Below are 57,671 nucleotides of genomic sequence, written 5' to 3'. Positions count from 1 at the left end.
ACAGTTAATCTGAGAGCGCCATCAGGCAACTTTATTATTCCAAGATTTTCGCCTCAGCCGCTTATTTTCCTTGCAGGCGGTATAGGTATAACACCTTTTATAAGTCTGCTTGAATCCCTGCCCGACAAGGACGAGATTCAAATCAGCTTGCTTTATGGCAATCTTAATAGTCGAACGCATGCCTTCCGCAGTCGAATACGCGAACACAAAAACAGACTGCCAAATTTCCATGTATTTGACTTCTATGACGCTCCTCTCGCCGAGGATGTCGAAGGGAGGGATTACTACAGCAATCAGCGCGTTAGCGCCACGATGATAAGTGACGAGCTGATCAAAATGCGTCCACGAATTTATATGTGTGGACCACCGGGCATGATGCATGCATTTTCTGAAGGACTTCAAAGTCGCGGTGTTCCAAAGTTCGACATTTTCAATGAAGTGTTTCGCTCTCCGCCAGAAACGATGATGGATGACGGCAAGTCCTTTCAGATTCAATTTGGTCGGTCGAAGAACGCTGAATGGTCGGCCTCGCAAGGACCTATTCTTGATTTTGCTGAGAAGATGGGGGTTGCCTTGCCCAGCGGATGCCGCGTTGGCCAGTGTGAAAGCTGTGCTGTCAGAATTGTATCCGGAACTGTTCAACACATGCATGGCTCAGAACCTGATGATCCGAATATCTGTCTGACCTGCCAAGCGCGGCCAACAAGTGATCTCGTACTCGACATTTAGCGCAACCAACAACGAAGCGAATGGGGAATTTTTATGACGATCATGCCTGTTTCTCTCTCTCAGCATGAGCTTTCGACGTTACTTCCTATGAAACAACTTATTGAAGCGTTGCGGACATCATTTACGATTGGGTGCAGCGCTCCTGCCCGTGAACATCACTCCATCGCGGGCTTAAACAATCAGCAAGGCACTTTATTGTTGATGCCCGCTTGGTCTCCTCCGGGGAACACCCGGTACATGGGTGTAAAACAGGTCAACATTTTTCCAGGTAACGCCGAATTGGGGAAGCCTGCATTAAATTCCACGTATAATTTGTTTGATGGCAATACAGGTGAACATCTTGCGGCGATGGATGGCAATACGATCACTGGTTTGCGTACCGTGGCCGTTTCTGCACTCGCGGCTGATTATCTCGCTCGCCCAGATGCAGAATCGCTTCTTGTACTAGGTTCAGGACGTATTTCCAGTCTAATCCCCGAGGCCTACAAAGCTATTCGTGACATCAAGAAAATTAGAATTTGGGACATCAATATTGTTAGTGCACAAAGACTTGTAGATGCTTTGAGAGAGAAAGGGTATAATTGCGAAATTGTTGCCTCTCTCAAGGAGGCCGTGAATGAAGCCGACATTATTTCGTCCGCCACACTTTCTCATGCGCCACTCATATGCGGTAATTGGTTACGCCCAGGTACACATGTGGATCTGATTGGCGCATTTACTTCGGAAATGCGCGAAACCGATGATGAGTGCGTGTCAATGGCCAAGGTCTTTATCGATACCGAAGAAGTGTTTCACGAAGGTGGAGACATCGTTCAGCCTATTAAGGAAGGCGTTATTAATCGTAGTCATGTTCAAGCAAAATTAGCGGATCTGACGTCAGGTACTGCTATTGGGCGCTCCAACAACGAAGAGATAACGCTATTTAAAGCAGTAGGTACCGCGCTGGCGGACTTGTCAGCCGCAACCCTCGCTTTTCAATCAAAAATGAGAGAATAAATGAACTCGACCGCCGCAGAGTTTTACACGGATAAAGAAATCTCATCTGGATAATACTCGCGCGCAGGGCGCTTTCAGTGAAATGAGCGGACAGGTGTGCGGCTTGGCGCGATCTGCACGCTCTGTCATACACTTAAAGGGATGTGAACCACTGGCTCCTGTTATTGGGTGACGTATTGATTGCAAGTCAGAAACATTGGTTCCTTTAAAGCGGGCATGAACTGGTGGATTTGAAACCGAGGCTCAATTGGTGGCACGGACTGATCCGTTATATGCATTTTCGGGAGAATTTTGACGTAGAGTCAACACCAGCCGTGCTTCAACCCGACAGCTTCAAGCGGTTAACAATCGGCAACCTCCTGCACCGTCACGCCAGGGCGCAAGCTTTCCGAAACAATCCGGATTTTTTGAATCAGCTGGTCACTGGCGATTGCTATCGCGCTTACTCTGATCCATTGAGAGAAACTCCGTTCTGTTCATTCGTTAACACTCAATGACAGAACACAAAATCAAACAGAATGTGGTGTCAGAACACCGGTGACGATACAGACTATATCTCAGCGCTCTGATCCTGCCAGTCAACAAGTCAAGAATGTAGGCGAATATTGAACGCCTTCATCTCGCTCGTTCAATTTGCATCAAGGTTGGTCAATCGAATATTTTAGCGATTACGGCTTGTTCGGCCTCCTCCCATTGACGCACGTCCTTGGTCACTTGCTCAATCTCTTTGTCACTGAGGTGGTGCGCACCGTCCTGGTCGATACGACATAGACTGAATGGCTTACCGACGGTGGGGGACGATAGGTCGAGCGCTTCCAAAACACGCAGGACCGCCGCGCAACCGAAGCGCATCGACCGCTCGGTGAAATTGAAGTGAGACAGAAGCGATCCGGCTTGCTGTGCCATTGCCGCACCGCTGCCGATCGCGTGGAATCCGATATCGGCGTAGTGCCCGATCATGCCAGAAGGCGTTATCTCAACAATCCACGGCTCACCTTTGCGCCACCCGGCAGCCATCACGTAGGCCGATGGCGAGCCGCCTCCTTCTTCGCCCGGAACGTCCGAGATGAACGTGTCGTAGTGATGGTGCAGGATCGGGAGTACCTGTTCTTGCAACGCGCGTCCGATATCCGGGGCCTCCAAAATAGCCGCACTGTTTTCACTGAAACACCGTTCGACGTCGAACAGCACCGATCGCGCGCCACTTCCGCCCCAAGCCGCTAGCTCGCCCAAAGGGTGCAGCTTCTCGGCCGGGTATGTCATCCCTCTCCCCTCGTCCGTAATCTGAGAGTCAGAGCCAAGCACCACTCCATCTTCGCAAACTGTCGCAAGGACGACGGTCATAGTCTCAAACCTCTCGAGTCGTGTGTTTCAGAAAATCCGGCTGGATTTGCATTAGCCGCAGCTCGCTTTATGACAACAGCGCGATGAAGCCTGAAGTTGTGCTGAATAGAAATGACCCATTTCCCTTCTCGATTTTGAGTGTAGAGAGAACACACGTGTAGTCGTATCGTTCCCACATTGCGTAGTCTAAAGGTGCTGGCAAGGCTCTAGCTGTCGAGTTCTGCCGTCATTTGAACCATTTTTGCGTCTTACTGTGATCCACATGAATACATTTAGGATCTTGAAATCGCGCCAAATTCCTCACGATGGACTCGGGCACCGGGGAACACAAAGGTGGTTCAATCCATCGCGCAAATCAACACACGCCCCTCATCAAGACGCGCCGAAGCTTCGCGGGCGCGGGCCAGCGGCGACAGCAGTAACTGGGGCAGATTTGGTGGGTGGATCTTGTTTTTGAGTCGAAGTCAGAAATATCAAACACTGTGCATATCGCGAGTTTCGCATCGATATTTCATGCCTATGGGATTCCTGATTTTGGCAAATCATGATTCTCTTTTGGTATGCCGAAGAGAACGCTTCCCTCGCCCAAGCATGCTGACACGCTTTCACTGAATGCGTTGCGCAGTCTGGTCACAGGTCTGGTTGAGAAAGCAGAACATGCAGAGGCTCGCTTTGAGAATCTGGAAGCTGAGAATGCCGCACTCCGTAAAGAGAATGCCGAGCTCCGTCTGGAAAACACCCAGCTTAAAGTTGAAAACCAACTGCTTCGCGATGAGATTGCACGGCTGAAAAACCTGCCGCCACGGCCACCGTTCAAACCGTCAGGCATGGACAAGGCAACTGACGTGCAGGCTCAGGATAAGCAGGCAAGCAAGAAGAAACCGCGTGGACCAAAGCTGGATGTCGGACGCGTTGACCGTGACGTTGTTCTTCGTGCCAATGCTCCGGTTGGATCACGCTTTAAGGGCTACAAAAGCTATTACGTGCGCGACGTTGTTTTGCGCGCTGAAGTTATTCATTACCGGCGCGAATGCTGGGTGACCCCGGACGGTAAAACAATCCTTGCGTCGCTGCCTGCCGGAATTGTCGGCGGCTACGGACCCAATCTGCGGCGGTTCTGTTTAATGCTTCATGCACAAGGCCAGGTGACGATGGAACGACTATCGACGCTGTTGAACGATATCGGCGTGGATATCTCGAAACGACAGGTTGTTCGTCTGCTAACCAGGAACCTGGATGGTTTTATCGCTGAGGATGCTGCGGTTCTGCATACTGGTCTGGTGTCGGCAGACTATGTAACGGTCGACGACACCGGTGCTCGTCATGCCCGCGATAACTTCTATACTACTCATATCGGCAACGCGCATTTTAGCGTCTTTCGCACCACAAAGACGAAATCACGGCTGAACTTTCTGTCGCTGCTGCATGGCAATTATACCGACTATGTTCTTAACGATGCAGCATTCGATTATTTGCTGGCGCGTAAAGCGGATCCTGCACTCATAGCCCGCTTACAACCCCGCAAACCACAGCACTTTCCCAATCAGGTGCCATGTCTTGAGCATCTGCTCAGAAATGGCGTCGATATCTTCGACAACAATACGCTCCGCATGTTCGGTGAAGCTGGTCTATGGGGAGCTATCCGATATCACGGGCTTATGGGCAATACGGTGATTGTCTTTGACGATGCGGGGCAGTTCCGGGTTGGGGACCATGCTCTGTGCTGGGTGCATGCTGAACGCTTGTTGCACAAGCTGATGCCAGCAACGCCTCAGCAGGTAGGACATGTCGAAACGCTGCGCAAACTCATCTGGCTCTTTTACAAGCTTTTGAAAGACTTTGCCCGAAGTCCCAGCCGACGTGCAGCTCAGGCCCTTGAAGTCAGGTTCGATCGGATCTTTTCCATCCGCACCGGTTATGCTGATCTGGATAAGCTTTTGACGCACTTACTGCGCCGTAAACAGGAATTGCTGAAAATTCTCGAACGACCCGAGATCCCGTTGCACACCAATACTTCCGAGAATGATCTGCGCAGTTGCGTCACCAAACGCAAGATCTCCGGCGGCACCATGAGCCGGGACGGCCGTATTGCCCGCGATACCATGCTGGGTCTCATGAAAACCTGCAAAAAGCTCGGGCTTTCCTTCTGGCATTATCTCGGTGATCGGCTTCGTATATCCATTCAGAAGCCAGCCATTCCAGAACTTGCAGGCCTCATCATCGCAAGAGCCTGACAAGCTCTGTCTTCATTGACGACGATCAGGCTTCAAAAATGGGACCACCCCGCCTCGCTTTATCGACACCTCATCCATCATATGTTTGCCAGTCAGCGTCAACAATGATGGCGAAACGTTCCACTGTTTGTCATCATCTGTGTGTACCGTCACCGTCTTGCGATTGCAGCGGATAACAAAACCCCGAACCAAGGCTCCACCCGGCCCTTCAAACGTCACACCGCTGCCGATCCTGATATCCTGTAAGGCAGCAGTTGTCTTCTGCTGATGCAAAAACTGCAATCGCTCAACGATGCGCCGGTTCAGATCCATAAGCGTTGCTTCATCCAGACTATCAATATCGATCTCTGTCATCCGCGCCTTCTTCAAAATGCAATGGGAAGCAATCTTCTGTCACAGACCGGATTATGGTAGATTGCAAGTCAGCGCGCAATTGCACAGTGAAATAGCACCGCCAACGGATATGCCCCGCTTACCAACCATTCTAGGTTTACGTAAAAGCATCGCATGAAGCCATGTTCTAGGTACTGGTGTCTTTTTACTGGCACAGCGAATTATCGACATCGCACCGATTATGAGCAAACGCCGGATATCACGCTGCCCCATTTTCGATGTGCGTCCCAAAATCTGCTTTCCACCACTCGAGTGTTGGCGCCGCACAAGTCCAAGCCATGCAGCAAAATCCCTACTGCGCCTAAAGACAGTTAGCGTAGGAGCGAATGCTTCAATGGCCATAGCCGTGATAGGCCCTAGACCGGGCATGGTCATCATACGCGATGAAGCGCCAGACCGTGCGGCTTCTTTCTTTAGGACAGCCTCGAGAGGTAGAATCTGCGTCGAAAATGTCTCAATCTGCTCGAGGTAGATGCGTGCCGTTTCCACTATCAGCCCATCTACTGTATCTTCTGCCTGGTCAATAAGTTGCCGGATGCTTGAAAGATTCCACAAGCCTTTTGGCGCGATAAGGCCGTGTTCAGCCAGATGTGCCCGTAAGGCATTTATCGTTTGGGTTCGTTGACGGACAAATAACTCGCGTGTCCGGAAGACCATTGCGCGTGCTTGCTGTTCAGGCGTTTTAGGTTCGACGAAGCGCATCGTTGGACGCGTTGCAGCCTCAGCGATAGCCTCCGCATCAGCAATGTCATTTTTCTGTCGCTTCACAAAGGGCTTTACATAGGCGGGTGGGACCAGCCGGATCTCATGACCAAACTCTCCGATCTCGCGTGCCCAGTAATGGGCCGTTGCACACGCTTCCATGGCAACGATGCAGGCTGGCAGCTTTGAAAAAAATGCTAAAAGTTGTCCGCGTGTTAGTTTTTTACGCAGAACAACGCTGCCGTCAACGCGTGCGCCATGAACCTGAAAAACCTGCTTTGCAAGATCCAGACCGATAATGCTAATCTCTTCCATGGATATCTCCTCTCAAGTGACGTTACCCAACATCACCTTGGCACATTGAGATGCCGTTGGCAGGGGGTATCCACACCATCACTTCTCAGCGGCAATCAACATCCGCACTATGCGGTCCTTCGCCATGCCGACGGCAACAAATGGTTTGGGCTGATCATGAATGTATTGCGGGACAAGCTGGGTCTTGAGGGCGATGGAGAGGTCGAGATCATCGACGTCAAATGCCATCCGGCAAAGGTCGATGACCTCAAGAGGTCGCCCGGCTTCAGACCAGCCTATCACATGAGCAAGGAGCACTGGCTCACCGCTGTCCTCGATGGATCCGTATCAAGTGAAGAGGTCTTCGTGCTTCTCGACGAGAGTTACGAACTGACGAAGTAGACAGACCAATGCGGCTTTAACAGCCCCTGTCAGAGCACGTCAGGTCCGCTCGATGCCCGCGAAGATTTGCAACACGTCTTTCTCATGAGACGTGGGTTTGTAAGGCGGGTTGCCGATCCCATGTGAGTTAGGCTGCGTGATCACGGCTTTCCAAAAACGCTCGTGATCGCCAGCCGTGAAATGCAGAAGCGCAACGCGGACGAAGGTGTCTCGGCTGGCCTGTTCGTCGCTCCGTCCCGGGCGTTGCTGGCCGACAATGCCGTACATCTTCGTACTATATAGTTTTCGTAATGTTCACAAGTTTGGCCGATGGTGCAATAGCCATAGCTTCTCCATATTGTCATGACCACGTGCTAGTTGAGGGTGGAACGCTAGAAAGTCTGCCTTGAGGCCGATTACGCTACGAAGCCGATGAGTATTAACGCTGCCTTATGACTTGATTTTTGAAGTCCGACGGCTGCTCTGCACCAATTGTTTGATTTAGCTGGTTTATCTTGTAACAAATTGGATTTTTCAAGTTTGATAAAGCCGTTCAATAATCTGGAAGTCTATATAGGCATTATTTTGGCGAAATTGATCTCGGCAAAATATTAGACAGGATGACCCTTTGAAGCACATAGGTCACGTGAGGTTTTTGAAATGTTTACTGAACCAGCCGACCTGCCAATTGAATGTCTTAGAGCCTGACTCATAATGTTTGAAATGAATTCAAAGGCTTAAAATGTAGCCCAGAATCGCCATCAACCCGGAGTTCAATAGGTTTAACACGCGTGAAAATGGTAGCATTAGGATAGCAAGCGCATAACTCATTGAAATAACTTAAATCATTTTGGAACAGGCTCTTAGGCGTGATCATTTCCCGCACCCTTCATTAAAGCCCTTCGGGAATCTCCCTGCTCTCAAACCGACAACATGCATTTACGAACGAAAGGACCATCATCATGACTGATAATGTAAAATCCCGTCGCTCTGCTTCTCTCAAGACACCAAGCGGTTTTTCAGAAGAAGCCGTGAAGGAAATTTCCGGCGGCATCACCGCTCTGCTCGCAGATGTGTTTGCCATTTATCTCAAGACCAAGAATTTCCATTGGCATATGTCTGGCGCGCATTTCCGCGATTATCACCTGCTGCTGGATGAACAGGGCGATCAGATTTTTGCCATCACCGACGATCTGGCAGAACGCGCCCGCAAGCTTGGTGGCAACACCCTGCGCTCCATCGGCGATATTTCGCGCCACCAGCGTATTCTCGATAATGATGCGGAGTTTGTGCATCCGCATGAAATGCTCGCCGAGCTGCGCGACGATAACAAGGCGCTTGTTGAAAGTATGCGGGTGCTGCACGAACTTTGCGACGAATATGGCGATGTGGCAACAGCAAGTCTGCTCGAAAACTGGATCGACGAAGGCGAACGCCGCGTCTGGTTCCTGTTTGAAACGCTGCGCGGTACCAACGGCTGATCGCAGGATCAGTCACACAAAAGAAGGGGCCATTGGCCCCTTTTTTCGTTTGTGCGCGAGGTGAAGCACAATCCCGCTCACCCTATACCCATGTATAGAGTAGCAAAAACTCAGGTGTATGGTTTTGCACTCATAGTACGGTTTCGTACCGCGCCACATCATCCCAAAATCCTCCCATATTCAACGCAGTTCAACGATTTTACGGGAGATTGATGATGTCACATTTCGCAACACCAGTTGATCACAAGCAGCCACGCCTTCCCCTCGACAAGTTCGCAAGCGAGACATCAATCAAGGTCTCGGCCCTGTTGTTGAATGCCGTAAAGCTTCTCGAAGAAGATGAGACAATCGCTATCGATCTGGTCAATCAGGCTTCAAGCCTGCTCGGCACACGCATGGTTGACAGCAATGATGTGGCGGATCGGATCGTTGTCGGCGGACTGGCGCCCTGGCAGATCAAGCGTGTGTGCCGCTTTATCGATGAGCGCATTTCCTACACGATTTCGCTTGATGAAATGGCGCGTCAGGTCAAACTGAGCACCAGCTATTTCTCGGCAGCCTTCAAGAACAGCTTCGGCGTTTCACCACATAATTATGTGATTAAGCGCCGTGTCGAATTTGCCAAGGACAAGATGCTCAACAGTAACGCGCCTCTCTGCGAAATCGCGCTTGATTGCGGCCTTTCCGATCAGGCTCACCTGTCGCGCGTATTCCGCCGGATCACCGGTACGACACCAAGCGCATGGCGCCGTTATCAGACACGTCCGAATATCGGGGCGAATGTCGGGGCAAATGTTAGGGCGAAACTTGCAGTCGCGGAAATCTACTGAGGTTTCACGCGTGAAAGTTTTCAGCCGATGCCGCAATGGCCTCCCTCAATGCGGCAATGAAAACCCGGACCTTCGGCAAAACCAGTCTGGTGGTCGGATAGACCGCCCAGATATTGAGCCTGACCAGACGCCCCTCCTTCACATCTTCACTCACATACCAAGTCGATAGAAGTGCAAGCCCACCGCCCGCAAGACAGGTGGCATAACAGCCCTCCATCGTGTTGGCGGAAAAGCGGGCGTTAAGACGAATGTGCTTTTCACCTTCGGGCGTCGAGAAAGTCCAGTGAGTTGCAGAGCCGAGCGGCAGGCAGTCATGCTCTGCAATCTCATCAGTCGCGTGCGGTATGCCGCGTCTGGCCAGATAGTCCGGGCTTGCAACGATGCAACGAGGATTGTCGCTGAGCTTCTGCGCAATCAGGCTGCTGTCGCGCAGCCGGGCAATGCGGATCGCGAGATCCGTCCCGCTCGCCACCAGATCGGGCAAGTGATCCGTGAGATCAAGCGCGATACGCAGTTCGGGATTCTGCTCAAGAAGTTGCGGCACAGACGGCGTGACATAGCGAAAGGCCAAAGGCGACGGGAACCGAAACACGCAAAAGACCTGCCGCACCTCTGGCTTCTGCCCGCAGCAGCGCTTTGGCTTCGGTTTCATATTCGATCATGGCGCGCGCAAAAGGCAGGAAGGTTTCACCTTCAGGTGTCAGCGAAAGCGAGCGTGTCGTGCGATGCAGCAGCCGGACACCGAGCATTGTTTCAAGAGCAGCGAGACGGCGTGTGGCAACCATTGGCTGGAGACCAAGCCTCCGGGCCGCTTCAGCCAGGCTTCCCGCATTGACTGCCGCCAAAAATACAACATCGTCATCTGTGTTCATTATATCGATTTTCGTTATACAGGCAGATCATTCAAGATCACTAAAACGAAAATCGATAAAAAGCTAGATAGTCAGGCACCGATCGCGATAGAGCGGCTCTCACTTCAAGGTGCCTTTGATAGCCGCCCTATCCAAAGTTTTTCACGCATCGTTCCGCCGGAAAGCGCCTCCCATTTTCCTCGGGATCAGCCATAAGAGGGCAGCAAAATGGACGATAAAAGCCAATCTTCAATGCAAGCCGGGCAAGCCAGCGCTGGTATCGGCAAAGGGGCTCTGTTCGCAATGGCCGTAGCCAGCGGCGTGGCGGTTGCAAATATCTATTACAATCAGCCAATGCTTGGGATCATCGAAGCCGATTTTCCAAACGATCCGATGACGAGCCTTATCCCGACCGCCACGCAGCTTGGCTATGCCGCTGGTTTGTTCTTCCTGCTACCGTTGGGGGATATCGTTCACCGGCGCAAGCTGATTATCGGCCAGTTCATCATTCTGGCAGTAGCGCTTGCCATTGCGGCTGTCGCACCATCGGCGCTGCCTCTGGTGATTGCATCGCTCATCGTGGGTGCAAGCTCGACAGTCGCACAGCAGATCGTGCCGTTTGCGGCGTCGCTTGCCGTGCCTGAAAAGCGCGGCGCGACCATCGGTACGGTGATGGCGGGCGTCCTTTCGGGCATTCTGTTCAGCCGTACGCTTTCCGGCTTTGTCGGTGAACATGCTGGCTGGCGCGAAATGTTCTGGATCGGCGTGCCGCTGGCGCTATTTGCCGGTTTGCTGATGTTTTTCGCGCTGCCGAACCATCGTTCAACATCGCATATGCGCTATCACACGGCGATCCGTTCGCTGGCTAAAATCTGGAAAACACACAGTGCCCTTCGCATTGCAGCACTGACGCAGGCAGCACTTTTTGCAGCCTTCACGGCCTTCTGGACTATTCTCGCGCTTTACCTGCAAACGCCTGAATTTGGCTTGGGCGCAGATGTGGCCGGTCTCTTCGGTATTGTGGGTGCAGTTGGTGTTTTTGCAGCGCCATTTGCAGGCCGGATTGCAGACCGCAAAGGTCCGCACTTTGTCGTGCTTATGGGCGCAATCTTCACGCTGGTTTCTTGGGTCATCTTCGGCCTCTGGTCGTCGCTTATCGCGCTGGTTATTGGTGTGATCGTGCTCGATTTCGGCATCCAGAGCGCTCTGGTTTCCAATCAGCACATCATCTATGCACTTGATCCGGAAGCAAGGAGCCGCCTCAATACCATCTTCATGACGGCCATGTTCCTTGGTGGAGCGGCGGGCGCTGCACTCTCGACGCTCGTATGGAAACATGGCGGCTGGCTTGATGTAAGCCTGCTGGGTGGTTTGCTCGCCATCGTAGCGCTGGCCATTCAGTTCGTCGCTTATCGTGTTCGCAGCTCGATTGCTGCCCAGCATTAGTAGGAGTATCACATAAGCAGACTCAACGTAGGAATTGTATGACGTTCGTTCGTGGGATTATTTTCAGTAATCTTGCTCAAATGAAGTTGCGACGACGTAATCATCTACGAACGCTTCTTCTGCTGACTACGTAGCCTTGGCGTGGGCTTGTGACGCATCTGCTATTATTGTTCGTATGTCATTCAAATGGCCGGTGAGCACAATCGGAACTTTGGATTTTTACTTCCACTTGCTGAATTGTCTTTTGAGCGTCGCACCGAACTCTATCAGGACATTCTCAAAATGCTATTTCCAGCTTTTGCGTATGCAGTCAGAGCGGAACCCAAGTATTTCATTCGGAGCATAGTCGATTACGAAAATTAGCATTTAGCAAAGACCTGCGTTGTACTCGTCGGTCATGCGGCCTTCGTGAAACACCGCATGACTGACATGTGTGTAGTGAAGGCATTTGGTCGCGCTTAGTATGCGTGAATGCCTGTATACTGAACTCAAACGTTCCTCAGTACCTACTCGATAGGAAGCGAAACGTTTGCCAACTGGTAAGGCGGCCGCAGCTTCGGGCCGCAAAATAGATTTAAGGGCGCTTTAATGCATGTTTATAACAGTGTTTTCATCCAGACATCTTGACGGTTGGCTATACAGTGATTGTTAATGGAATCGACCATAACTTCTGTTCTGACTTTCGCCACGACAGAGGCGTTCCTCCCTTTAGTGTCCTAAATGTGCGTGTAAAATGTGCCTGATCTGAGAAGCCGCAACGTGCGGCGATCTCTCCGATGGATAAGGATGTATTTTTGAGCAGATCCGTGGCAATTTCAATTTTGTGATCCATCATCCATTTATAAGGGGATCGTCCGGTCGAAACTTTAAAAGCGCGGGAAAAGTAGGAAATCGAAAGGCCACATTCTCTCGCAATTTCTGAAAGTGAAACGTCACCTGTTATATTCGCCGCCAATAAATCTTTTGCACGGCTGAGCTGTTGATGAGTCAAACCGCCTCTTCTGAACGCCGCAGATTGCTGCACATTCCCGTAAGTAGATAACAAATGAACGATCAAACCTGCGCCGAAGTAGTCCAGCATGAGCTGACTGGCCTGATGGCGCCCGTCGAAAAACGGAAGCATTGAGCTTACAATACCACTAACGACGGGATCATTCATGTTTTCGCCGGGAGCTATATTGAAATCGCGGAATCTTTGAGTACCAATCTCTTGTTCAAGTGTGATTAAAGCACGTCGCGATATATGGAAATTCACGCAATCAAAGCTGGATTGCAGGTCGGCAGACCATACACGCGAGTAGTCATACACGGTAAAACTTCCAGCTCCTGCCCCCCGAAAGCCTAGCTCTGAGCCGTCGACCCATAAGGCTCCCTGGTAATCACGAAGCTGCATGGATAAAAGAAAAGCATCCTCCTGAATATGTTCATCTGTCAAACCGTGACCGTCTGTACTTCTCGTCAGCCTGGTGGCTGAGAAAAGCTTTCCACTAAGTGCTGAAATGGACAGTTCCGGGACTGGTTGGGTTATAAGATAATCCATATCACTGTTGTTTGCTATTGTGCTTTTCGTCACGGTCTAATCTCCATTCAACTCCAATCTCAATGGTAATGATATTTTCCAAGAACTTGAATATTCTTGTTCGTAAATGTGAACAGACAAAAAAACGAGTGAGTGCATGTTCGAGTCCAAACGCTTTCCATTGTATTTACTTTGGAAAGTATAAATATCGCTGCCTTTTCGTGTTAGGGAGGCTGAGTTCTATGGTTCTTTCGCTTTGGTCAGAGGTTGATAAAGTGAGACCGCCTCCCTGCACATGCGCTAAAGTATTGGCAATCGCTAGTTTTATTTCCCTCGTCAGCTGATTGGCGGCATTTAAACCTAAACCGCTCCTATTGCGCACCGATGGGCGCGCATCATCCGATATTTTGACGATGAACTCATGATGACGCTGTTCTCCCAGTATTCTAAGTTTCTTTGTCATGGATGAGGCTTTCAAGCTGTCAAGGGTAGCGCTAATAATATTGACGAGTGCCTGGTGAAGCTGCTTTGGCTCGACGAATACGAGCCCTTCATCTAGTAGACTACAGTCGGTGATAATATCAAATTCAAGAAACTCATGTTCCAATTCCTCCAGGGCGCGTCCGACAGCCTTTTTGATATCTACCAGATCTGCGTCAAAACATTTCTCTTTCCCGACAGATTTGTAAACGGTAATAATGCCACCAGCTGAAAAGGCTGCTGACACTATTTTGTCCAGGGACTGCTTAGCTCGGTAAATCTGGGAATCGCCCTGATCCAGCCACCGTAAAGCAGCACTTGCATGAGCCACTATGGCGGTAAGCGAGTTATTAATCTCGATCGCTATCGATTTTGCAACTTCTGCCAGATCAGACGGATCAATATAACTTGGGTTAGCAACTGATACAGTTTTGTCGAGCACTGTCGCGTTCTCATCATAACCGGCTATTTTAACCTCTGCTGAGTTATAATGCTCGAAATCAATGACCCGGCCGAGGGTAATGCCAAACAATTCAAAAGCCCTTTTATCCGCAATAGAAAATACACTTTCTAATCCCCTTGAGCGGATGTACAAAGCGGCTTTCTTCGACTGCATCACTGTAACGGGCAGGCAAAGAATGTTCGCATCGCTTGCGTCATCATTTCCCTCGTAAGTTTGGTCAGATCGCAATACCTCCTTCACAATGCTAATCATAGCAAGATTGCATCCAACGTGAGGTTCCTGTCCGCTGCCTGTGTTTATAACCTTATCGGCTGCTGCGTAACCCTGCACAACCAAACCGCATTCATAATCACTTACCAGGACAACTTCCTGCGCCGATCCGAATTCAACAATAACTTCGAGTAATTTTGAAACGTGAAACCCTGAGCGAGCGCTAGATACTAATCCAGCACCGCCTGACCATTCTTGCTCGTTGCTCATCTCACTCACCTTAAGAGCATTGGGGATCAGCAACTAACGCTAACATACAGGTAAAAAGTCAATAAGCTGCAATATAGTGACAAATGATTGCAATCGTCACATACAAATTATCAGATTTTAGGACATTTATCTTCAAATTCTGAGATGGGCTACAACGCCAGACAATGTCGGCTATTCTCTCGAGTCGAACGTTTTACGTAAGCTTAAACCGAAAAGTCGCGCTTCAGCATGACCTCACAGTGTGAAGTTTATGATCATTTGTCAAAATAAAGCCGGATCGTTCAATCCTGAGAAGACGTCTCCTCTTAATCTCCAGTCATCAGGCAGGGCTTGAAGCCAATGCAGTGTCTGCAATGGAGACCGTTATGACAAATGAATTCAATCCTTCCCTCAACCGTCGTCAGGCATTGATAGCCGGTGCAGGGCTGACATTAGTCGCTGCAGTACCCGCTTTAGCGACGGAGCGTAAAACCACCACCAATATCCCTCAAGGAGCAAGTATCATGGCCGAAGAATTCGTCACGACCAAAGACGGCGTCGAAATTTTCTTTAAGGATTGGGGTCCTCGTGACGCGCAGGTAATTGTTTTCCACCACGGCTGGCCCCTATCGGCGGATGACTGGGATACGCAGATGCTGTATTTCCTGAATAAGGGATATCGTGTCGTAGCGCATGACCGCCGCGGACATGGCCGATCGTCGCAAGTGAGCGGCGGGCACGACATGGACCATTATGCCGCTGATGCTTCTGCCGTTGTTGAGCATCTTGATCTGCGCGATGCAATCCACATTGGTCATTCCACAGGCGGCGGCGAAGTTGCGCGGTATGTCGCCCGATATGGACAGCCACAGGGCCGCGTCGCTAAGGCAATCCTGGTCAGCTCAGTCCCGCCTTTGATGCTTAAAACTGCTGCAAATCCTGATGGCACACCGATCGAGGTGTTTAATGGCTATCGTGAAGCGCTTGCCGCCAATCGTGCACAGTTTTACCGCGACGTTGCTTCCGGTCCGTTTTATGGTTTCAACCGTCCAGATGCAAAGGTTTCCCAAGGAGTGATCGATAACTGGTGGCGCCAGGGTATGATGGGCGGCGCCAAGCCGCATTATGACGGCATTAAAGCATTCTCTGAAACCGATCAGACGCAGGATCTGAAGGATATCAAAGTTCCTACGCTCGTCACACAGGGAAGCGACGACCAGATTGTCCCTTACAAGGATGCGGCGTTGCTCCAGCATAAGCTCATCAAGGGAAGCATACTTAAGATCTATGAAGGATATCCTCACGGCATGCTGACGACACATGCGGATGTTATCAATCCCGACCTTCTGGCATTTATCAAGGGTTGATTGTAGCCGGTTAGAACTATGTCGCATAATGCGGGGGCTCACGCTCCCGCATTATGCGTTTTTGCTATGACCAATATAGTCTTTCTTTCAGAAACAGACCGTGTGACCTCCTGAGCTGCGCTGCCTGATTATTCTTTTGAACAGACAGTCGTGAGTGCCCAGCAGATGGCAACTTCTCGCTGTCAATAAGATCCCATCACGCACCAATAGACGAACTTTCTATAAAAGCTATAATGTGACCCGAAAACTTAGCTGGAGTACTATTATAACGCATTCTAAGTTATAAAATAAATAAGTTTCAGAACAATATTCTGATCAGGTCATACGAGTAGTTCCATTACTCGCGCCCAATTCTATGGTCTGCATAACCTACACCTAAGTGCAGTTTCTGACTTTTTGATTATAATGTAACTTTCAACCATAACCTCAATAGCCCCCAACGAGGTTTGACCAGAGGTAAGTGTATCGACCCAGTTTCTCCCCTTTCTGGGCTTCCCCTCCCCACTTATCTCACCAGGCCATCTTCTTGATGCAAGAATATGGTCTTTTTTATCGCAATAAAGAAACAGTTACAAATTGATCTATGTACTAATATTTTAGTATTTATTATACATTTCAAATATAGATAAATTCAAGATCAATATTATTGTTCAATTATGCTTTCATGGTATTTGCTATTCTAGTCTCACAGTGAAACACTCACTGCAATTAATTTAAACGGAGAGCTACCATGAAAAACGTACTTGTTTCCGCAGCCATCCTTCTGGCCACCATGGGTTACGCTTATGCTGAAAGCCCTTACGAAGGCGAACCTGCTAATCAGGCAAGGGAAGACAAAGCATTCGATCTACCGGACACACGGGATGCCCTGAAGAACAATGTGTCCGATCAGTCTTCGGTCACCAAAAGCGCAAATGCCACCAAAAAGCCGGTTGTTTACCAGGATGGCTCCGCCCGAGATTTCGATGACGAATTTGGCAACACCGACGCCAAATAACAAAAGAATTCATCTCAGAAGGGTGGCAGTCGTCTAGGCGACTCCCACCCTTTGTGCTGTTCTGAGCCTACTACAGTCGTAAAACCTCTATCATTACCACAAGTTTCCATCACAATTATCCAGTCATTCGCAACGTGCAAATTCAAGCTGCAACACTAAAGCTCACAACCCATATTTCACGTGATAATCGCAATCAACAAATGGCAAAAAAATCAACTCACCCTTGCCCGAATTCGATGAATACCAACACCAGGCTATCGCTTACGGCTTATATATACCTCCCGGTTAGTAAGGTAGAATTCCGATCAATTCAGATTAATATCCGATGCATTCCTTTTACTTTTGCTGTAGTTACAGAGATGTCTGGCGCCAGAGAAGGCTGTACACCTTGACCTTCAATCAGCCATTGAAGTGATCGACATATGACAAATGAAGTTCACATTGCCAGATGACAAAAACCGCCTATTCCTATCCGGAAAGGCGGCTTATTTCGATGTCATTTTAGTCACCGACCGTCTTTAGCGCATCCTGTTTATTCGCCAAGGCAAGTAGCCAGACTTGCTTACTTCGCCTGACGTAGCAGTGGGAGTAGCATGATCGATATGATGGCTCCGTACATCATGAATGTAAAGCAATCACCATAGGAAATAATGGTTGCCTGCGTAGTCACGAGTTGATCAACAGTAAGCAGGCCGCTTTGCATGTTTACGTTTATCGCATCGCTGTTCAACTGAACTCCACGCTCGAGTGGGGTTATGTGACCAACAAGCGCTGAACGGGCTAACTGTGTGTTATAAAATAGAACATAACCAACAACAGAGATACCAACAGATGAACCGATGTTGCGCATCAGATTGTAAAACGCTGTTCCCTGTGTTCGCAACTCTGGCGCCAGTGTGGCGAAGATCACTGTCGAAAGCGGTACAAAAACGAACCCAAAGCCAAAGCCTTGGATAATACCCGTGCGAATAAGCATTGCCTGTGTCACCGAAGGGGTAAACAACGACATTTCATAAAGAGCGTAGGCGGTCAGTGCAAATCCGAACGCTAGCAGATATCGGCTTTTCACATATGCTATAAGCCTGCCGACGAGCAACATTGCAACCATGGTACCTAAGCCGCGAGGCGCCAGAATTAAGCCAGCTGTCATAGTCGGGTAGTTCATCAGATTTTCGAGATATGGCGTTAGCAGTGAAAGCGTTGCAAGCAAGACAGCACCAACGACGAACGCAAGAATACTGCCAACCACAAAGTTTCGATCACTAAATAGCCGCCGATCGACAAAACTATCACTTTTAAAGGCGGTATGAACGACAAAAATCCATAGCCCGGTAATAAACAGTGCGAACTCGAACATGATTTCACGGGAGGAAAACCAGTCGAGCTGCTCGCCCCGATCGAGAAAAATCTGCAAAGCAGCAACAGCTATCCCGAGGCTGGCAAAGCCGAGCCAGTCGAGCCTTTTGTCTTCACGAGGTGAATCTGGGAGGACCGCCAACGCCAGTATCAGAGCGAGTGCTCCAACAGGAACGTTGACATAGAAAACCCACCGCCAGTTATAGTTCTCAGTGAGCCAGCCGCCGAGTGTAGGCCCAAGAATTGGTCCAAGCATTACGCCCAGCCCAAAAATGGCCATTGCCTGCCCTCGTTTGCTTTCAGGGTACGTGTCAAGTAATGTCGCTTGAGCCAATGGCACCAGTGGTGCACCAAAAATCCCTTGTAACAGCCGAAACAATACGATTTCACCAAGACTCGTTGCAGTGCCACAAAGCATTGAAGCGGCCACAAACCCACCGATAGACAACATGAAGAGTTTACGGCGGCCAAACCATGATTCTAAAATACTGGTCGCCGGCGTCATAATCGCGGCCGCAACAATGTATGACGTTAGCACCCAGTTAATCTGGCTGCTAGTGGCGGAAAGGGAGCCTTGCATATGTGGCAAAGCCACATTCGCAATCGTCGTATCAAGCGCCTGCATTAATGTAGCAATAATCACGCAAGCAGTAATTGCTACGATATTAGTGCGTTGGACCTTGCCCGTAAGCGACAAATTCGGCGTCATAGGTTTGCCACCGCTTTGATGTCACTCCAAAGTGTCTTGAATGATCGATGATAGTTTGTCTGTATGTTGACGGTAGTACTCGCTCCTACCCGTAGTTCCGGAGCGTCTCTCAGATTATCAACGGTTATACGTACCGGAATCCTCTGGACAACCTTAATCCAGTTCCCACTGGCATTTTGAGCCGGTAGCAGAGAAAAAACTGTACCACTGGCGGGTGCTATACTTGAAACTACGCCCGTGAAAATGCGCCCTGGATAGTTATCAACATCTACAGTGACGGCATCACCTTTTGCAACATGAACGAGATCCGTCTCCTTAAGATTAGCTGTAATCCAGATATCTTTAGATACAAGCATAAAAGCGGGCTGCCCTTCAGTCAAAAACGAGCCGGCCTGAATATTATCGACCTGCGTGACAATACCCGAAAAGGGAGCTTTGACCTCGGTGAGCTTTAAGTTTCGTTCGGCCAACTCAAGATTTGCTTCGCTTTGAAGGTAGCTCGCTCTGCTTTCGACGGGGCTATCGACGTCTCCACCGAGGGATGCCAGAGTTGAAAGAGCAGAGTCCTGGGCCGCTGTCAGCTGATCGCGTGAAACTTTAAGATTTCGGGTGGCCTCATCCACCGCCTGCTGGGTACCAACTGAACTACGCAGAAGTGCCTGCGCCCGCGCCAGTACGCTTTCGGCGTAAGTGACGTCTGCTTGCGCCTGAGATACAGCAGCATTATTCTGTTTATAGGTAATCAGCAGAGCATTCAGCTCGTCTTTGGTATTCTGAAGTTGGGCTCTCGCTTGATTGACCGATATTAAATAAGGTTGAGGATCAATTCTAAAAAGCACATCCCCAAGTGAGACATATTGATTGTCTTTTACGTCAACTGTTACAATCTTGCCGGGCACCGATGAATTTACAGCGACATTTCGCCCGCTGATATAGGCATCATCCTCACTAATCACGCTGCCGCCCGACATGTAAAGCCAGGCTCCAATGCCCGCTACAGCCACAGGCCCAAACCAGAGGACTCCAGATCGAAGCCAGGTTTTAATGTCACTCATTTGTTTTCCAGTGCTCAACAATTGTACAGTCCGGGCGACCGCATCAACGATCACTCAAATACATGGCAAAGAGAATTGAATCAGTGTGAGCTATGGTGTTCGACCACGACCATATGATCCACGTTCCCATCAGTAACCGATATCCAGCACCGGCGCGCACGAGATGGCCTGACGAGTTTTCGTATGTCCGTTCTCATGTGTTCCTCAAGATGAGAAAACTGGGGTACTCTGACCTCTCGAATGTCTGATAGATCAGAGACATCGATGACGCTCAAATCGTGCATCAGCATTGCATCGCTTTTGCTTTCACAACGGTTTCTTGCATCGCTTAGCAACTGAGAAAATGAAGACTGATCCACGCCATCCGCCTTATTTACGAGCGCGATCATCGGATCGAGCAAAATGGTCTCAATATTAAAATGCTCGGTCATTGCTTACTCCTGAAGCCTTTTAATTTTGCCGAAACGAAAGCATGAGTCCGGCCTTTGAGACGGAATTAGATAATGGAATCAATCTATTGGCATTGCTTCGTTGTCGAAAGTTATAACCCGATGGCTTGGGGCAGAGCTACTTACACCTAAGTATGTGTCGCTTAAACATCGAGATAGATTCAGCAAGGCTTCAAAGTACGTATGTTGCTGTGACACGCCATAGATTGTCAAAGAGAAGTCTTTATAGGACTGCTACGACAATCTGAGCCACGTGTACGTCTCAAAATATTGTGCGGTCAAAACTGACGGCACAATCGTAAACAGCTGCCAGTCGTGAACGCCTGCGAAAAATGGTGGCAATCTCACAATATAAGGAAAACTCTGTGCGCTCACTTCTACACGCAATCATTCCCGCAGCACTACTCGTATCCGCTCCGGCCTTTGCAGCTACTAAACACCTTGAAGTTGGCAGGCTCGAGTGCAACCTTTCGGGTAATTTCGGTGCAATTCTCGCTTCTAAAGAAACAACGTCATGCGTGTTTTCTCCATCTGCTCCTGGCAAAACCGTCAAATATACCGGAACAATTACTGAGTTTGGTCTCGACATTGGTCAGATCAAAGCAGCCAGGTTGGTCTGGCTCGTAGATGCTGTCAGCGAACAGCCATCCTACGACCTCGCAGGCACGTATATGGGTGTTGAGGCCGACGCTTCTTTTGGCCTTGGAGCAGGTGCTTATATTTTAACAAGCTCGCAAAATGCGCTCTCGCTTCAGCCTGTCGCTATCGATGGAGAAGAAGGTCTCAACGCTGCAGTGGGTGTCGTTAAGTTCGATCTGAAACCCGCTAGCTGAGCACCGCCACCCCAACAAAAAAGGTCGGCGTTGTTTTAACGCCGACCTTTTTTGTTCTCTGAAAAGACCTGTATTTATTATTAGAAATACCGATCAGATCTTGCAATCTATAAGCTCTAACACTTTGTGCAGTCGCTCGCTTTTTCACACTTGTCTGGCTTAACGTCTCAATCACGATGGCAAAACCGGATTAAATGAGAGCTGTTACAACCGTCACGATAAAGAATGAGGCTGCGAGAAGAAGGGAGGAGCTTAGGCCCATTCGGCCATATATGAATGCTCCTGCACAAGATCCGGCAACAAAACAGATCCAGACACTCACATTGGCCGATGCCGTTATTGCCTGAGATCTGTCATTGCGAAGCCGTGCCAGTGACTGACCTAAGTTAAACAGCGAGCCTGTGATGAAACCTCGCCCCATATCAGCTCCGCTTATTGTCTGATGTAGGCTGTTCTGAATACCCATCGCGAACGCGACCGCAACAAGAGCCAGATAACCCTGCCCAACGATGGCAAGACAATACGATAAAAGAAGGATAAGCGCTTCGGCCATGGAAACGGCAAGCAACAAACGTTCTCTCGCGTGATCTGCGATGCGTGTACCTGAAAATACACCGGAAACGAAAGCTGATATGATGCAAAGTATCGCCAGCGCAGCAGACATATCAAAGTTGGATAGTGCCATTCCAAGATGGGTGCTGTTTCCACTCATGAATGAGACATAGAGATGATTTAACTCTACGTAGCCAACAACATCTAAAAACCCAGCCAAAAAGGTCAATGTAGCCGCAAAAATAAAGGCACTTTTCGGCTTTGCGGTTAGCCCGTAAAGCTTAGCTGATCGCGCCATAGTCTAACCAATCAAACAACGGTGAAAAGCATGAATGCCCGCAATCATGGATCGATTGCGGGCCTCTTGTGGCGTATCAGCGAAGCAGTGGATTTTGTCCCGTCGGAATCTTTTGAATTTCTTCACTGGTAAGGTTCGTGTGGGCTGTCACAGCCTGTTCTGGCAATGCCCGCAACCACTGGTTCAGAGAAATTTCCTGAAATTCTGGTGCAACGAACAGTTCCAGAAATACCAGATCTTCATCACCGGTGTTTTCGATATAATGGCCCGCCATATTTGAAACGAAACCGACATCATTGGCATTAAAGTCCATCGTGCGCGCGGCTTCCTGACCAGGAAATACAGTCATGCGCCCCTTTCCGCTCAGCCAATACTGCCATTCGCTGCCGTTTGGATGCCAATGCATTTCGCGGATGCACCCCGGTTTAACTGTAACAATCGCAGAGGCTATTTTTTGCGAGGCAGGGAAGTTGCGCGAGTCGATGATCTTTACATTACCAGCATCACTCTCGCGTGTTGGCTGCATCTGGCTCGCTTTGAAGGTATAGGAAAGCTTTGGCTTCTTCGCAAAACGCGCAGCGTCCTCTATCTCGTCTTCAAGAGACTTCCTGGGCTCTTCGCTAGCGAAAATATACAAAGGCTCGCCTTTTGGAAGCTTCGCAATCGCGTCTGCATCAAGCCGGAAGTTCTGTTGCAAGATTTCCGGTGGGGTATGTTTAAGCCAATCCGAAAGAAGAAGCGTGCTTTCTTCAGAAAAGTTGCCCTGATTAAAGACGAGGAGGAATTCACAACCTTCATCACCAAGGGCCTGGATAGAATGTGGTGCTCCCGCAGGGAAAAGCCACAGATCACCCGCGGAGACATCATCGATAAACATTTCACCTTCCGGAGTGAAGACGGTCACCCTCGCCTTGCCCGTCAGCATCAGTGCCCACTCGTCAGCAAGATGCCAGTGCAGCTCACGAAAACTGCCTTTGGTAAGACGCATATTGACGCCAGCAATTTCGTCGGAAGCTGGTAATTCGCGAGATGTCACCTGATGCGTCCATCCACCTTCCTGAACGCGGCGATGCGTCAGATCGAAAGAATACCAGAACGGTTCAACAACACCGTGATCTGTGGGTGGTGGAACATCCGCATTGGGATTCAGTTTCACAAGCCCCACATTGCTCGGCCCGAAATTTGATGATGAAGCGTCACGCTCTGCCTTGTACGTTTCGGCAGCCAGTCCAGCGAATTCTGAATCTGGATCAATTGGTGTCTTGGTCGACATGGAAGAGCCTTTCCTGATGTACCACTTTTAAGTTTGGTGTTTCGGTTTCGGCTCTATTGATATTCCAGGAAATTGACACGATGAACTATACGTATGTATTAAATACACTACCAATCGAGATGTTTGTCCATATTGAAAAGTAAATATAAGTAGGATTCTTCAAGACTATAATATGAATCTATGCAACGCAAAACGTGAAAGAAACAATAGGTTCAATTTAAAATGGCGATGCGATTTAAGATAGGTGATTTGGTTAGATGGAACTCGGAAGCGGGGTTTGTTACAGGGAAAATTATTAGAATTCACTGTAAGGACTTCATTTTCAAAGGACATACCCATCAAGCGTCTGAGGCTTTCCCGCAGTATGAAATTAAAAGTATGAAAACTAAACATATTGCGGCTCATAAGGACGCAGCCCTTAGCATGATTTCGGAAGAACGATGACGCATCCATTCTTTACAATAGGACACTCCGACAGAAGCACCGAACAATTCTTTTCCCTGCTCATGAAGAATAGTATCGGTATGATTGCTGATGTAAGAAAAATTCCTGCTTCACGAAAAAACCCACAGTTCAATGAAGATAATTTATCCGGCACAGCCACCAAACTTGGTATCAGATATAAACATTTTTCGGGGCTTGGCGGTTTGAGACCCCATCAGAACATTCCAGAAGATGCCAATAATTTTTGGGAAAACAAGAGTTTCCATAATTATGCTGATTATGCGCTGTCGAATGACTTTCGCGTTAGCCTGAATCACCTTATTAAATGTGGTATGGATTGCTCTGTCGCTATCATGTGTGCTGAAGCCGTGTGGTGGCGCTGTCACAGGCGCATAATCGCAGATTATCTAATTGCACACGGAGAGGTTGTTTTTCATATCATTACTGACAGAAATCCTGAAATTGCCCATCTGACAAAAAATGCATCCATTCAACCAGACGGTACGGTCATTTATCCCGCTGTCGGGATTAGTTATCGTTGTATAAAATGACTTATTCCACCGCCTTTTCGCTGCATTCAGTTTATCATCGTTTCACATTATATCCATTTTGAAGACACACTGTTCACAAATGAAAACTTTTCTCTGACGCCACATGCACGTTAGCTCGAATCTCAATCTCAATCTCAATTTTGTACCCATAAAAGTACGGTGGGGCATCTAATATGCGAGAGGGCAGATTCTGAATGGCAGCAATTCAGTCAGCAAAAGATTCCTTTGGCTGCGATAAGTCTTACCTCTCGGTGGACAAAAGCTTTCAGATCAACTCACTTAAATTGCATCTTAAACGAGGCCAGAACTCGCTTTCACATCGGGTCAGAAGCGTAGCCTCATCCAACGACCACCTGATTGGTGTGTCACTCTCTGACAATCATTACCGTACAATTAGCCACCCCAGCCATACCGAGACACACAGGTTCAACGCCGGGGACATTTATCTACGCACACTGGACAGCGATTACTCGGCCGAACTGACTGGAAGCTTCGATTTTCTTCTCATTGAAGTTAACGCTCACGCTTTGGCACAAATGAGCCACGATACAGGTATGGAAAACGTCAGCGGACTGAGACGTTCGATAGCAACCGCGGATCCGGTTTTAGGAGGGCTGGCAGCTGTTATATCGCTTAATACCTCTAATGAACTTCTGATCGAAAGCACCTCACTTGCGATTGCAAATCATATTTGCACAACATATGGGATCGACAAACAAAGGAAGCTATTGAAAAATGGTGCGCTTTCACTCTGCGCTCAGCGCATTGCTCTCGATTTCATTGCAACACACTTATCGCGAAATATCACGATCGGCGAAATTGCAAAAGAATGTTCACTTTCAACCTCTGCCTTCACAAGGTCTTTCACTGCGACGTTCGGCAAGTCGCCATACCAATGGATCACAGACGCAAGGCTCGATCTGGCATGTGAGCTGATGATCTCCTCACCTCTTAGCATCTCTAAAATCGCGACACGTTGCGGCTTTCATGATAATTCCCATTTCGGTCGCGTATTTCTTCACCGTTTCGGAATGAGACCTGGCGCCTGGAGACAATCGAACGAATGTTGACAGAGAGCCCAATCAGCCTTAGCTGATCAAAGCCAGTCTCGACTTCAGTTCATCATAGACCGCCTGCTGTTCATCAATCTGCTGATTAATTATTTCATCATCGTCTGCGCCGTTTAACGCGGCAGCCTTCTCCGTAAGCACTCGCAAATTCTCGGCTACGATTGCTATTCTATTCTCAATTTCGCTTCGCGACAATTCCATAGTCGGCCTCACCATCTCTAAACAATACTTAGTCAGTATACTCCCAAAAGTGTGGAATCTTGTAAAATCCCATCCTCTTCAAAAAAATTGGTTCAGCATAACCAAGCGAAATGACCGAAGATGGTTGACCAACCGTTTTTGTATATAAATCCCGTATTTTGAATATTCTTGCTCGATAATATCATCAATAGCCGAATTGCCTTTGACAGCATCTTGAATACCGATCCATCGCTAATTGAAGAGAATGAATTGGTGGATGTCTGATGACAATTGCGCTTCGCAATACGAAAATTTTTGGCCGTGTTGGCGAGCTGAAAATTCTAAAAGACGCTTATGACCGCGTTTCGCAAATAGGTTTCGGGGAGATCGTTTTCATCGGCGCACCATCAGGCTATCGGAAAACGACCCTCGTCAATGCTTTCATATCAGAAAACAGCGTCTATCATACTGTAGGGAAAGCTGACGAAGCTCTGCGAGGCGTCCCATACAGCGCAATCCTGAAAGCATTATTCGATTTCGTTTCACCGGGAACTATCAGTGATCTGACAACACTGCGCGACGATAGCAGTGTAACCTCGCCGGCGCGTGCACGCGATCGATTTGCCAGTGCGATTCAGTCGCATGCACGACCCACCAATCCGCTCGTGCTTTTCATAGATGATCTGCAATGGCTCGATGAAAGTTCACCACAACTCATACGGTCTTTCTCTGAAGGCTGCTTCCGGGAAATCCTCGTAATAGGGACTTACCGATCTGACACGACATCAGATTTCCATTAGAATGGGCTTGCCAGAATTCTCGATGAAACTCTGGTGGTAGACAAAAAGCCGGTGTGCATCCTAAGCTGATGAAACTCACCGCACTTCTGACATGCGCGATAGGGTGAACGTAAGTAGTAAGTAAATGTTCTGGTTGTCACCGCGACGAAAAAGTTCGTTGGTCACATAGAATAGTGGCAATTGAAACTAACATAGTTAAGATATTTGTTTGTCAAAAATACAGTTAGTGACATATAGCTTACGAGCTAATGGCATTTTCAATGCTGTTTAACAACTTGATCAAATCGACCGGCTTGCCCAGAAATGCGAAAGCGCCGCCTTCCATGGCCGCATTGCGGGTACGGTCGTCGTCAAAGGATGTCATGAAGATCATCGGCGGATGGGCCGTCTGTGTGTTCAGTTCGGCTTGAAGCTCGATCCCACTTAATCCCGGCATTTTCACATCAACCAGCATACAATCGATGTCCGATTGTGCTTCATAGGCGAGATATTCTTCGGCTGATGCGAAAAGACGGCTTTCATAACCGCAGGATTTGACGAGATCATCGAGAGCTTCACGGATACCCTGATCGTCATCAACAATGGCTATGGTATGAATTTGTGCTGCAGACAATACATTGGACCTTAAATCGCTATACCCTGATCTCGCACCCCGAGAATCGTTTTTTATTCAGAGATGCACTCGAAACTCTTTATGCGCTCTGGCAAAGCACAAATATACCATACTTAGATACAGTTCACTTTGTCGTTTCGCTGAGGAACTCGGCCTTGCGAACCAGGTCGGCAAGAGAACGCACATCCATCTTGCGCATGACATTGCCGCGATGAAGCTTCACCGTCACTTCGCTGATGCCAAGATCAAAGGCGATCTGCTTGTTCATTTTGCCAGTGACAACGGCATCCATCACTTCCCGCTCGCGTGGGGTCAATGTCTGCACCAGTTCGACGACAGCCTGATTTTGCGCTGCCTCCTGCCTGCGCACGCTATCGCGCTGCACAGCCGAACTCACTGCATCGAGCACATCCTGTTCCTTGAACGGCTTGGTGAGGAAGTCGACCGCGCCAGCCTTCATAGCACGTACCGTCATTGGAATATCGCCAAAGCCCGTCATGAAAACCACGGGAAGGCGAATGCCTGATTTTTCAAGCTGGCTCTGGAAATCAAGGCCGCTGATACCCGGCAAACGAACGTCGAGTAGAATGCAGCCGGGTCTTTCCATTCGTGATTGATCCGGGAATTTGGTCATGAAGGCTGCGGCTGTTTCAAATGCTTCCGCATCAAACTGCATTGATAAAAACAGATCGGCCAGCGATTCCCGCATCGACGGATCGTCGTCGATGATGAAGACCACCGGCTTGTCGTTTGGTTGCTTTTGGGACTTGCGCATCTCAGGCATCCTGCACTTCCCAATTGATCGGCAGGCGCATTTCAAATTCTGCGCCACCTGTTTCGTGGTTGGTCCCGGTCAGGGTTCCACCGCTTGCTTCAACCGTGCTGCGGCAGATCGAAAGCCCCATGCCCATACCGGAAGCCTTGGTTGTATGAAACGGCATGAACAGCCGCTTGAGCGTATCCTGATCTATTCCCGGTCCGCTGTCACGAATGCTGATTACTGCATGGTCGTTGTCGGTACGTCCGATCGTGATCACAATCGAACGCGAACGGATTTTTGATGCCTCCATCGCTTGAATGGCGTTGGTCACAAGATTGATAATCACTTGTTGAAGCTCAATCCGCACGCCCTCAATCACGGGCGAACGCCAGTTCTGTGCCATGCGTACCTGCGTGCTGCTGCGTTGCAGCTCATGTTCCATGAGCGCAATGGTTTCGCGAACCAACATGGTGAGATCAATGGATTCCACCCGCCGCTTGGCCTGGCTCAGCATATTGCGCGTGTTCTGGATTATCTCGCTTGCGCGGTCACTGTCGCGAATGATCCGTTCCGCAGAGCGTCGCACGGCGGTCAGGTCCGGTGGGTCGCGGTCGAGCCAGCGCAGCACTGTCTGCGCATTGAGCATGATGGCGCCAAGCGGCTGGTTGAGTTCGTGGGCAAGCGAGGCAGACAAGGCACCTACGGTTGCGGCCCGCGAGGCTTTGGTCAGTTCAGCCTGTGCTTCCACCAGCACTTTTTGCGCCAATTCGCGCTGAGTAATATCGACCATGCTCAGCACAACACGGTTGAAAGCAGCAGGATCACTTGGAAAGCTGATGCTCAGCAATACTAGTCGTTCTTCACCAGTACTTGTACGGAACTCGACCTTGTTCTCAAAATAGCGCTGTTCATCGAGCAGCGCTTGCAACACATGCACGAATTGGTCATCGCGTGGAACGAAGAGACTGCCAAGTCGATGCGCCTGCCCCAGATCACCCCCTAAAAGTTCATAGGCTGCTTCATTGGCCGCGACCGTATCGGTCATGCCAATACATTTCTGCACGAAATCCGGATGCGTGCGGGCATAGTCTTCGATGTCAGTGATGCCTTGCGCCTTCAACTGAATCAGATGCTTGCGAAGCCGCGAATAATCGCGCTCGCAAAGGGCAACGCGCGTGCGATCAAAAATTGAGCGATAACGCGCTTCGCTATCTTTGAGCGCACCATGCGAGAAAAGCAATTGTTGTCGCGCCATTTTGTTTCTCAGGATAAGAACTGCCGTGATCACAATTGCAGCGACCGCAACACCGAGACGGATGGTTGTTTGAAAGTCCGGGTCTGGGCCATGGGTCGCATAATAGGATGCAATTGTGAGGACGAGGCAGCCAATGCTACTTAACACGATTCCGGTGCGCCCTGTTAGTTCGGCTGCCAACAGCAACGCGATGGCGTAGAGAACAGCAACAGCGCCTTCAATATCGGTGAAGGTGTCGACATAAAAGACAGCAAACGCCAAAGCGATCGCGAAAAGACCTGCGACCAGATTAATCCCTTGCTTATGCAAACCCTCTGCATCTTTAGACATCGTTTGTCGTTCCCCAGATTCGACTGCGCGAAACCATAGAGCAATTTAAGTGGTTGCGAACCTATACCTAGGTTTGGGTCCCAACTCTGCTCACCAATAGACCTAAGTATCGGAACAATATCCGTTCATCTGATTGCGCTGCCTTGCTGCGCTGCCTAACCTTGGAGCGCATTGAAGCTGCAAAGGAGTTCGATCATGCCCGGCGATAATCCCTCACACGCACTCGCTGCAGGCACTGCTGCGCCTGCATTCACTTTACCTGCAACGGCAGATCAGACGGTATCGCTTAGCGATCTGCGTGGCGCTCCGGTGATACTCGCATTTTACCCGGCCGACTGGAGTCCGGTCTGCAGCGATCAGATGGGACTTTATAACGAAATTCTTCCGGAGTTTCACCATGCGAAGGCGCAGCTGCTCGGCATATCGGTAGATGGTGTGTGGTGCCATGCCGCCTTTGAAGCAGAGCGCAAATTGCATTTCCCGCTTCTCGCAGATTTTGAACCCAAGGGTGAAGTCGCCCGGAGCTATGGCGTCTATCGCCAGAAGGATGGCGTGGCAGAGCGTGCACTATTCGTCATTGATGCTGATGGCATTATCCGATGGAGCTATGTTTCTCCGCTGGGCATCAACCCTGGAGCCGATGGCATTCTTGAAGCACTCGACATGATTAGGGCCAAACCAACCACTAAGGAGATGCAATCATGAGCAAGTTGAATATTCCTGTCAGTAAACAGGATCACATTCAGGGATATGAAACAGCCGCTGTAACACTTGTCGAATATGGCGACTATGAATGCCCATATTGCGGCGAAGCTTATTACGTTCTGAAAGCAGTGCAGCAGGCAATGGGTGAGGATTTACGCTTCGTGTTTCGTAATTTCCCGCTTGCCGAAATGCATCCGCATGCGCTTCACGCGGCGGAATTTGCTGAAATGGCCGCTACACAAGGCCTGTTCTGGCAAGCCCATGATCTTCTCTACAAAAACCAAAGCGCGCTAACCGATCATGATCTTCGCGAATATGCGACAGCTCTCGGCATAGCGCCAGCAACCCTCGCAACCGCTTTCGACGGCCGTTTTCAGGAGCGCATTGAAACAGATTTTCGCGGTGGATTGCGAAGCGGCGTCAATGGTACTCCCACGCTTTTCATCAACGGCACGCGATATGATGGTGCGCGAGATTTAGAAAGTCTGAGAGCATACATGAGTGAAGTGAGATAAATAACTGATCTAATTTGCTTGAACTCAAAATACTGGCAAGAAGTGTGATAGAGGAACTGAGTTAATCTATCGCGCACCGTTTCATAAAGAATGAGATCTTCGGTCTTGACTCGTTCGGCGTCCAGCCGCAGTGAGACGCAGTCGTCAGTAAAATGCGCGCTTTTGATCACACGGTGTCAACCTTGGAAAAGGTAAGGGTTTGTTAGAAACGCGCCACGGATTCACTGGCGCGGGCCAGCGGTGGTAACAGTAAGTGGGGCACATTTGTTGGCATTCTGATATTTCTGATTCAAAGTCAAGAAACTGCCCCGCGCAGAATATTGCTTTCCGTTTTCCAGATTTCCGGTCAAGATTCTTCGCTCGACCAATTCGGACGACTGGAATGAGGCGCGAGGCGGTCGGTCCAGCTTCGACGGTCGCAGTAGATTTTAGCTTCCCGTGTCATTGCCCGTCCAGATATTGTTCATGCAATACAGGAAGTGTTCGAGCAGGAGATGTTTCTGTGCAATAAGTGCCCCAAAGTGAGGTAGTTCTTTTCGAACGTTTTGCTGGCGCCTAACACACAATACTGTGGAAGACACTTCGCGCTCTTTGCAGTCACGGAAAGGCCGGCTTTCGCTTAGCAGAATGACCCCGCGCGGACGGTGTACTAGCCCTTCGCCCAATTTTCAAACGAAGCGACCACAAGTGCCGGGCCAGCGGCATTGCGATTCCGTTTGGATAAGCGGACGGATCGGTCAATGAAATCGTCGGTGTTTGTACCAGGAGACCGAACAATATCATCAACTACATGCGGCTTGCCGCAGACAATGCTGAACTCGCTTTCGTCGCTGCTCATGGTCGCGACTGGGACTTCTATCAGCGCCGTATACTGCGCTCCGGCCAGCTCCAACGTCAAAGGGGCCAGAAGGGTATCCTGCATCTCGAACCCCTCGGTTTCGGTACGATGGGGTATGAACAGTGTCGCGCCGGGTGTGGATCCAAGAGCGAGGAAGTCGCGGTACTTGTCGATCCAATCGAAGAACTCGGACAAGAGCAATGCGGGTTTGGTGGTTGGATTGTGCCGTTGCATTGCCGCGCGTATCCGACGAAGCATAGGCACGACCGGGATCCAGTTCCAGAACCCTCCCTGCCCCTCTTCGATTGCCAGCCGCAATTCACCTGGAATACCGTCGATCTCTATCTTGAGCTCTCTTTTTGATCTTGCCAATATTGCGCCTACTTCGATAATTGCCACCGCTTCGTCCAGATCGACCGTTCGGGAACCATCATAGTCGAAACATACCCGGCCCTGCTCCTTTTCAAAATCAAGGATTACCTCAAAAAATGGATTTGCAAGGCGAACTGGCGCTTTCTCATCGCTCTCATCCATGGGCGGTACTGCGTACAGTTCGACCGAAAACCTCGTCCAGTCACCCTCTTCGATTTCTTCAAGTTCGATCGTCCCAGTTCTAAGCGCCGGCGCATGATACTTAAGGATGGCCTGATCGAAGAAGCTTGTATCGTTCGCAAGAGAGATGCCAAAACGACGATTCTCAATGGTGAGGTCGACGACATCAATTTCGCTACTCATCCCCAGCAAGAGGTTTTGGATCCGTTCCTTGGCGTCCTTTCCACGAACGACAAAGCGACCTGTTGCCATGTCCTCGTCGTATCCGCATGTTTCGCGTATCCTTATCTTGTCTTTCACGTAATCTGAGAACGACCCGCCAACCATATGATCGAGCGTTTTAGACAAACCTTCACCGGTCGGAGAAAGTTCGATGGCACGATCAAGTGGTATACGAACACGCTCCTTGTGAAGGCTTCGCTTTCCAGCCGCTTCTCGTTGCCTGGTCCGATGCAGGGCATAGGATATCAATTGTGCATCAACTGTAACAACCCGGCAGCGTTTAGGTTGCCGGGCGCCTTTGCCGAATTCCAGAATGATGATCACCGCAGGCATATCGGCATCAACTAGATGCTTCAGTGCAGACAGCTTGATTCGAGGAGGTTCTCCTAACCGGTCGGTAGACTTTATCTGGACAAGAAACTTCGGGAGTTCATTCTGGCGGTCAAGCGGCAAGTCATCACGCGGTTCGGGCTCGCGCTCCAAAATGAAATCCCAGCCCAGTCGATCATTGGATGGTCTGGTCCATTTGAAGCCCTCGGGTTCACACCAACTGATAAACTCGTTTTCGCCGATTGTTCCAACATCCCGACGTTTCATGCATGCCCCTCTTTATACTCAGATACACAACCCTGCATGCGTCACTCCCACTGAGATGCGGCTTCCCCTTTGAGACACGTCTGGTGACGAGCGTCATATATTGGCGAGTGTCTTCTTTTCTCTCGTGTAATGCGGCCCGACTGTCAGTTTGCTTCTTTCAAGTTCCGGATCGATCATCGATGTTGTGAAGATGATCTGATGCGGGAATTTCGCATTCTTCGATTCTTCAATCATGATTTTCTGGAATTTATGGCTTCGCATCGGCTCCATTCCCTTGTCTTCGATGTTGTCCATCAAGAGAAATTTTGGATGCCAGAATTCAGCGTCATAGGAAGCGCCGAGCATTAATGACAGAATGGACGTGTTTTTAAGAACCACGTTACTACTCTCGGCGAAGTTCATTTTACCATCGACCAACATCGCATCGTCCGCAAAATTGATCGAGAATGTCGTCGGATTCTCAAAGACTTCCTGCCGCTTGATATCTTTTCTCAAGATACGAATGGCAATTGTGCTGACAAGATTCATCGCTTTCTCGGTACGCGCATGAGACGATGAGTGGAGGCGCTTGATCTTGGCTTCTAGCCGAACGATATCGTCATTAAGCTTCGCCCGCTGTGCGGAAAGCTTATCGATCTCCTGGAGGGTCGCTCTTAGTTCCTCCAAATATTCGAGTTCCTTTTCAAGGCCACCGAGTAACTTAAATCGCTCCGCGAGATAGCTTTCGCGCGGGGAGTTGCTGACATCATAGCGCGAGGAAAATTCGGTCATCGCCGAAGCGTAATCGCGGCGAAGAGCTCTTGCTAATCCCTCAAGATGATCGGCTTCCGCCGCCTTCGCCGCAAGGAGCTGGCGCGATTCCCTGATCTGGAGCTCGTTGTCGACCTTCAGCTCAAAATATTGCGATCGTGCCTTTTCCTCGTCAATCACCTCGTCACATACAATACAATGCTGGACATGCTTATCGGAAAGCGGCTTCAAGCAGGAAGGGCAGTATTGGAATTCAATGTTACCAAGTTTGGTTGAAAGGTCTTCAGCTGCATTGAGGGCGGCAAGTTGTTGCTCAAGATAATTTATGAATTTCTCGAGCTCTACGCTCTCGTCCTTGAGATCTGTCAAGCCTTGCTCTTTAGTTTGAAGTTCATTGGCCGTCTTCTGCAATTGGCGGCGTAGTGTTTGGCGCTCCGCGACAAACTGCTTCGTCTTATCCTCCCCGACGGCGGCGTCCACATTGCGAATTTCTGTTTCGATCTTTTGTTTTCGTTCGCTCAACTCGCCAAGTCGGGTATCTAGATTGGCAATCGAAGTCAGACCTTCAGCTCTGGGCAGCGACATCAATGCAGCCCTGTAAAGGCGGTCCATCTCTGTGTATTCGGCTTTGGTCTCTCTAAGCGCAATCAGGCTTTCATAGAGTTCGTATCCATTGACCCCAATGACGAGTTGTCCCACGGTCTCACGAATTTCGCGCGTGTCGAAACTTTCAAACCGAAACAGCTTCCCAGGAGGCGTTTGCTGATCGGCGTAGAGCAGCCGCAGCAACTGGTGCATTGTGATATTCGAGTTTGCCGCGTTCGGTGCTTCTGGGATTTCCGCGGCTTGAAACATCATCTGCGTAAAGGAGAGATCGAGCCCCCCTGGAGGCCGGCGGATCGGCAAGCGCTGCCATTCGTCAATACCCTTGTCGAGGGATTCTTCCAGTGAACCGTAAAATACGAATATTGGCTCCTGCTTCGTGCCAATAGAGCGCTGGACCGTGAAAACCGACTGAGCCGTCTCGACCTCAATTCGAACTGCAGAGCAGTCTCTGGCAGCGTCTTTCCAACGATCAAATTCACCGCCAAGGCCATAGAAGATAAAGTCGGCTATTGTCGACTTTCCCGATCCATTCTCGCCCCTGATGATGTTGACGCCACGATGGAAGACCTCATCATAGGCAACCTTCTGGCCCTGAGTTACACGAAGTCGCCTGAGTGCAAAAAATGAAACCACGCTAGGTACCGATCCTTCTTAGCCCGGTCATCTCGCGCAGCCCACGCTTTCCCTGGCCGATTGTGACGTAGTCTGTGACAAGAAAATTCAAAATCTTTTCCTCGCCGGGCAGAACGAGACGATCACCCAACTGAGATGCAAGATTCCGTCCAGCTTCATTGAGGCAGTAGCGATCCTGGTCGACGAGCTCTAAATCGACGAGCCCCTTCCCGATAAGGTTGTGTAACGCCTGAGCCTGAATCCCACCCATTTTGGTATAAAGCAGTGGGGGTGACGGATACTGGATGAAGGTATCGCGCGGTCTTGGAATATGTAAGTTGGTAAATATCCTCCGGACGTCACCTGTCATTCGAGTGAGATGCAAGAGGCTTGGGTTTACGAAATAGAAGTCGGAAACGAAGAGACGGTCGCGGGTCGGCGGCTCCATCTTCCAACGTGTGAGCAGCGCCAGATAACGACGGGCGGTGTCAAAGAGATCGAGCTGGGCGTACCAGATGCGAATTTCGTGATGTTTCATGGCCGGTCCCAACGGATATGACATCTCTCGGTTAGAAAATAGAGTGCGTTCATGATTGTCTTTGCCGTCGCGTTGTCCGAAGCATAGTCCCGACTAAGTGGATCTATTATATGGTCTTGAATCGCTGCGGTGATTGCGCGCTCCTCTGCACCGTTACAGATGAGCGGATAAAAAACGTGCTGCTGGAAACGCTGTTCAACATCGGCAAGCAAACGCTTGTAGACAGTCGATATTGGCGTTTTCAGTCCGTTTGCCAGAAACGGCCTGGCAAATTTGCTTTGAGAGTCATTAGCGAAACCATACTGTTCTTCGCGACCCGCAGCGATCATTTTCGTCAATAGGTCCCGCCGATCGTTCGCAGCCGGATCGGCGAGATTATCATCTTCAAACCTTCCGAGAGCAGCCGGATCTGTTGGCGGCTCTGGAGGCGCCATTGTCTTCAGCCGGTATTTTATACTGCTGTAAAAGGTACTATTCCGACTCGTTGGCTTGCAAATGTTGATGTGATCAGCATCGACGGGCAGTGTCATGACCCCGCTGATACCTGGATCGGCACTTCTCTGGTCAACGACGAGCAACGCTTTTTTAGTAAGATATTTTTCGAAATAGACGACAACTTTCATTTCCTTTCGCGCGCAATGGGCGCGGAAGCTCTCGTTCAACTCGACGAGGTCATCGTTATCCTCGCGGAGCTTGTTGACGTGTGACGATGTAAAGCCCCTCGTGAAGGTTTTGAGCAGATTTGCGAGGCTGGAGCCACTGTGCGGCGTGGCGATGAAGATAACGCCAATACAACGGTCACCGATGGTCTGCCAGGCTTCTTCGCTCGATTCAAGCGCCGTGCGCAATATCTGTTTGACCAGCAATCCACCAAGACTGTGACAGATGAATATGATGGGTCGACTGCCAAACTCATAACTTGCGAGGGTCTCAAGGACATGCTTGGCCTGATCGTAGAGATTGTTTTCCTTCTTTGCCCATTGAGCAAAGACACTTGCTGCATAGCCGACTGTGTAGAGATTGAGATGCGGAAGATCTACCGCAATCCATTTCGGCCAGTACCCACCTTCCGGCTCGTTGCAGGGGTCGGCCGTCCATGTCTCTACAGCATGTCCCGAAAGCCCATGTACGAAAACTACGTCGGTATTGCCGCCGTTTGCGGCAATGGTGGCGAAGAAATTGGTATCGGCAGACACAATGTTTCCTAGTAGAGCAAATCACTAATACAACCCTAAATTATAGCTCCATTATTTCAAGTGATATGATAACTGAAATGACTGATTTCTCCTGATTTACAAGGCTTTGGTGAAGTTTCGAGATAGAACAAAGCCGTTGTGATGGATACGCCTTAGCCATTCTTATTCTTGTGACCGAGCTCGATTCACGGTGGAGACGTGGAGATGATTGTACTCCGTTTGACACTGTTACCTTAACCTCAGAGTAAGCATGTGCGACGGTAACAGGATATGACCGAACCTCGCGCCTCACTTTATCACCGCAATTGTTGTCCCGGTGATATTATCGCCGAAGCTGTATGGTTGTATTTTCGCTTCCCACTGAACTATAGCATGGTCGAAGATATGCTGGCTCATCGCGGGATCTCCATCACAAATAAAACGGTGTACGAATGGGCTGAGAAATTCGGACGTGCCTATGCGGCTAGTATACGTCGCCGGAACTCACACTTTGGGGATAAATGGGATCTGGATGAATGCGTGATATCGATCAAAGGCAAGGATCACATTCTATGCCGTGCGGTTGATCGAGATAGCTTAGTGTTGGATGATCTGGTCCAGAAACGCCGCAAAACTCTTCATGAGAACACTTCTCTCTGCGCGCCATGGTCACTGACAAGCAAAAATCATATGGTTCTGCCAAACGAGAAATAGGTCTGAGCGTTTGCAATCATCGCTAGCACAAGGGGTTGAACAAGCGAGCGGAGAGTTCGCATCAGCCGATCCGAAGACGAGAGCGAGTTATGAAGTGCTTTAAATCGGCGTGAGTTACGCCAAACCGTCAACACCGTGTGGCGCGAAACCGCCTGAAACGATTGTCCACCGAGAAAGGTCATCATCGAAAATTGAAGATAGCATTACAACACAGTGCGGCCTCACTTATCGCTGGGCTACAAGCCACCGGCACCCCACACGACTACTTGGCCTCGCCAGAACGCGTCGGCTTCAACACCAGCGTTGGCCAGAAGGCCAAGCATGCACTAACATTCCAAACGGGTCATCCCATGGGGAAGACCACAAAACCCGCATTGTTTCGCCAATGCTGCTTCGGATCGGCCTCCTGCAGGAACGTCTTCTTCAACAATGACCTGGCGGGGCTTAGCCTAAGGAGACTAATTAATTCGTAATCTTTTGGCTCGGAAAGGAATGAGTCCTGAGCCTAAATTATTCTACGAGGTCCGACAGGAGCTGGTCAATATTCCCGGCCGTCGTCGAAATACGGCCATCAACGAAATGAGAGAACCCAGAAGCTGCCTCGAAATCATAACTGCATCGAAACGCTTCAGCTTCAGCGCCCGAAAGCTCAATGCTGGCAGCAGTCAATCGCTCATATGCATGCACTATGAAGTTCAACAGACACGGATTAATATTTACAACATTACCGTACCAATGAAACCGTTGTTCACAAGCATATCGTGACTGGCTTTTGTAGCGTACACTTGTCTGCTCTATCGCGTCATCTATCAGATTTCGGGGAACTAAACACAAGAACAGCAGATCGGAATCAATAGGAAGGTCGCGAGTGGGGATCACGCGAACGCTATAGCGCAACTCATCATGGTGATGAAAGAAGTTCCTGAGACATTTTAGAGCGAGAAAATCAGGCAAGTCTATGAAGTCAATGCCACAAGCTTTCTTCAAACGATCATTCGCACTGTGCATGGCTTCGAGTAGCGCAAAAAGTGTATCGGCGTCAGGTTCTAGGGAATGCTTGTGATACGCACGCATCAAGCGTTCAGCAGATACCGATGCATTTGCAATATTGTTGTCGCTCATAACTTCTTCATCCGATCCACAGAGTGTCTCATTAGATTATTCCCCACGCGCGAAACCTCCCCCTGCCGGTCATTTCGCGAAGCTTGAGTTCTTCCACGAGGCGAAGGGCCGCACGGGGCGTGATATCGAGTTCCTTGGCGATGAGCCCAGTCGAAACCAAAGGCTTGGCCAGCACGAGTTCAATGAGCCCTGGCAGGTTCGACGAGGCACGACGGCCAGTCAGCCGCCGTTCCAGCATCTGCCGCGCCAACATCAGACGGTCATGCTCTTTGAAGCCGAGCTCAATCCCGGCCATTAGTCCCTCGAGACCAGCCATCAGCCGGATGTCGAAACTGCGATGGCGCCGCCGTTCAACGCGGATGGTTTTCAGTCCGACATTGAAGGCTAAAAGATGTGCCTGAGTAGTCAGCCCTTCCCGCCGGAGCAGTGATGCCGCCAGTAAGCGTCCCAGCCATGGCGCGCGCTGCAACACCGCGAGCTCATTCCAGGCATCAAGCGCCAGGATCGTCTGCAGAACCGGCGGCAGCTCGCGGATCGACCGCAAAACGGTTCGCCATTCATCGAGCCGTTCGTCCTCATCCCAGTCGGGATCGCGGATCAGCGGATCGGCCTCGGGCTTCGGCAACCGCTGTGGCTGTTTCACCCTTGCCAGCACGTCGTCGGATCGCGCCAGCACCGCGTCAATGGCATCGAGATCGATCCCGTCATCCCAACGATTTTTCTTCCCCTCCCCGTCCCGGTCCTGCCGGTCGACCGCCGCATCGGACACCGCCATGCTTTCGCTGCCCGCCAGGATGCCGCCACCACCCAATGAGGCTGCAGGCCCTGCCTGCCGCAAACTGCGCAAACCGTTCGGGCTCAGTGCCCATCCAGGTTCATGCGCTACAATGCGTCGGCGCGTCTGGAGCACGTCACGGGCAATGGTGAGTTGGTGACTGGGTGAGCGGATATCGCGCGCTGCCTCGTGCAGGACGAGATCCTCCATTTCGACCAGTTCGCCATCGAGCCACAGCGAGGCGCAGGCATCCGCATAATGGAGACGTTCGATCAGTCCCATGCCAACCGGTGAATGGGCAAGACGCTCGTCGAGCCGTGCCAAGGCCTCACTGGCGCGTGCCAGTGGCGAAAGCAAGGTCTTCAGAGGCAATTGGTCTGGATCATAACGCATTGAATTTATGGTAAATGAAGTCTTAAACGGAATCCAGTAGCGATTTAATGTCCGGCACTTATGATAACTAAGCCGTGAGCTTCTCACCTCCGATAAGTCTAGGTTATCGAATCTTATTGATTTGAAGCCGCAAATCAGTGAAAACCGGGCCAAAGCTCGTCAATATTGGAGCTATTGAGGGAGTTTCAGCTGTGACCGCATCGCCCACTTCTGCCGTTGCACGCCGTGCCGAAACACTCGACACCATTGCCGCCGTCTTACCCATGAACCGGCGCGACATGCTCGCGGATATTCTTACGGATGACGATGTCGAAACACTGCGCCATCTCGTCAATGAAGGCATGGGCGAAAACACCCTGCGCGCGCTGACCTCGGATCTGGCCTATCTCGAGGCCTGGTCGATGGCCGCAACCGATAGTCCCCTCCCCTGGCCGGCGTCTGAAGCTCTCCTCCTGAAATTCGTGGCCCATCATCTCTGGCGGTCACAACAGCGGGAGATCGATCCCAATCACGGCATGCCGGCCGACGTGGAAGAAGAATTGCGCCAGCATGGTTTTCTGCGTGTATCCGGACCGCATGCACCCTCCACCGTGCGTCGCCGGCTGGCTAACTGGTCAACGCTGACCCGCTGGCGCGGTCTTGAGGGTGCGTTCTCATCGCCGGCCGTCAAATCGGCGATCCGGCTTGCCGTGCGCGCCATCAACCGGCCCAGAGCCCGCAAGAGTGCCAACGCCATTACCGGTGATATTCTGACCAAGCTGCTCGCGACCTGTTCCAACGAAAACCTGACCGACATCCGCGACCGGGCTATTTTGATGGTGGCCTTTGCCTCGGGCGGACGAAGGCGCAGCGAAATAGCAAGTCTTCGAACAGAACAACTCGTCAAACAGCCACCTGTCACCGCGGAAGGCGGCTCCCCCCTCCCCTCGCTCGTCATGCATCTTGGCCGCACCAAAACCAGTGGCATCGAACAAGACGAAGTCGTTTATCTAACCGGGCGGCCCGTTGACGCCCTGAACCGTTGGCTCGAAGCCGCGAAGATTGATAAGGGAAGCGTGTTTCGAAAAGTCGATCGCTGGGGGAATATTTCGGCACGCCCGCTGGAGCCCAGCGCCATCAACCGGATCGTCAAGCAACGCGCGCAAATGGCCGGTTTGGAAGCGGAGGAGTTTTCTGCGCACGGGCTGCGTTCCGGCTATCTCACCGAAGCCGCCAATCGTGGCATTCCCTTGCCCGAGGCTATGGAACAATCCCGTCATCGCTCTGTGCAGCAGGCATCAGACTATTACAATGGAGCCGTACGCCGAAGTGGTCGGGCAGCCCGGCTGATCTGACCGAGATAGCGTTGCGTTGCGCACGAGCGGCTCTTCGACTAGATGCGACTGAAGCAGTTGCTAAGGAGAAGGAGACGCGCGATGGGTGACAAGCTGACAGTGAAAGTGCGACTTGTGCATAAGCAAGCAAAGCGACCGCAATACAAAACGAGCGGCTCAGCTGGAGCCGACCTTTCTGCGGCGTTTAGCGGTCTGCCTATAGTCATACAGCCAGGCCAGAGAGCTAATATCCCGACAGGAATTCGCATCGAAATTCACGAGTCTCTGGAAGCACAAGTACGCCCCGTGCTCTGGTCTTGTGTCACGCCACGGAGTGACCGTACTGAATGCTCCTGGCACAATTGACAGCGACTATCGCGGCGAGGTGGTCGTCATTCTTCTAAATACGTCCGACGGCCCTACACAGTTCAGTCTGGCGACCGTATCGCACAGGTGGCGCTTGCTCCGGTATGCAAGGCTTCATTCGAACAAGCTTCCGAGCTTACTAGCTCCAAACGGGGCGTCACAGGGATGGGAACCACCGGACGCTAGCTGCCGATGTCCACCTGCGCCACCTTCGGTCTCCATGGGATCTTCTTTATTATCCATTGGTTTACTTCAGAAAGATCCTTGGCGGTGGCCTCCAGCTTAATTCTCAATACCTCCTCACTGTCGGGGGTCAGTTTCAGTCTCTGAAGGGCGAGAGCGAGCAAGAACTCGCTCAGCGCCTCCCCGTGCGGCAAATGCTGGAGATCTACCATTCTTCCGACAAGTTCTGCCAGACGTTCGCTTTCGATTGGCGCATCGCGATAATCGAGCTCAATCGGGAGTGATGCTCTGAGAAAGGCCGCTTGTATTATCCCATCGTTGAAGCGGAAGAACGTTTCAGCTGCAATAACACAATGATTGTACGCGTCATTGATCAGTCGTTCTGATTGCGGTGTGTTCGGACCCGAGCGAATGTTAGCAACGATAGCCGCTATTGTAGTGAATACGTCGGCTTGGGTAGACTTCGAGCAGTCAACACTGGGGGGCCAAAAAGCAAAATTGTCCCTGAGGTCTAGTTTTCCATCAGGACCGTCCAGAAATAAGTTGTCAATGAGACCATCGGAACTATCCAAAGCGGTGAGGCGCTTCTCGAGCTCATTTGGGAGCGAATCGTCCTCAACGAGAAGCGCTCGTTCCTTTTTCCAGCTCTCGGCCAAACGTTCTCGATCAACGAAGATGTCAAACCACTTATGGAACCTATGCGTGGGCTGCTCTAGGTTGCTCTTAAGTGCAGACGAAAACCCGGGAGACGAAGGCATTGCCGCGGTAGTGATGTAGATCCTGTGAGAGGCGGAGGCGTATTTGCGGAGGGCTCGGCTAGCCATAAGAAACTCAGCTCCGTGGCCCGTCGCTCCTCCAACAACCAGGACTGGAGATTCGTCAACTTGCCAGTCTTTTTCACCGGACTCGATCTCCTTCAAGGTCAGACTGCGGCACTCGGCCAACCGTCCGCCTTGAGCCACGACTTCGTCTCTGATTGTCGAAGCAAGCATTGTCGACGAAGGGTCGTCGTCAAAATGAATGATAGCTCGTGTTGAGGCCGGGATACTCGTCGCCACAAGTGTCCTGACCCATTTTTTGAAGGCATCCGTCAGAATCAACTTTTCGACGTCAATCCAGATCGCCCTGCGACCGTTAGCAATGAGGCTCGACTTGTAGGCACGAAACACTTCTTGACCAACTAATTGATGCAAGAATGTTCTGACTGCCTCGGGTCTGTCTCCAAGTTTAGGGACGAGCGCACGCGGACCTTCTGGAACAGCATGGAAGTGCTCACCGATGAGATTGATGGGGCGGCTGTTCTTGGGGTCGATATGGGCGCCATGGGGCTGGATTCCATGGGGATTTAGCTCTGGTTCATACTCGAGATTTGCAAGGGTCGTCATATCTCTCGCACCGAGTGCAGCCGTGGAAAACAGCGTCACAACCATCTTCGGATCGGCGACCACATTTGAAATGTCCGTAGCCATTTTACCAGATTGAGAGGCAGAGATAAGCACGAGCTCCTTCCGATCCTTGTTAAAGGGGTGCTTATCCTTACCATCGTAAGACTTGAACGTCGTTATGACTGGAACGGTTTTTCGACCCTTCATAATCACGGCCGCGAATGCGACGCTCGCTATAGCCGATGTGTCGACATGAATCCGCTGGACATCATCAGTCAGCAGCTTCAGCAGCCAAAACGCGCAGAAGAATATTTCTGCACCCTCCGCAAGCGCGTGTGCTGCTCTAAGAAAGCGACGGTCTGCTCGACCGGAAGGTTTCACGAAATGAGCGGTAGGTCCAGCTTCTAGGAGTCCGCCGCGATCGCGGAATAGCTTGGTCAAACCCTGCCGCCGTATCGGGTCCAAATCGAGCGTACTGGGAGGGTCAGCTCGGAAAGCTCGGGTGAAACGCACATTTCCGGAGCGATCGTAGACATACGCTCCAATCGGCACATCTCTTGCGATCGGCGCGAAAATGTCTGCCAGATCGCTATCGAGGTTTTGCAGTTCGGTAGTGTGGCTTTCAGGGAATAGGACAATCACCAACTCAGGTGACAGATCATTTCTGGTATGATCGGAAACAGCTGTAGTCAGATCGATTGGATCAAACTCACCGGGCCCGGAGAAGATTACAAGCGTTGAAGCTCCATTGGGAACTTCAGCGCTACGGCATCGGAACGTATAGAGACTATTCATTGATTACGCTCTCGATTCAGAGGCAGCATTACGGTTATCAGAGTTCCGTCTGCCCACGCCCTAGGTTGGACAGGGCGACCGCCATCAATCGAATCCTCCAGACCCTCGTCAACGCCGGACTGGTGACCCGGGACACCTGCAACATGGACCAATGACAGCCTTCCAGACCGAACGCGAATAAATCCTCCATTGTCGCTCACCACGCGCATTATTCTAAAGAGCCCGTTCCCACTTGTTTCTCCTCCTTTCGTTGTCCCACCTTTTCGGAAGCAAGCAAGTACAGCCTCAAACTCTTCCTCTACGGAAATCTGGCCTCCAAGTATGCCCAGTGGAACTCGTGCCTTCTTTTGCAACCAAGTCTGGGCGAGGCCAGCACCGCTATCGAAGATAGACAGTTCTACGAATTGCGCGTGTTGAGCGTCTGGGTAATCAGGGCGCCATGCTTCGAAGTAGTCTTCAATCGGCCTGTGCCCCGCTGCGCTAGGCATCAGTTGATCCCGTTTGATATAGCGAGAGCCTATGAGGATACCGCGAGCGGAACGTCGGTAGACATTGCCTGTACCGTCGGTCTGCGCGTGTTCATGCGTGTTGAGGAAAGCCTCGTACATGAGGCTTGCTGCAGCGCTGACCAACCTCGAGTCGGTGATAGCTCGAGATCGAGGTATAATTACTCGGCCTGCAGCGTGCAGTAAGTCGGCAAAGTCGCGCCTGCTTCGAACAAGATCACTATTTGGGCTATAGAGCCGATTGGGCCGAGCAAGTCTCTTGGCGTTGTCGATACAAACTAGCGGGAGTGTCGTTTTCGCGAATTCTCGAAGATCTTGGAGATGGCCAAAATGCATTGCCTCGACAAAAGGCAAGGCCGTTTCCATTGCCCTAGATCTTTCGATCGTTGCACCTGCGTACCCACGAATTGAACGAGCAAAATTTAATGCCACCAACCCAATCACGGTTCGAGAGAAATTTCCGATCGCCACCTTGTCATCGCCGTCGGCATAAATTCGCAATCGACTTTCTTCCGACGCTTGACGAGCCCAAGTTATGATCAGCTGTATCAGCGAGGCCTGACCGCCGACAGCATCAGCCTTAAGTGCGTTTGGAAGCCTCAGTTCTTGATTGGGGTGTGCCCAGAGACTGTCGAGATGTGTTTCGAAATCACCGAGCGAGAAGCTTTTCTCAACACTTAGCAAAACCTTTTTCCTCCAAGCCTTAACGCTACACTAATTGATCTAAATCTACTTAGTTTCGATTTCCTTATGGTTGTGGAAGCAATCAGTCGTGTATAAACGATCAGCAGTAATAGGTGCTCTGTGCAGTAAGTTTATTCGGTGCACCGCTAGGGCTGCGTCGAGCCGTTCAGAACGCATGATTTCAGAGACTTAACTCGTATTCGCCTGACTTCATGCCTGTCATCCGCGTTCAACGCACATCAGGCTCGCCAAATTTTCTGGCCGCCGGCGATCAGCACCAGCCCGCGTGAAAACTCGCCTCTGCGCCCCTTGCCCGTGAGATCAGTTAGATAACCAACGGTCGTGGTGATATGCGTCGCCCGCTCGAAGATGGCTGCCATCGTAGCAGCTGCGTTCTCAGGTCACCGCCAATCCACGTCTCAGGCAGGTTAAGATCCAGTACCCAATTGAGGTCGCTTTTCGGGTCTGATAAGGCTACGTCTAGCTCATAAAACAGGCACCCAACTAAGCATTTTCTTATGCATTCCTTATCTGTACAAATCCACTTCAAATCGCCGAGAAGCAACAGTGTCAAATCGTCAGGCCACCACTTTCGGGAAATCGAAGTGGCAACCTGAACGGCAGGAATTGCGCGCTTACCGGTCCAACAGCCTCCGACCCCAAGGGGCCTTCGAGGACGGGGCGCACAGACCTGAAAGCAGTCGCCTGCACAAACAAGCCTGTGAACAATGTGTCTTAAAGCGAACCACCCTGCATACACGTGCAGCTTGTTTGCACCTACCGCTGTCAGTCCGGCTGCCACCGGGACTTATGGGGCCACGGCCGATGCCTCTTCAACCGTTTCGTTCTTAATCTTGGAACAATGGCCCTTCACCATAGTGCCAGTCCCGATCAACGCGTTTAGCCAGGAATTCCTCGAGCCCCGGATAAGGAGGTATCGAAGCTTTCTCTTCTGCGCTGTACTGCAGAACCCTTTCTTTCCAGCTCATGTCCATGTGCGGTCCGGATATCACGGAGAGTCGGCCTTCCTCAAGCATGAAGCTAGGCATGAGATGAACTCGGACCTCATCGCAAACGTGATTTGCCGCGCGTGTAAGTTCCAAACCTAAGTCCTGAACGAGATCAACGTGATAATCAAACTCCTTGGCGAGCCGTTGGTAGCGCGGCTCGTTCCACTCATCAATCTGATAGAATTTCGTGGTCTGATGAAAGGTCGCATCAGCATACGGCTTTGTGGCGCGCTCCTGAAATGTGTTCAAGAAGTCGCGAAGAATCCGCGCGAAGTTCTGGAGAGCTGAACGAATAGTCGGATACCGGTTTGGCCAAACGCGAGTTAGTATCCAACCAGTAAGGGAGTCAAGATCATTGAGTATGTCAATTTTCAAACTTGGCTGTCCATGCGCAAAGACCGCGCCGATCCAAATCTTCCACTCTCGAAGGTGCGAGCGCGTGGCCCATTGGTCGATGTAGGCAGCGAACGCTTCGTCGTCGCGCTGCTTCTGTTCGTCAAAGCCGGGAAGAGACTGCCTTACCCATGCTTCGTGATCTTGTTTGATCTGTTGAAGACGCTCGACTGGCCAAATCTTAGGCTGAGCATCGATCTCACGATGATGGTTACGACAGAGCAGGATCAAGTTACCATAACGGTCACGCTCTTCGGCCGTCAAAGGCGAAACACCGCGAGGCCCATTCTCGCTTTCAGCGACCATGTGAGCCATCTCACCTACTAGTCCAGGGTTGTCCGTTTCCGTCTCATCAAGTACTAGATCAATACGGCAACTGATCATCGAGCACCGAGCCGCGGCACGCCCCCAAAGCATTTTTGCTCCCTGAAGAGTGATTGCCATGAGTCAGTGCTCCCCTATTATAGTTGGTCTTGAAAATGGCATCGTGAAGAACGCCTTTTATTAGTTGTTTGCAGTGTAGTAGGCTAGCAGCTTTCTCGGAAATATAGACCACATCAATTCCAACAAACAACGTCTCCTCGCAGTTAGCAGGACTCTAAGTGTCCGTCCAGAAACAAGTTGAATGATATGAGTCACTTGTGATTCCATGCTGTTGATTTTCAATGGTTAGGTATGGAAGCGATGTGGACGAAGGCAAACCGTGGCACATACAATCGGAATGGTCTGCGCTATCCGAGTGACTTAACGGATGCGGAATGGGCTCTGGTCGAACCATTAATCCCTCCAGCTAAACGCGGCGGCCGCAAGCGCGAGGTTGATGTTCGTGAGGTTGTCAACGGCCTGCTCTATATTCTGAGCACGGGCTGCCAATGGCGGGCTGTGCCAAAGGATTTGCCGCCGAAGAGCACGCTATTCAGCTATTTCGATTTGTGGAACTGGGATGGCACCCTCGGACGTATTCACGAAGAACTTTATATGAAATGCCGCGAGGCGATGGGACGCGAAGCCAGCCCAACCGCAGCAATCATCGACAGCCAGAGCGTCAAAAGTGCCGAAAAAGGGGGCGCTGTATCGACCAGAGCGGGTATGATGCGGGGAAGAAGATCAAAGGCAAGAAGCGCCATATCCTTGTTGATACGGTAGGACTGTTGTTGCACGCACTGGTTCATCCGGCCGACATCCAAGACCGCGATGGCGGTATTCTGGTACTCAAGACGCTGTTTGGGCGCTACCCGTTTTTGAAGAAGCTGTTCGCTGATGGCGGCTATCAGGGGCCTGTTTTTGCCAAAGGCCAGAAGAAGGCAATGCCGGGTCTGACAACCGAGATAGTGAAGCGCTCCGACACGGCAAAGGGCTTTGAGGTCTTGCCCAGACGCTGGGTCGTCGAACGGACCTTTGCATGGTTTGGACGATGCCGCAGACTGGCCAAGGACTTTGAGAACCTCACACATAATGCGCTCGCATTCATCAAACTGGCGTCTATCCGCCTCATGTTGCGAAGGCTCTGTTCAAAATGAATAACTTCTTGGACAGACTCTAAGAATGGGCTTGGCCGGCCCGGGATGAAAATGACGATGGCGTTGTGCCCATCAGCAGATGTTCAGGTTGCAGATCCTATGTCCATAAACGCACCGACCGCTCCCCCCCCTAAGCGGACACACGGTACGTTCTTGACTATCCGTCAAGTTTTGAGCCCTGCCGAATGCTCAGCCTCGATCTGGGAAAGCACAGTCGCAGGGGAGGACCGTCACGAGCGGCAGAACCGGTCCACATTGATAGCGATTCCCAACCAAGCCAACAACTCTTTACAACTGTAAAGTTCCTGGTATCACATCCGACCCGCAATGATCTTTACAACTGTAAAGATCGCCTGTTTCCGCGTTAACCTCTTATTAACTAAAAAAACATTGTCGAATCGTCAGATATAGGTATCTTTGACGGTAATGAACACTTTTCGCGTTCATAACCGTCATGAGGAAATAATGCTTCAGCCAACCAATGTCACCGTCAGCGACACCGCATCAAAGATCGAAGGCTACACTTCGAAGCTTTCTGTGGAACTGCGGGATATGCGGGAGGCCTTTTACCCACCACAAGCGCGTAAGTCGTTTACTCGCACCTTTTCCACGCTTGACCTAGTACGTTTATTGAACGTCCCTGAAAGCACATTGCGACAGCTTACTATAGAAGGGAAGGGGCCGCAGCCCGAGCGAGCGGAGAACAATCGCCGCACCTACACAATCGAGCAAGTCAAAGATCTAAGATCGTTTCTCGCCGACTTACGTCCAGAAGAAGCTCAGGATTTGCTTCCTAACCGTCGGCCTGGGGAACGACTACAAGTTTTAGCAACCTCCAACTTCAAAGGCGGTAGTTCTAAAACAACGACTTCGGTCCATTTAGCGCATTTCCTTGGCCTGCAAGGTTATCGAGTTCTTTGCATAGATCTCGACCCTCAAGCGTCGATGACTTCGATGTTCGGCATTCAGCCTGAGTTCGATCTTGAAGAGAATGAGACTGCTTATGCAGCACTGCGCTATGATGATGAGCGACGCCCTCTTGCTGAGGTTATTCGTGCAACATATTTTCCCGGCGTTGACCTAGTCCCTGGCAATCTCGAATTGATGGACTTCGAGTTTGATACTCCTTCCTACCTGACATCGCGAAACAGAGATGAACTCGGACTGTTTTTCGAGAGACTTGGAAAAGCGATCGCTTCGGTGGAGAACCAATACGATCTGGTAATCCTAGATACTCCACCTTCTCTTGGCTATACCACCCTGGCCGCCCTCTACGCCGCGACTTCATTGATCGTGACAGTGCATCCTGCGATGCTTGATGTCGCGTCCTGCAATCAATTTCTCATTATGATATCTGATTTGGCCGATGTTTTGGCCCAATTTGGCGCTCGATTCGACCACGATTACTTTAAGTTTTTACTCACTCGCGTAAATCCGAATGACGGGCCCCAAAAATATATGTCCGGTGTCATGCGCCGCCTTTTTGGTGATGATGTTTTAGTCGCCGAGGCACTGGAATCAACTGCGATAGCAGGGGCCGCAGTTGCCAAGAAAACACTCTACGAGTTGGAGCCGGGAGAGGTAGGCCGTGAAGCGTTAAAAAGAGCGATTGAAAGCGCAGATCGGGTTAACTTTGAGATCCTTGCTCTGATCCAGAAGGTATGGGAGCGATCCAAATGAAGAAAAGCATCCTGAAACGAATGGCCGATGCTGACAGCAGAACCGAATTTGTGGGCACTCCTGACGCCGCTGAACAAAATTCAATTGCAAGGCGCCACTCTTCTCCTGTCATCTCCAACGTCGGTCGAGCCCTCACGCAGCTTACGGAAGATAGCATTGTTACACTTGATCCCAGCAAGATCGAGCGTTCCCCGTTCAAAGATCGGTTTGAAAACGATGCCGAAGCGGATAGCGAACTGGAGTTACTAAAAGCTTCAATCGCAGCAGAAGGGCAAAAGATACCGGTATTAGCACGACCGCATCCGTCCAAGCCCGGCCATTATCAACTGGCTTATGGATATCGGAGACTGGCCGCAATCAAGTCACTGATGGGGGAAACCGATCAGAATGAGCCATTAAAGATCAAAGCTTTCATTCGAGAGCTCACTGATCGACAGTTGATCGAGGAGCAATCGCTCGAAAATGGCGTACGTGAGGGCCTCACGTGGATTGAACAAGCAATGTGGGCTTTACAGTTAAAAAACGTAGGCTTCTCGCATCGCGCTATCTGTCCCGTGCTGGGTTTGAGTGAGTCTGCGATCTCTCATCTATTCAAGGTCAGCTCTGTTATTCCAGAAGATGTAATATATGCCATAGGTCGGGCTAAATCAGTTGGACGTCCTAAGTGGACTGCTCTCGCTGAAAACCTCAAAGACCCTACCCAACTCGAAACCATTCGAGAGTTGATTAAAAGCGATGACTTCATCGCTTCGGATAGCGCGACACGTTTTGCATTAGTTTCCGCAGCGGCAAAACCGCTAAACGTTTCGGCAGGTGAAGAAGACGCTGAAGAAACGAGGGAGTTTTTTCTGGGAAATCGGCTCTTTGGGCGGGTTAGGTCCACCACGTCTGGTGTCATAATGACGATTCCAAAACAGGAAAGTCATTTTGCTCAGTGGCTAACTAACCGTATGCCAGACTTGATTAAACAATTCGACGAGCGTTCCAAGACTTAAACGGCAACGGAACGTATATGATCAACGGTCAATAAGGAGAGACCACAAAAAGAAAAAGGCCCCCAAAACGTCGCCGTCGTGGAAGCCGATTTCATGGTTTGTAGCAGGATCAAGAATCGCATTTCCTCGAATCAGTGTCAAGAGTCCTTGGCGCCATTTTGGTGAGCGGATTTCTTTTGCCTTTTGAAAGGTGAGAGGGAATGCAAATTCTGCAGACTGACACGCCCGCATTCCGTGGGCGAATGAAGATGTTTGCCCAAAATTCTGATCGGCAAGAGAAGCCGAAGCAGGGGAGGGGTGTAAACAGATGGACGCTCTACAAACAGCTCTGCGTGGCTAAGGCAGAATTCGATCTGAACGATCGTTGCCTTGCCGTGCTGAGCTCGCTTCTGTCATTTCTACCCGATGATGAGTTGCATGAGAAAAGCGGTCTTGTCGTTTTTCCATCCAATCGACAGCTTTCGCTGCGCGCCCATGGCATGCCGGAGTCCACACTGCGCCGTCATCTGGCGTCCCTGATTGAAGCCGGGATCATTGCGCGCAAAGATAGCCCGACACGTAAACGCTATGCTCATAAGGACAGGGAAGGCGGCGTCGAGCTTGCTTTCGGCTTTTCCTTTGCGCCCTTGCTCAATCGCGCCTCTGAAATTGCTGCTATCGCGGATAAGATACTCGCCGATCAGAAAGCACTGAAGCGTCTTCGCGACGAAGTGTCAGTCATGCGCCGAGATATGGCGGCAGCTTTTGCGGGTAAGGCCGAAGAAACAGGTGAGCTTAGTGAGTGTGTCGAAGCATTGTTCGTTCGCTTCCGCTCCATTGTCGACGCTATCCCTCGTCGTGCATGTCTTGATGAACTGTCCGCGATCAGGGCCAGTTTTGAAACCATTCGTGGTGAATTGGCTATCGCTCTGAAAACGATAGAGATTGTTCCGGAAATGAGCGCCAGCGTCGCTCAATATGAGCGGCAGCATAATGAATCCCTGCCAGAATCCCTTTTTGAATCTCAAAATGGCGAAAATATTGATTTGAACGCGCCTTCCGCGGATACACTAGTTTCTGTGAAGCCGGAAGAAGGAATTTCTGGCGAATTAACGCCATCCATTTCTCTCGATCAGGTGCTTCGATCCTGTCCAGATATTCGCGAATATGGTGCGAAAGGAATTGGCACATGGCGTGAGCTTCACGATGCCTCGCGGATAGTCTCAGGCTTTCTCGGCATCACTCAGTCAGCCTATCAGGAAGCGATCCGTTTCATGGGACTAGAAATCACCTCGACCGCTATTGCCTGGATCCTGCAGAAACTATCGACCATCAATTCGCCTGGCGGATATCTACGATCTCTGACACAGAAGGCGAGGGGAGGGACCTTTTCAATTCGCCAGCTCCTGTTTTCAGGAATGAAGGCAAGTGGGCATCTCGCCTCAATATGACACTGTTTTGACCCGTTTCTTAAGGCACAGCCATGAGTTGGAAACGTTTATCGCGAATAAGCCAAATTCTGGGCTCGGGCCTGTTCACGGGATTGCTTTGTTGGCTGGTCTGGGCTGGTGCACAAGGTCTCGTTGGCGTCATACAGAGCGGAAGGATCGTCAATCGACAAGGACCGGACGTTTATATGAGCGATAACCCCATCATATTCTGGGCTCTCAGTGGTTTTTTCACGCTCGGGTTAATTCTCATGGCCGGTCTGGCGTTGATTTGCTTGTCGCACTGGTTTTCCCTTTTTCGACGTTCGAACCGTTAGGCGAGCGGCTTTCGTACGGGTAACCGGTTCGCCGACGGAAACCAAAGAAGACGGGCGTCTCAGATCCGGTTCTCAGCAAAGCTCGCACGGAATACCGCTGATTAAGGGAGATCGGAAATATAAGCGTAGGCCGCTCGTACGAAGACCATCGCCGCCAGATTGCAGCGGTGGACGTGGCGAAAAATCTGCGGGATGCCGATTCAGATCGGTCGAACGTTTTCCGCTTTGGCTTTTCCAGTCTTTCGATCCTGACCGATTTCGTAGCTGACCTTCTGGCCTTCTCCGAGCGATACGCCCGCTTGGGCTAAGCCGGAGACATGCACAAAAACATCACTGCCGCCACTTTCTGGCGTGATGAAACCGAAACCTTTGTCAGAATTGAAAAATTTTACCGTGCCCGTTGCCATATGAATCCTCTTAAATGGAGCGACGTTTGCTTTGCCGATGGAGACTATTGAATGCGCGGGGGACGCGCAACCGCCTCGTATCGCCGCCACCCCATCAATTGATCATTGAACCAAGCAGCCGCTGACCATATGACCAGTAGGAGTTCTTGTGAGGAGGCGCAGACTTGAGTGTTATATTCCTGAACGGGTCAGGCAGTTTGATTTGTGACGGTGTTGATGCCGGCCAGATTGAATTTAGTATTGCGGAGCCTGCCGACGGTCCGGATACGACCAGGCGGGGAAAACTCTGGGGGAATAGGCAGGCTATCGCTGCCGCGATGGATGCCCAGAAAGTGCAACTGAAACCTTCGGATGCTCATGATCTTTTATCCCTGGATGTCGAGGAGACTGATCGGCAGCGCGGCATGTCATTCAGTGTCCTGTAGCAGGCTAAGCTAAGTGGCCCTTTTGGGATTAGTCAAACATTTCATTCGAAGACGCGTCTTCTAGAAGGATGGCGCGTTCAGATGTACTTGATGAGGAGGCTGTATGCGAGCATCGTAACCCCGACAAAAGCTATCAACATGACAATCACAGCCACCAGCAACCGGACACGTTGTCGGCGTTTGAAAGATGATTGGCCAGTCCAATCGATCATAGAGGAAGGATAATTGTCGTTCATAAGTCGATATTGCGCATAAATAAGTAAACAAGACTCTGATTGAAACCTGTGCTTACAAAATTTAACTGCGCGGTAGCGGCTGAAAACGCATGAACACTCTATACATTGCCAACGGTGACCGACTTTCGAAGAGGGCTGAGGCTTTTGATGGCTTCAGCTGACTTTCAAGCGCTGCAAATTAAAATCAGCTTCGCGATCTCCCGAGGAGGGAGGCTCGGATCAAATCGCTTTTGTTCTCTGCAGCTGCAACAGGGGCGGCGACAATGGCGGGCGCTGGCGTTTGGCTCTTTTGCTCTCGGAAGATTTGCAGGCGCTTTTGAGCATTCAGCTGGTCTGAATCTGACACTGGCTCAACGGGCTCGCCGTTAATGTCATGACACATCGCATCTGGCCGGCTGCACGCCAGATAATAGCGCTTCGAGTGAACATAAGCGCCGATAGCGCGACGAAGTGCAGTGACGCTTTCGCCTGGACTGAGGTAAGGCGAAACCTGCTGAAAAAAGCCGATTGCGACCGGGCGAATGGGATCGCCAACAGCAGCAGGGAGAATGCCCAACGGCTGGACGAGCAAATCGGTGATGGCCGTCGCTCTGCGAACATCCTTATCCGTGGCAATGACAGGCTTCGAGGCGATTCTCGAGTTTCTGTTCATGCTTTCCTATTCCCCCGCACTCTGGTGGTCCGCTGTCCTATTTACGGAATGTGAACAGAGTTTGACACCTCAATGTTCTTATCTGCGTCTGAAATTGTCGACTGCACGATCGCAAGAATCCATCGTACGCTGCGGCGCACAGGGTCATTTAATTGCCAGCCCCAGCATATTACTGGGGATGACGGGCACGCCGTTTACTTCAGTTACATTGCTGACAGATCGCAGTTCGATGCGATCATCGTGCTTGGTTCATCGATGCATGCATTTATTTACCGGACCCGAAGGCGATATTGGCCACGACCGACACGAACAAAGAGGGGGGCTTCTCCGCAGAGCTTCTCCGTACAGTTTTCTGCCAGAAAGCTGAAATGACGTGTATATGGCCAATTCGGACAAAATCGTCTTATGTCTTTTGCGGTAAACGGCTCCTTCAATGTCCGGTCAAGGTGTACTGCATGGCAGATCTCGCCATAAACCTGCTGATCGCTCTTTTTCATGACGAAACTCGTATCATTAAGAATGCGATACGAGCGCAAACAGTCACTGCGGCTAAGGGCCTATCCATTGAATGCGATATCATCTTATTAATCTCCCGTTAGAATGAACGGGCCGTCGGCTTGTAAACTAGCACTGAAAATCGATTTTACAAATTGTCGCTTTATCCAAACAATATCCGACTTTGGGAAACAGTGCTCCGGTCACACTATTTGAGCTATCGCTTAATCGTTGCATCGCGCAACACGCGGAGTCGGCGGAAGGAACTAAAACCCCGGAGCTCTTCCCAAAGACACCGGGGCCGTTCATCGCAATCTGGTCACGTCTCCATCCGCTTTGAACGTCGAAAATATAATCGCCTTGAATCCAGATTCCAATCCGTCGCTTACCTGTAAACATCGAAGACCCTTCAGCAGAATCCTGATCTCGGGTTAATCTGCCTTGGACCTTCAAACGATTCTTGAGCGCAGTTTGCGGTGGGAGCGTAGCGAACGCCGCCGGCCGGAGGCACCCGCGCTCTCATATCGCGCTGTAGGGTTGCCGGAGGCCCATTAAGAGAGGCGAGATGGCTTCGGTTAATAGAACTGGTAATTTCGATTGATGTTACCGTAAAGGTAATATGTGAATACCGATTGGATGACTTATAAGGAAGATTTTTGACCAAATATCTGCAAATAATAGCTTTCCGGGCGTACTGTTCAGCAAATACGTCTTTTTATGGGTTGTCGGAGTGAACCAAATCGGTAACATTAATTGCTGTTGAATACCAAACTTGAGGAGAATGTGACCGGGTAAAAAAGAAAAACCGCTCCCGAAAAAATCCGGAAGCGGGGTGCAAATTTCAAATATTTCGTAAAATTAAACTCGCACTCCCAACTTCCAAAGTCAATACAAAACGCTTTTCGGCGAACGGGAAAGCTTTGCCTAGTCCCTAAGAGGAGACGAGGAGTATGGTGGAAGCCCTACAGCCTGTGCGGCGGGTCGGCCGCAAACAGACATCACAACGAACCGAGTTTCGGCGGCTGGCTCAGACTGCGAAAATTGGAACCGTGACACGCGGCCAACTGATCGGACTTGCGCAGTCACTCCCTTGCCTTGGCCTCATCAACGGCACAGAGGCACATTTGCTTGTTGTACTGATCAGTACCGCTCCAGCAGAGAGCTATGACAAAGGTGGCCGACCGATCGTGTTCAAATCCAACGCTGCGCTTGCGTTCGAGATTGGGCGATCCGAGGGACGTGTCAGCCGTGTGTTATCCCGGCTGTTTGATGCCGGCGTTATTACCATGCAGGATAGCGGCAACTATAAACGCTATCCGGTGCGTGATGGGGACGACAGTATTGCCGACGCTTGCGGTATCGATCTGCGCGTTCTCATTGCTCGCTTCGCGGAGCTTGATGAAATGATACGGCAAGCAAAGGCGGAAAAGAAAGCACTCAATGCAAACCTGCGTCGCTATCGCGGCGCCGTTCGCAATCTGCGTTACGCGCTCGTGTCTGTCGAGGACCTGCCTGCGCGATTGCACGCGTTGATCGAGAAGCGTTTTGCACGTGTTCTCGATGCGGTAGGCATCGCGAGCAGGGCATCAAGTGCTGTTCTGCGTCGCGCAACTGCCTTGATTGAATGGATCATCGAGCGGGCGATGCAGATGCCTCACCGCGAGCAGCCTTCCGCTAGAAACGAAGATTCGACATGCCCATATGTCGAAAACGACATGCACAAACAGATTACAAACCCCTATTACCTTGAATATTGTAAAGATGAAATGCGTTCGGCATACACCGAACAACTCAGTTTCCCTAAAACCGGCTTCGCCGGTAGAAAAGCTCTCGAGAACAGCCTGGGACGCGATACGAGCCAAGTCAATCAACCGCACCACCCGCCACAAACGTTAATTGGCCTGCAAGATCTGTTACTGGCAATACCGGCACTGTCGACTTACGGAGTATCGCGCCCCCGCACCTGGGCTGAATTGGCCCGGCTTGCCCCGCAAATGTGCCGCATGGCTGGCATTTCCGAAGACGCTCGCTGCCGCGCTGTCGAGCAGATGGGGGAACAGGCCGCCACTATTGCCATCGCGATCACGCTGCAGAAGTTCGACGAGAGGCAAGTGAAATCGCCGGGCGGCTATTTGCGCGCCATGACAGCGCGCGCGGCCGCTGGCGAATTGCATCTGACGCGATCGGTTTTCGGGCTTGCTGGCCGTCATGGAACGGAAGCAATGCAATGATCTTTCGCTACGTTTTCGCCGCAGCGGTGGCCTTATGGCCGCAATCGACGCTTGCGAAAGGGAGGAGAGCGGCTTCTTGAGCGGAAAGACGTGGTCATGCAGCCTGGTTGCGCGCTGATCAGGCTGAAGCGATGTTGCGCTACTTGCCGGGAAACGACGGCATCGACATTGCCGAATAGGGGTATGCCGAGAATGTAGCACGCGAGCGGTTGCTTTTAATCTGGGCGGAGGACGTAGGGAGCCCGCATCTCTATCGACGGGTCCATGCCTCCAGATAAGTCCGCCCGTGCATAACCATATTGGCATTATAGGATGATCAACGTAGGGAACCGATCCGGTTATCCAGAATTTCCAAGATTACACGAATACTGTTGTAAATGCGCTGTATCCGGCTATCATGCGTGATAATTGCGGTATTGTGTCTACGGTCTATTTCGACGAGATGAATTGCCATATTGGCGTTTATAGCACACCTCTAATTCGGTTGCTTTTGACGCTCGTTCGCACGTCGACGCGGTTGCCGCAAAGCCGGAAGCCTGAAATTTCCCCGCCTACGGCTCCTCGCGCGACAAATTTTTCGGCCCTCGGCTTCCTCCGCTGCGCTCCGGCCCAAGGGTGCAACACCGCTTACCGCCGTGCCAGTGAACGATCATCGCAACCACATAGAGGAGTGAATACCATGGCCAACAAAATCACCAACTTCATCCAGTTCGACAGCGAAGACCTCGACACCGCTTCCGGCAAAGGCCGCATCTCGACCCTGACCGACGACATCGACATTGAGGTCGTGCCGTTCAATTCGGAAAACCCGGACGCTCCGACGCACCGCGTTTTCGCCAAGTCCCCGCGTGGCTTCAATATCGAGGTTGGCGGGATCTGGAAAAGGGCAAAGGCTGATGGCGAAGGCTTCAAGCGCAATCTCTCGATCCGCCGCCTGAACTACAACGCCAACCTCGGCCGTTTCGGCGGACAGGACGACCCAAGCCTTCAGGCCATTCTCGAGTGGGAACCACGCAATTGATAGCCCAACAGCGCCCGGCCAA

At 50.7% G+C, this 57,671-nt stretch carries 50 protein-coding genes and 6 pseudogenes (1 of these 56 cut by a window edge); 27 read left to right on the top strand and 29 right to left on the bottom strand.

Annotated features, from left to right (window positions below; translation table 11 throughout):
* Together RI570_RS20950 and RI570_RS20945 are read left to right on the top strand one after the other, a co-directional pair.
* Nucleotides 1-729, top strand: the 3' end of a protein-coding gene (locus tag RI570_RS20950) for a molybdopterin-dependent oxidoreductase (protein WP_313830780.1). The gene continues 2,718 nt to the left of window position 1, outside the view; only the last 729 of its 3,447 coding nucleotides appear in the window; its start codon lies off the left edge, out of view; the stop codon is at nt 727-729.
* 33 nt (nt 730-762) lie between these two features.
* A complete protein-coding gene (locus RI570_RS20945) occupies nt 763-1,725 on the top strand; it encodes an ornithine cyclodeaminase family protein (protein ID WP_313830779.1) in 963 nt (320 codons plus the stop codon).
* A gap of 648 nt (nt 1,726-2,373) precedes the next feature.
* Here RI570_RS20945 and RI570_RS20940 read toward each other — a convergent pair.
* Nucleotides 2,374-2,988, bottom strand: a complete 615-nt coding sequence (locus RI570_RS20940) for a proteasome protein (protein ID WP_313830778.1) — start codon at nt 2,986-2,988, stop codon at nt 2,374-2,376.
* A gap of 641 nt (nt 2,989-3,629) precedes the next feature.
* On the opposite strand from RI570_RS20940, the gene RI570_RS20935 reads away from it, so the two are divergent.
* Nucleotides 3,630-5,303, top strand: a complete 1,674-nt coding sequence (locus RI570_RS20935; protein ID WP_313830777.1) for a transposase — start codon at nt 3,630-3,632, stop codon at nt 5,301-5,303.
* 12 nt (nt 5,304-5,315) lie between these two features.
* Here RI570_RS20935 and RI570_RS20930 read toward each other — a convergent pair whose 3' ends face one another.
* Nucleotides 5,316-5,672 (bottom strand): hypothetical protein, encoded by a 357-nt coding sequence (locus tag RI570_RS20930; protein ID WP_313830776.1) that lies wholly within the window; start codon nt 5,670-5,672, stop codon nt 5,316-5,318.
* 108 nt (nt 5,673-5,780) lie between these two features.
* Nucleotides 5,781-6,713, bottom strand: a pseudogene (locus RI570_RS20925) (IS110 family transposase); the annotation flags it as partial.
* Between RI570_RS20925 and RI570_RS20920 the strand changes: the two are divergent.
* A complete protein-coding gene (locus RI570_RS20920) occupies nt 6,657-7,094 on the top strand; it encodes an MmcQ/YjbR family DNA-binding protein (protein WP_313830775.1) in 438 nt (145 codons plus the stop codon). The pseudogene RI570_RS20925 and the gene RI570_RS20920 sit on opposite strands and share 57 nt — an antisense overlap.
* Nucleotides 7,095-7,133: 39 nt before the next feature.
* Here the strand turns inward: RI570_RS20920 and RI570_RS20915 are convergent, their stop codons facing one another.
* Nucleotides 7,134-7,361 carry a hypothetical protein gene (locus tag RI570_RS20915; RefSeq protein ID WP_313830774.1) on the bottom strand — a complete coding sequence of 76 codons (228 nt, stop codon included), beginning with the start codon at nt 7,359-7,361 and terminating at the stop codon, nt 7,134-7,136.
* Nucleotides 7,362-8,035: 674 nt separating this feature from the next.
* Between RI570_RS20915 and RI570_RS20910 the strand changes: the two genes are divergently transcribed.
* Together RI570_RS20910 and RI570_RS20905 are read left to right on the top strand one after the other, a co-directional pair.
* Nucleotides 8,036-8,554, top strand: a complete 519-nt coding sequence (locus RI570_RS20910) for a Dps family protein (protein WP_007877542.1) — start codon at nt 8,036-8,038, stop codon at nt 8,552-8,554.
* 212 nt (nt 8,555-8,766) lie between these two features.
* Nucleotides 8,767-9,384 carry an AraC family transcriptional regulator gene (locus RI570_RS20905; RefSeq protein WP_313830773.1) on the top strand — a complete coding sequence of 206 codons (618 nt, stop codon included), beginning with the start codon at nt 8,767-8,769 and terminating at the stop codon, nt 9,382-9,384.
* Nucleotides 9,385-9,388: 4 nt separating this feature from the next.
* Here the strand turns inward: RI570_RS20905 and RI570_RS20900 are convergent, their stop codons facing one another.
* Complete coding sequence (locus RI570_RS20900; RefSeq protein WP_313830772.1) at nt 9,389-9,928, bottom strand: substrate binding domain-containing protein; 540 nt, start codon at nt 9,926-9,928, stop codon at nt 9,389-9,391.
* Nucleotides 9,912-10,256 (bottom strand): LysR family transcriptional regulator, encoded by a 345-nt coding sequence (locus tag RI570_RS20895; RefSeq protein WP_313830771.1) that lies wholly within the window; start codon nt 10,254-10,256, stop codon nt 9,912-9,914. The genes RI570_RS20900 and RI570_RS20895 overlap by 17 nt, the downstream gene beginning before the upstream one ends.
* A 207-nt stretch (nt 10,257-10,463) precedes the next feature.
* On the opposite strand from RI570_RS20895, the gene RI570_RS20890 reads away from it, so the two are divergent.
* Nucleotides 10,464-11,681 (top strand): MFS transporter, encoded by a 1,218-nt coding sequence (locus tag RI570_RS20890; protein ID WP_313830770.1) that lies wholly within the window; start codon nt 10,464-10,466, stop codon nt 11,679-11,681.
* Nucleotides 11,682-12,315: 634 nt separating this feature from the next.
* On the opposite strand, the gene RI570_RS20885 is transcribed toward RI570_RS20890, so the two are convergent.
* Nucleotides 12,316-13,254, bottom strand: a complete 939-nt coding sequence (locus RI570_RS20885) for an AraC family transcriptional regulator (protein ID WP_313830769.1) — start codon at nt 13,252-13,254, stop codon at nt 12,316-12,318.
* 133 nt (nt 13,255-13,387) lie between these two features.
* The gene (locus tag RI570_RS20880; protein WP_313830768.1) at nt 13,388-14,623 is read right to left on the bottom strand and encodes a hypothetical protein; all 1,236 of its coding nucleotides are present in this window, start codon (nt 14,621-14,623) and stop codon (nt 13,388-13,390) included.
* A 365-nt stretch (nt 14,624-14,988) separates the two neighbouring features.
* On the opposite strand from RI570_RS20880, the gene RI570_RS20875 reads away from it, so the two are divergent.
* Entirely contained in the window at nt 14,989-15,969 is a 981-nt protein-coding gene (locus RI570_RS20875; RefSeq protein WP_313830767.1) for an alpha/beta hydrolase, read from the top strand.
* 730 nt (nt 15,970-16,699) lie between these two features.
* Nucleotides 16,700-16,966 (top strand): hypothetical protein, encoded by a 267-nt coding sequence (locus tag RI570_RS20870; RefSeq protein ID WP_313830766.1) that lies wholly within the window; start codon nt 16,700-16,702, stop codon nt 16,964-16,966.
* Nucleotides 16,967-17,528: 562 nt separating this feature from the next.
* On the opposite strand, the gene RI570_RS20865 is transcribed toward RI570_RS20870, so the two are convergent.
* The 3 genes from RI570_RS20865 to RI570_RS20855 all read right to left on the bottom strand — a co-directional run bounded on the left by RI570_RS20865 (nt 17,529) and on the right by RI570_RS20855 (nt 20,517).
* Nucleotides 17,529-19,031, bottom strand: a complete 1,503-nt coding sequence (locus RI570_RS20865) for a DHA2 family efflux MFS transporter permease subunit (RefSeq protein WP_313830765.1) — start codon at nt 19,029-19,031, stop codon at nt 17,529-17,531.
* Complete coding sequence (locus tag RI570_RS20860) at nt 19,028-20,086, bottom strand: HlyD family secretion protein (protein ID WP_313830764.1); 1,059 nt, start codon at nt 20,084-20,086, stop codon at nt 19,028-19,030. Before RI570_RS20860 ends, RI570_RS20865 begins: the two co-directional genes overlap by 4 nt.
* Before the next feature lie 80 nt (nt 20,087-20,166).
* Complete coding sequence (locus tag RI570_RS20855; RefSeq protein ID WP_313830763.1) at nt 20,167-20,517, bottom strand: hypothetical protein; 351 nt, start codon at nt 20,515-20,517, stop codon at nt 20,167-20,169.
* A 383-nt stretch (nt 20,518-20,900) separates the two neighbouring features.
* On the opposite strand from RI570_RS20855, the gene RI570_RS20850 reads away from it, so the two are divergent.
* Entirely contained in the window at nt 20,901-21,368 is a 468-nt protein-coding gene (locus tag RI570_RS20850) for a DUF992 domain-containing protein (RefSeq protein ID WP_313830762.1), read from the top strand.
* Between the two features lie 190 nt (nt 21,369-21,558).
* Here RI570_RS20850 and RI570_RS20845 read toward each other — a convergent pair whose 3' ends face one another.
* Complete coding sequence (locus tag RI570_RS20845) at nt 21,559-22,149, bottom strand: YoaK family protein (RefSeq protein ID WP_313830761.1); 591 nt, start codon at nt 22,147-22,149, stop codon at nt 21,559-21,561.
* Nucleotides 22,150-22,294: 145 nt separating this feature from the next.
* Nucleotides 22,295-23,491, bottom strand: a complete 1,197-nt coding sequence (locus RI570_RS20840; protein ID WP_250044361.1) for a cupin domain-containing protein — start codon at nt 23,489-23,491, stop codon at nt 22,295-22,297.
* Nucleotides 23,492-23,713: 222 nt separating this feature from the next.
* Between RI570_RS20840 and RI570_RS20835 the strand changes: the two genes are divergently transcribed.
* The 3 genes from RI570_RS20835 (at nt 23,714) to RI570_RS20825 (ending at nt 25,556) form a co-directional block, all read left to right on the top strand.
* Nucleotides 23,714-23,935 carry a DUF2945 domain-containing protein gene (locus tag RI570_RS20835; RefSeq protein ID WP_250044360.1) on the top strand — a complete coding sequence of 74 codons (222 nt, stop codon included), beginning with the start codon at nt 23,714-23,716 and terminating at the stop codon, nt 23,933-23,935.
* The gene (locus tag RI570_RS20830; RefSeq protein WP_313830760.1) at nt 23,932-24,486 is read left to right on the top strand and encodes a DUF488 domain-containing protein; all 555 of its coding nucleotides are present in this window, start codon (nt 23,932-23,934) and stop codon (nt 24,484-24,486) included. Before RI570_RS20835 ends, RI570_RS20830 begins: the two co-directional genes overlap by 4 nt.
* A gap of 194 nt (nt 24,487-24,680) precedes the next feature.
* Nucleotides 24,681-25,556, top strand: a complete 876-nt coding sequence (locus tag RI570_RS20825) for an AraC family transcriptional regulator (protein WP_313830759.1) — start codon at nt 24,681-24,683, stop codon at nt 25,554-25,556.
* 18 nt (nt 25,557-25,574) lie between these two features.
* On the opposite strand, the gene RI570_RS20820 is transcribed toward RI570_RS20825, so the two are convergent.
* The gene (locus tag RI570_RS20820) at nt 25,575-25,757 is read right to left on the bottom strand and encodes a hypothetical protein (RefSeq protein ID WP_313830758.1); all 183 of its coding nucleotides are present in this window, start codon (nt 25,755-25,757) and stop codon (nt 25,575-25,577) included.
* 263 nt (nt 25,758-26,020) lie between these two features.
* Here RI570_RS20820 and RI570_RS20815 point away from each other — a divergent pair, with 263 nt between their 5' ends.
* Entirely contained in the window at nt 26,021-26,536 is a 516-nt protein-coding gene (locus RI570_RS20815) for an ATP-binding protein (RefSeq protein WP_313830757.1), read from the top strand.
* A gap of 238 nt (nt 26,537-26,774) precedes the next feature.
* On the opposite strand, the gene RI570_RS20810 is transcribed toward RI570_RS20815, so the two are convergent.
* From RI570_RS20810 to RI570_RS20800, 3 genes are all read right to left on the bottom strand, one after another.
* Nucleotides 26,775-27,149: a response regulator transcription factor gene (locus RI570_RS20810; protein ID WP_250044353.1), complete on the bottom strand. Its 375-nt coding sequence runs from the start codon at nt 27,147-27,149 to the stop codon at nt 26,775-26,777.
* Between the two features lie 124 nt (nt 27,150-27,273).
* Nucleotides 27,274-27,933, bottom strand: a complete 660-nt coding sequence (locus RI570_RS20805; protein ID WP_250044352.1) for a response regulator transcription factor — start codon at nt 27,931-27,933, stop codon at nt 27,274-27,276.
* A complete protein-coding gene (locus RI570_RS20800; RefSeq protein ID WP_313830756.1) occupies nt 27,926-29,494 on the bottom strand; it encodes an ATP-binding protein in 1,569 nt (522 codons plus the stop codon). Before RI570_RS20800 ends, RI570_RS20805 begins: the two co-directional genes overlap by 8 nt.
* 195 nt (nt 29,495-29,689) lie before the next feature.
* Here RI570_RS20800 and RI570_RS20795 point away from each other — a divergent pair, with 195 nt between their 5' ends.
* Complete coding sequence (locus RI570_RS20795) at nt 29,690-30,199, top strand: peroxiredoxin (RefSeq protein WP_313830755.1); 510 nt, start codon at nt 29,690-29,692, stop codon at nt 30,197-30,199.
* The gene (locus RI570_RS20790; protein WP_313830754.1) at nt 30,196-30,714 is read left to right on the top strand and encodes a DsbA family protein; all 519 of its coding nucleotides are present in this window, start codon (nt 30,196-30,198) and stop codon (nt 30,712-30,714) included. The genes RI570_RS20795 and RI570_RS20790 overlap by 4 nt, the downstream gene beginning before the upstream one ends.
* Before the next feature lie 649 nt (nt 30,715-31,363).
* On the opposite strand, the gene RI570_RS20785 is transcribed toward RI570_RS20790, so the two are convergent.
* From RI570_RS20785 to RI570_RS20770, 4 genes are all read right to left on the bottom strand, one after another.
* Entirely contained in the window at nt 31,364-32,923 is a 1,560-nt protein-coding gene (locus tag RI570_RS20785) for a hypothetical protein (protein WP_313830753.1), read from the bottom strand.
* 93 nt (nt 32,924-33,016) lie between these two features.
* The gene (locus tag RI570_RS20780; RefSeq protein WP_409558719.1) at nt 33,017-34,579 is read right to left on the bottom strand and encodes a hypothetical protein; all 1,563 of its coding nucleotides are present in this window, start codon (nt 34,577-34,579) and stop codon (nt 33,017-33,019) included.
* A 334-nt stretch (nt 34,580-34,913) separates the two neighbouring features.
* Nucleotides 34,914-35,429, bottom strand: coding sequence for an ABC-three component system middle component 5 (locus RI570_RS20775; protein WP_313830751.1), 516 nt, complete (start codon nt 35,427-35,429; stop codon nt 34,914-34,916).
* Nucleotides 35,426-36,625 carry an ABC-three component system protein gene (locus RI570_RS20770; protein WP_313830750.1) on the bottom strand — a complete coding sequence of 400 codons (1,200 nt, stop codon included), beginning with the start codon at nt 36,623-36,625 and terminating at the stop codon, nt 35,426-35,428. The genes RI570_RS20775 and RI570_RS20770 overlap by 4 nt, the downstream gene beginning before the upstream one ends.
* 270 nt (nt 36,626-36,895) lie before the next feature.
* Between RI570_RS20770 and RI570_RS20765 the strand changes: the two are divergent.
* Both RI570_RS20765 and RI570_RS20760 read left to right on the top strand, forming a co-directional pair.
* Nucleotides 36,896-37,428: pseudogene (locus tag RI570_RS20765) on the top strand (IS6 family transposase); the annotation flags it as partial.
* A 91-nt stretch (nt 37,429-37,519) separates the two neighbouring features.
* Nucleotides 37,520-37,648: pseudogene (locus RI570_RS20760) on the top strand (IS3 family transposase); the annotation flags it as partial.
* A 180-nt stretch (nt 37,649-37,828) separates the two neighbouring features.
* Here the strand turns inward: RI570_RS20760 and RI570_RS20755 are convergent.
* Both RI570_RS20755 and RI570_RS20750 read right to left on the bottom strand, forming a co-directional pair.
* On the bottom strand, nt 37,829-38,440 hold the full coding sequence (locus RI570_RS20755; RefSeq protein WP_313830748.1) for a hypothetical protein: 612 nt from the start codon (nt 38,438-38,440) through the stop codon (nt 37,829-37,831).
* Between the two features lie 31 nt (nt 38,441-38,471).
* Complete coding sequence (locus RI570_RS20750; RefSeq protein WP_313830828.1) at nt 38,472-39,617, bottom strand: RHE_PE00001 family protein; 1,146 nt, start codon at nt 39,615-39,617, stop codon at nt 38,472-38,474.
* A gap of 254 nt (nt 39,618-39,871) precedes the next feature.
* On the opposite strand from RI570_RS20750, the gene RI570_RS20745 reads away from it, so the two are divergent.
* Complete coding sequence (locus RI570_RS20745) at nt 39,872-40,942, top strand: site-specific integrase (protein ID WP_409558721.1); 1,071 nt, start codon at nt 39,872-39,874, stop codon at nt 40,940-40,942.
* A gap of 408 nt (nt 40,943-41,350) precedes the next feature.
* Nucleotides 41,351-41,473, top strand: a pseudogene (locus tag RI570_RS20740) (dUTP diphosphatase); the annotation flags it as partial.
* Here the strand turns inward: RI570_RS20740 and RI570_RS20735 are convergent.
* From RI570_RS20735 to RI570_RS20720, 4 genes and pseudogenes are all read right to left on the bottom strand, one after another.
* Nucleotides 41,470-43,650, bottom strand: coding sequence for a hypothetical protein (locus RI570_RS20735; RefSeq protein ID WP_313830746.1), 2,181 nt, complete (start codon nt 43,648-43,650; stop codon nt 41,470-41,472). The pseudogene RI570_RS20740 and the gene RI570_RS20735 overlap by 4 nt on opposite strands.
* Nucleotides 43,647-44,258, bottom strand: a complete 612-nt coding sequence (locus tag RI570_RS20730) for a hypothetical protein (RefSeq protein ID WP_313830745.1) — start codon at nt 44,256-44,258, stop codon at nt 43,647-43,649. Before RI570_RS20730 ends, RI570_RS20735 begins: the two co-directional genes overlap by 4 nt.
* 821 nt (nt 44,259-45,079) lie before the next feature.
* Nucleotides 45,080-45,226 (bottom strand): annotated as a pseudogene (locus RI570_RS20725) (hypothetical protein); the annotation flags it as partial.
* Nucleotides 45,227-45,688: 462 nt separating this feature from the next.
* Entirely contained in the window at nt 45,689-46,687 is a 999-nt protein-coding gene (locus RI570_RS20720) for a hypothetical protein (RefSeq protein ID WP_313830744.1), read from the bottom strand.
* A 231-nt stretch (nt 46,688-46,918) separates the two neighbouring features.
* Here RI570_RS20720 and RI570_RS20715 point away from each other — a divergent pair.
* From RI570_RS20715 to repC (RI570_RS20700), 4 genes and pseudogenes are all read left to right on the top strand, one after another.
* Nucleotides 46,919-47,763: pseudogene (locus RI570_RS20715) on the top strand (IS5 family transposase).
* Nucleotides 47,764-48,228: 465 nt separating this feature from the next.
* Nucleotides 48,229-49,443: a plasmid partitioning protein RepA gene (repA, locus tag RI570_RS20710; protein ID WP_313830743.1), complete on the top strand. Its 1,215-nt coding sequence runs from the start codon at nt 48,229-48,231 to the stop codon at nt 49,441-49,443.
* Complete coding sequence (repB, locus tag RI570_RS20705) at nt 49,440-50,438, top strand: plasmid partitioning protein RepB (protein WP_313830742.1); 999 nt, start codon at nt 49,440-49,442, stop codon at nt 50,436-50,438. Before repA ends, repB begins: the two co-directional genes overlap by 4 nt.
* A gap of 200 nt (nt 50,439-50,638) precedes the next feature.
* A complete protein-coding gene (gene repC / locus RI570_RS20700) occupies nt 50,639-51,868 on the top strand; it encodes a plasmid replication protein RepC (protein WP_313830741.1) in 1,230 nt (409 codons plus the stop codon).
* 514 nt (nt 51,869-52,382) lie between these two features.
* Here repC (RI570_RS20700) and RI570_RS20695 read toward each other — a convergent pair.
* Nucleotides 52,383-52,589 carry a cold-shock protein gene (locus tag RI570_RS20695; protein ID WP_313830740.1) on the bottom strand — a complete coding sequence of 69 codons (207 nt, stop codon included), beginning with the start codon at nt 52,587-52,589 and terminating at the stop codon, nt 52,383-52,385.
* 164 nt (nt 52,590-52,753) lie between these two features.
* On the opposite strand from RI570_RS20695, the gene RI570_RS20690 reads away from it, so the two are divergent.
* On the top strand, nt 52,754-53,014 hold the full coding sequence (locus RI570_RS20690; protein ID WP_313830739.1) for a hypothetical protein: 261 nt from the start codon (nt 52,754-52,756) through the stop codon (nt 53,012-53,014).
* Between the two features lie 420 nt (nt 53,015-53,434).
* Here RI570_RS20690 and RI570_RS20685 read toward each other — a convergent pair whose 3' ends face one another.
* Nucleotides 53,435-53,902, bottom strand: coding sequence for a ProQ/FINO family protein (locus RI570_RS20685; protein ID WP_313830738.1), 468 nt, complete (start codon nt 53,900-53,902; stop codon nt 53,435-53,437).
* Between the two features lie 1,445 nt (nt 53,903-55,347).
* Here RI570_RS20685 and repC (RI570_RS20680) point away from each other — a divergent pair.
* Both repC (RI570_RS20680) and RI570_RS20675 read left to right on the top strand, forming a co-directional pair.
* Entirely contained in the window at nt 55,348-56,628 is a 1,281-nt protein-coding gene (gene repC, locus RI570_RS20680) for a plasmid replication protein RepC (protein ID WP_313830737.1), read from the top strand.
* Nucleotides 56,629-57,307: 679 nt separating this feature from the next.
* Nucleotides 57,308-57,649 carry a DUF736 family protein gene (locus RI570_RS20675; RefSeq protein WP_313830736.1) on the top strand — a complete coding sequence of 114 codons (342 nt, stop codon included), beginning with the start codon at nt 57,308-57,310 and terminating at the stop codon, nt 57,647-57,649.
* The last annotated feature ends 22 nt before the right edge of the window (nt 57,650-57,671 follow it).

Origin of the sequence: Brucella pseudogrignonensis, assembly GCF_032190615.1 — a bacterium.
Lineage (GTDB): Bacteria > Pseudomonadota > Alphaproteobacteria > Rhizobiales > Rhizobiaceae > Brucella > Brucella pseudogrignonensis_B.
This window is presented reverse-complemented; position numbering and strand designations above follow the sequence as displayed.

What these genes read in the sequence shown, in the direction of transcription:
- RI570_RS20800 (WP_313830756.1), bottom strand. Translation starts at nt 29,494, where the DNA reads ATGTCTAAAGATGCAGAGGGTTTGCATAAGCAAGGGATTAATCTGGTC.
- RI570_RS20840 (WP_250044361.1), bottom strand. Translation starts at nt 23,491, where the DNA reads ATGTCGACCAAGACACCAATTGATCCAGATTCAGAATTCGCTGGACTG.
- repC (WP_313830737.1), top strand. Translation starts at nt 55,348, where the DNA reads ATGGTGGAAGCCCTACAGCCTGTGCGGCGGGTCGGCCGCAAACAGACA.
- RI570_RS20870 (WP_313830766.1), top strand. Translation starts at nt 16,700, where the DNA reads ATGAAAAACGTACTTGTTTCCGCAGCCATCCTTCTGGCCACCATGGGT.
- RI570_RS20880 (WP_313830768.1), bottom strand. Translation starts at nt 14,623, where the DNA reads ATGAGCAACGAGCAAGAATGGTCAGGCGGTGCTGGATTAGTATCTAGC.
- RI570_RS20735 (WP_313830746.1), bottom strand. Translation starts at nt 43,650, where the DNA reads ATGAATAGTCTCTATACGTTCCGATGCCGTAGCGCTGAAGTTCCCAAT.
- RI570_RS20695 (WP_313830740.1), bottom strand. Translation starts at nt 52,589, where the DNA reads ATGGCAACGGGCACGGTAAAATTTTTCAATTCTGACAAAGGTTTCGGT.
- RI570_RS20775 (WP_313830751.1), bottom strand. Translation starts at nt 35,429, where the DNA reads ATGAAACATCACGAAATTCGCATCTGGTACGCCCAGCTCGATCTCTTT.
- RI570_RS20730 (WP_313830745.1), bottom strand. Translation starts at nt 44,258, where the DNA reads ATGTACGAGGCTTTCCTCAACACGCATGAACACGCGCAGACCGACGGT.
- RI570_RS20865 (WP_313830765.1), bottom strand. Translation starts at nt 19,031, where the DNA reads ATGACGCCGAATTTGTCGCTTACGGGCAAGGTCCAACGCACTAATATC.
- RI570_RS20935 (WP_313830777.1), top strand. Translation starts at nt 3,630, where the DNA reads ATGCCGAAGAGAACGCTTCCCTCGCCCAAGCATGCTGACACGCTTTCA.
- repB (WP_313830742.1), top strand. Translation starts at nt 49,440, where the DNA reads ATGAAGAAAAGCATCCTGAAACGAATGGCCGATGCTGACAGCAGAACC.
- RI570_RS20815 (WP_313830757.1), top strand. Translation starts at nt 26,021, where the DNA reads ATGACAATTGCGCTTCGCAATACGAAAATTTTTGGCCGTGTTGGCGAG.
- RI570_RS20675 (WP_313830736.1), top strand. Translation starts at nt 57,308, where the DNA reads ATGGCCAACAAAATCACCAACTTCATCCAGTTCGACAGCGAAGACCTC.
- RI570_RS20820 (WP_313830758.1), bottom strand. Translation starts at nt 25,757, where the DNA reads ATGGAATTGTCGCGAAGCGAAATTGAGAATAGAATAGCAATCGTAGCC.
- RI570_RS20875 (WP_313830767.1), top strand. Translation starts at nt 14,989, where the DNA reads ATGACAAATGAATTCAATCCTTCCCTCAACCGTCGTCAGGCATTGATA.
- RI570_RS20825 (WP_313830759.1), top strand. Translation starts at nt 24,681, where the DNA reads ATGGCAGCAATTCAGTCAGCAAAAGATTCCTTTGGCTGCGATAAGTCT.
- RI570_RS20835 (WP_250044360.1), top strand. Translation starts at nt 23,714, where the DNA reads ATGGCGATGCGATTTAAGATAGGTGATTTGGTTAGATGGAACTCGGAA.
- RI570_RS20915 (WP_313830774.1), bottom strand. Translation starts at nt 7,361, where the DNA reads ATGTACGGCATTGTCGGCCAGCAACGCCCGGGACGGAGCGACGAACAG.
- RI570_RS20830 (WP_313830760.1), top strand. Translation starts at nt 23,932, where the DNA reads ATGACGCATCCATTCTTTACAATAGGACACTCCGACAGAAGCACCGAA.
- RI570_RS20910 (WP_007877542.1), top strand. Translation starts at nt 8,036, where the DNA reads ATGACTGATAATGTAAAATCCCGTCGCTCTGCTTCTCTCAAGACACCA.
- RI570_RS20855 (WP_313830763.1), bottom strand. Translation starts at nt 20,517, where the DNA reads ATGACCGAGCATTTTAATATTGAGACCATTTTGCTCGATCCGATGATC.
- RI570_RS20785 (WP_313830753.1), bottom strand. Translation starts at nt 32,923, where the DNA reads ATGAAACGTCGGGATGTTGGAACAATCGGCGAAAACGAGTTTATCAGT.
- RI570_RS20805 (WP_250044352.1), bottom strand. Translation starts at nt 27,933, where the DNA reads ATGCCTGAGATGCGCAAGTCCCAAAAGCAACCAAACGACAAGCCGGTG.
- RI570_RS20790 (WP_313830754.1), top strand. Translation starts at nt 30,196, where the DNA reads ATGAGCAAGTTGAATATTCCTGTCAGTAAACAGGATCACATTCAGGGA.
- RI570_RS20685 (WP_313830738.1), bottom strand. Translation starts at nt 53,902, where the DNA reads ATGAACAGAAACTCGAGAATCGCCTCGAAGCCTGTCATTGCCACGGAT.
- repA (WP_313830743.1), top strand. Translation starts at nt 48,229, where the DNA reads ATGCTTCAGCCAACCAATGTCACCGTCAGCGACACCGCATCAAAGATC.
- repC (WP_313830741.1), top strand. Translation starts at nt 50,639, where the DNA reads ATGCAAATTCTGCAGACTGACACGCCCGCATTCCGTGGGCGAATGAAG.
- RI570_RS20920 (WP_313830775.1), top strand. Translation starts at nt 6,657, where the DNA reads ATGAACCTGAAAAACCTGCTTTGCAAGATCCAGACCGATAATGCTAAT.
- RI570_RS20795 (WP_313830755.1), top strand. Translation starts at nt 29,690, where the DNA reads ATGCCCGGCGATAATCCCTCACACGCACTCGCTGCAGGCACTGCTGCG.
- RI570_RS20940 (WP_313830778.1), bottom strand. Translation starts at nt 2,988, where the DNA reads ATGACATACCCGGCCGAGAAGCTGCACCCTTTGGGCGAGCTAGCGGCT.
- RI570_RS20945 (WP_313830779.1), top strand. Translation starts at nt 763, where the DNA reads ATGACGATCATGCCTGTTTCTCTCTCTCAGCATGAGCTTTCGACGTTA.
- RI570_RS20890 (WP_313830770.1), top strand. Translation starts at nt 10,464, where the DNA reads ATGGACGATAAAAGCCAATCTTCAATGCAAGCCGGGCAAGCCAGCGCT.
- RI570_RS20745 (WP_409558721.1), top strand. Translation starts at nt 39,872, where the DNA reads ATGAACCGGCGCGACATGCTCGCGGATATTCTTACGGATGACGATGTC.
- RI570_RS20905 (WP_313830773.1), top strand. Translation starts at nt 8,767, where the DNA reads ATGATGTCACATTTCGCAACACCAGTTGATCACAAGCAGCCACGCCTT.
- RI570_RS20895 (WP_313830771.1), bottom strand. Translation starts at nt 10,256, where the DNA reads ATGAACACAGATGACGATGTTGTATTTTTGGCGGCAGTCAATGCGGGA.
- RI570_RS20720 (WP_313830744.1), bottom strand. Translation starts at nt 46,687, where the DNA reads ATGGCAATCACTCTTCAGGGAGCAAAAATGCTTTGGGGGCGTGCCGCG.
- RI570_RS20755 (WP_313830748.1), bottom strand. Translation starts at nt 38,440, where the DNA reads ATGAGCGACAACAATATTGCAAATGCATCGGTATCTGCTGAACGCTTG.
- RI570_RS20860 (WP_313830764.1), bottom strand. Translation starts at nt 20,086, where the DNA reads ATGAGTGACATTAAAACCTGGCTTCGATCTGGAGTCCTCTGGTTTGGG.